Source organism: Microbaculum marinisediminis (assembly GCF_025397915.1).
GTDB classification, from domain to species: Bacteria; Pseudomonadota; Alphaproteobacteria; order Rhizobiales; family Tepidamorphaceae; genus Microbaculum; species Microbaculum marinisediminis.
On sequence record NZ_JALIDZ010000003.1, the window covers coordinates 531574 to 586418 of the forward strand.

General features: G+C 67.9%; 59 protein-coding genes and 1 riboswitch (1 of these 60 running past the window's edge). Of the genes, 31 read left to right on the forward strand and 28 right to left on the reverse strand.

Going from position 1 to position 54845, the window contains the following annotated elements; genetic code table 11:
- Positions 1-496: the 5' portion of an adenosylcobinamide-phosphate synthase CbiB gene (gene cbiB, locus MUB46_RS08590; protein WP_261615550.1), read on the reverse strand. 488 nt of this gene lie to the left of the window's left edge; only the first 496 of its 984 coding nucleotides appear in the window; the start codon lies at positions 494-496; its stop codon lies beyond the left edge, outside the window.
- Between cbiB and cobD the strand changes: the two genes are divergently transcribed.
- The 3 genes from cobD (at position 495) to MUB46_RS08605 (ending at position 2706) form a co-directional block, all read left to right on the forward strand.
- A complete protein-coding gene (gene cobD / locus MUB46_RS08595; RefSeq protein WP_261615469.1) occupies positions 495-1523 on the forward strand; it encodes a threonine-phosphate decarboxylase CobD in 1029 nt (342 codons plus the stop codon). The two genes, cbiB and cobD, sit on opposite strands and share 2 nt — an antisense overlap.
- Before the next feature lie 38 nt (positions 1524-1561).
- Positions 1562-1797, forward strand: a riboswitch (cobalamin riboswitch).
- A 38-nt stretch (positions 1798-1835) separates the two neighbouring features.
- Positions 1836-2012, forward strand: a complete 177-nt coding sequence (locus tag MUB46_RS08600; RefSeq protein ID WP_261615470.1) for a CbtB domain-containing protein — start codon at positions 1836-1838, stop codon at positions 2010-2012.
- Positions 2013-2025: 13 nt separating this feature from the next.
- Positions 2026-2706, forward strand: a complete 681-nt coding sequence (locus MUB46_RS08605; protein ID WP_261615551.1) for a CbtA family protein — start codon at positions 2026-2028, stop codon at positions 2704-2706.
- Between the two features lie 93 nt (positions 2707-2799).
- Here the strand turns inward: MUB46_RS08605 and MUB46_RS08610 are convergent, their stop codons facing one another.
- The gene (locus MUB46_RS08610) at positions 2800-3273 is read right to left on the reverse strand and encodes a YbaK/EbsC family protein (RefSeq protein ID WP_261615471.1); all 474 of its coding nucleotides are present in this window, start codon (positions 3271-3273) and stop codon (positions 2800-2802) included.
- A 156-nt stretch (positions 3274-3429) separates the two neighbouring features.
- On the opposite strand from MUB46_RS08610, the gene MUB46_RS08615 reads away from it, so the two are divergent.
- Together MUB46_RS08615 and MUB46_RS08620 are read left to right on the forward strand one after the other, a co-directional pair.
- Positions 3430-5721: a hybrid sensor histidine kinase/response regulator gene (locus MUB46_RS08615; protein ID WP_261615472.1), complete on the forward strand. Its 2292-nt coding sequence runs from the start codon at positions 3430-3432 to the stop codon at positions 5719-5721.
- A gap of 99 nt (positions 5722-5820) precedes the next feature.
- Positions 5821-6423: a hypothetical protein gene (locus MUB46_RS08620; RefSeq protein ID WP_261615473.1), complete on the forward strand. Its 603-nt coding sequence runs from the start codon at positions 5821-5823 to the stop codon at positions 6421-6423.
- Here the strand turns inward: MUB46_RS08620 and MUB46_RS08625 are convergent.
- A complete protein-coding gene (locus tag MUB46_RS08625) occupies positions 6420-7352 on the reverse strand; it encodes a metallophosphoesterase family protein (RefSeq protein ID WP_261615474.1) in 933 nt (310 codons plus the stop codon). The two genes, MUB46_RS08620 and MUB46_RS08625, sit on opposite strands and share 4 nt — an antisense overlap.
- A 349-nt stretch (positions 7353-7701) precedes the next feature.
- On the opposite strand from MUB46_RS08625, the gene MUB46_RS08630 reads away from it, so the two are divergent.
- Positions 7702-8154 carry an NUDIX domain-containing protein gene (locus MUB46_RS08630; protein ID WP_261615475.1) on the forward strand — a complete coding sequence of 151 codons (453 nt, stop codon included), beginning with the start codon at positions 7702-7704 and terminating at the stop codon, positions 8152-8154.
- A gap of 3 nt (positions 8155-8157) precedes the next feature.
- Here MUB46_RS08630 and MUB46_RS08635 read toward each other — a convergent pair whose 3' ends face one another.
- Entirely contained in the window at positions 8158-9138 is a 981-nt protein-coding gene (locus MUB46_RS08635) for a glutathione S-transferase family protein (RefSeq protein WP_261615476.1), read from the reverse strand.
- 154 nt (positions 9139-9292) lie between these two features.
- Here MUB46_RS08635 and MUB46_RS08640 point away from each other — a divergent pair, with 154 nt between their 5' ends.
- The 4 genes from MUB46_RS08640 (at position 9293) to MUB46_RS08655 (ending at position 12095) form a co-directional block, all read left to right on the forward strand.
- Positions 9293-10228: a LysR family transcriptional regulator gene (locus MUB46_RS08640; RefSeq protein ID WP_261615477.1), complete on the forward strand. Its 936-nt coding sequence runs from the start codon at positions 9293-9295 to the stop codon at positions 10226-10228.
- 114 nt (positions 10229-10342) lie between these two features.
- The gene (locus MUB46_RS08645; RefSeq protein WP_261615478.1) at positions 10343-10657 is read left to right on the forward strand and encodes a (2Fe-2S)-binding protein; all 315 of its coding nucleotides are present in this window, start codon (positions 10343-10345) and stop codon (positions 10655-10657) included.
- A 182-nt stretch (positions 10658-10839) separates the two neighbouring features.
- Complete coding sequence (gene bfr, locus MUB46_RS08650; RefSeq protein ID WP_261615479.1) at positions 10840-11319, forward strand: bacterioferritin; 480 nt, start codon at positions 10840-10842, stop codon at positions 11317-11319.
- A 260-nt stretch (positions 11320-11579) separates the two neighbouring features.
- Complete coding sequence (locus MUB46_RS08655) at positions 11580-12095, forward strand: GNAT family N-acetyltransferase (protein WP_261615480.1); 516 nt, start codon at positions 11580-11582, stop codon at positions 12093-12095.
- Positions 12096-12116: 21 nt separating this feature from the next.
- Here the strand turns inward: MUB46_RS08655 and MUB46_RS08660 are convergent, their stop codons facing one another.
- The 4 genes from MUB46_RS08660 to MUB46_RS08675 are packed head-to-tail and all read right to left on the reverse strand — an operon-like array spanning position 12117 to position 18985.
- Positions 12117-14192, reverse strand: coding sequence for a hypothetical protein (locus tag MUB46_RS08660; RefSeq protein ID WP_261615481.1), 2076 nt, complete (start codon positions 14190-14192; stop codon positions 12117-12119).
- 3 nt (positions 14193-14195) lie between these two features.
- Complete coding sequence (locus MUB46_RS08665; RefSeq protein WP_261615482.1) at positions 14196-17018, reverse strand: DUF4159 domain-containing protein; 2823 nt, start codon at positions 17016-17018, stop codon at positions 14196-14198.
- A complete protein-coding gene (locus MUB46_RS08670; RefSeq protein WP_261615483.1) occupies positions 17015-17962 on the reverse strand; it encodes a DUF58 domain-containing protein in 948 nt (315 codons plus the stop codon). The genes MUB46_RS08665 and MUB46_RS08670 overlap by 4 nt, the downstream gene beginning before the upstream one ends.
- Before the next feature lie 6 nt (positions 17963-17968).
- Positions 17969-18985: an AAA family ATPase gene (locus tag MUB46_RS08675; protein WP_261615484.1), complete on the reverse strand. Its 1017-nt coding sequence runs from the start codon at positions 18983-18985 to the stop codon at positions 17969-17971.
- A gap of 156 nt (positions 18986-19141) precedes the next feature.
- Here MUB46_RS08675 and MUB46_RS08680 point away from each other — a divergent pair, with 156 nt between their 5' ends.
- The 4 genes from MUB46_RS08680 to MUB46_RS08695 are packed head-to-tail and all read left to right on the forward strand — an operon-like array spanning position 19142 to position 21973.
- Positions 19142-19765: a DUF1285 domain-containing protein gene (locus tag MUB46_RS08680; protein ID WP_261615485.1), complete on the forward strand. Its 624-nt coding sequence runs from the start codon at positions 19142-19144 to the stop codon at positions 19763-19765.
- Positions 19762-20457: a CoA pyrophosphatase gene (locus MUB46_RS08685; protein WP_261615486.1), complete on the forward strand. Its 696-nt coding sequence runs from the start codon at positions 19762-19764 to the stop codon at positions 20455-20457. Before MUB46_RS08680 ends, MUB46_RS08685 begins: the two co-directional genes overlap by 4 nt.
- Positions 20457-20720, forward strand: coding sequence for a DUF6111 family protein (locus tag MUB46_RS08690; protein ID WP_261615487.1), 264 nt, complete (start codon positions 20457-20459; stop codon positions 20718-20720). The genes MUB46_RS08685 and MUB46_RS08690 overlap by 1 nt, the downstream gene beginning before the upstream one ends.
- Entirely contained in the window at positions 20717-21973 is a 1257-nt protein-coding gene (locus tag MUB46_RS08695; protein WP_261615488.1) for a CCA tRNA nucleotidyltransferase, read from the forward strand. Before MUB46_RS08690 ends, MUB46_RS08695 begins: the two co-directional genes overlap by 4 nt.
- Here MUB46_RS08695 and MUB46_RS08700 read toward each other — a convergent pair.
- Together MUB46_RS08700 and hemF are read right to left on the reverse strand one after the other, a co-directional pair.
- Positions 21970-23820, reverse strand: coding sequence for a putative bifunctional diguanylate cyclase/phosphodiesterase (locus tag MUB46_RS08700; RefSeq protein ID WP_261615489.1), 1851 nt, complete (start codon positions 23818-23820; stop codon positions 21970-21972). The genes MUB46_RS08695 and MUB46_RS08700 overlap by 4 nt on opposite strands.
- A 222-nt stretch (positions 23821-24042) precedes the next feature.
- Positions 24043-24963, reverse strand: a complete 921-nt coding sequence (gene hemF, locus MUB46_RS08705) for an oxygen-dependent coproporphyrinogen oxidase (protein ID WP_261615490.1) — start codon at positions 24961-24963, stop codon at positions 24043-24045.
- A 327-nt stretch (positions 24964-25290) separates the two neighbouring features.
- Between hemF and MUB46_RS08710 the strand changes: the two genes are divergently transcribed.
- Complete coding sequence (locus MUB46_RS08710; protein ID WP_261615491.1) at positions 25291-27147, forward strand: ABC transporter ATP-binding protein; 1857 nt, start codon at positions 25291-25293, stop codon at positions 27145-27147.
- Between the two features lies 1 nt (position 27148).
- On the opposite strand, the gene MUB46_RS08715 is transcribed toward MUB46_RS08710, so the two are convergent.
- Positions 27149-27637: a tRNA (cytidine(34)-2'-O)-methyltransferase gene (locus tag MUB46_RS08715; protein ID WP_261615492.1), complete on the reverse strand. Its 489-nt coding sequence runs from the start codon at positions 27635-27637 to the stop codon at positions 27149-27151.
- A gap of 198 nt (positions 27638-27835) precedes the next feature.
- Between MUB46_RS08715 and petA the strand changes: the two genes are divergently transcribed.
- From petA to MUB46_RS08740, 5 genes are all read left to right on the forward strand, one after another.
- Entirely contained in the window at positions 27836-28411 is a 576-nt protein-coding gene (gene petA, locus MUB46_RS08720; protein WP_261615493.1) for a ubiquinol-cytochrome c reductase iron-sulfur subunit, read from the forward strand.
- 27 nt (positions 28412-28438) lie between these two features.
- Positions 28439-29719 (forward strand): cytochrome b, encoded by a 1281-nt coding sequence (locus MUB46_RS08725; protein ID WP_261615494.1) that lies wholly within the window; start codon positions 28439-28441, stop codon positions 29717-29719.
- Between the two features lie 28 nt (positions 29720-29747).
- The gene (locus MUB46_RS08730; protein WP_261615495.1) at positions 29748-30551 is read left to right on the forward strand and encodes a cytochrome c1; all 804 of its coding nucleotides are present in this window, start codon (positions 29748-29750) and stop codon (positions 30549-30551) included.
- Between the two features lie 161 nt (positions 30552-30712).
- Positions 30713-32107, forward strand: coding sequence for a chromate efflux transporter (gene chrA, locus MUB46_RS08735; RefSeq protein WP_425256227.1), 1395 nt, complete (start codon positions 30713-30715; stop codon positions 32105-32107).
- A 76-nt stretch (positions 32108-32183) separates the two neighbouring features.
- Complete coding sequence (locus tag MUB46_RS08740; protein ID WP_261615496.1) at positions 32184-33059, forward strand: S-methyl-5'-thioadenosine phosphorylase; 876 nt, start codon at positions 32184-32186, stop codon at positions 33057-33059.
- An 18-nt stretch (positions 33060-33077) separates the two neighbouring features.
- On the opposite strand, the gene MUB46_RS08745 is transcribed toward MUB46_RS08740, so the two are convergent.
- Positions 33078-33275: a hypothetical protein gene (locus MUB46_RS08745; protein WP_261615497.1), complete on the reverse strand. Its 198-nt coding sequence runs from the start codon at positions 33273-33275 to the stop codon at positions 33078-33080.
- 87 nt (positions 33276-33362) lie between these two features.
- Between MUB46_RS08745 and MUB46_RS08750 the strand changes: the two genes are divergently transcribed.
- On the forward strand, positions 33363-33908 hold the full coding sequence (locus tag MUB46_RS08750; protein ID WP_425256235.1) for an adenine phosphoribosyltransferase: 546 nt from the start codon (positions 33363-33365) through the stop codon (positions 33906-33908).
- A gap of 73 nt (positions 33909-33981) precedes the next feature.
- Here the strand turns inward: MUB46_RS08750 and MUB46_RS08755 are convergent, their stop codons facing one another.
- From MUB46_RS08755 to MUB46_RS08775, 5 genes are read right to left on the reverse strand one after another with little or no spacing between them, the layout of a single operon-like run.
- A complete protein-coding gene (locus MUB46_RS08755; protein ID WP_261615553.1) occupies positions 33982-34458 on the reverse strand; it encodes a MaoC family dehydratase in 477 nt (158 codons plus the stop codon).
- Positions 34458-34931, reverse strand: a complete 474-nt coding sequence (locus MUB46_RS08760; protein WP_261615499.1) for a MaoC family dehydratase — start codon at positions 34929-34931, stop codon at positions 34458-34460. The genes MUB46_RS08755 and MUB46_RS08760 overlap by 1 nt, the downstream gene beginning before the upstream one ends.
- 14 nt (positions 34932-34945) lie before the next feature.
- The gene (gene ychF / locus MUB46_RS08765) at positions 34946-36043 is read right to left on the reverse strand and encodes a redox-regulated ATPase YchF (RefSeq protein WP_261615500.1); all 1098 of its coding nucleotides are present in this window, start codon (positions 36041-36043) and stop codon (positions 34946-34948) included.
- A 4-nt stretch (positions 36044-36047) separates the two neighbouring features.
- Positions 36048-36674: an aminoacyl-tRNA hydrolase gene (gene pth / locus MUB46_RS08770; RefSeq protein WP_425256228.1), complete on the reverse strand. Its 627-nt coding sequence runs from the start codon at positions 36672-36674 to the stop codon at positions 36048-36050.
- A gap of 26 nt (positions 36675-36700) precedes the next feature.
- Complete coding sequence (locus tag MUB46_RS08775; RefSeq protein WP_261615501.1) at positions 36701-37357, reverse strand: 50S ribosomal protein L25/general stress protein Ctc; 657 nt, start codon at positions 37355-37357, stop codon at positions 36701-36703.
- Between the two features lie 230 nt (positions 37358-37587).
- Between MUB46_RS08775 and MUB46_RS08780 the strand changes: the two genes are divergently transcribed.
- From MUB46_RS08780 to MUB46_RS08790, 3 genes are all read left to right on the forward strand, one after another.
- A complete protein-coding gene (locus MUB46_RS08780; protein ID WP_261615502.1) occupies positions 37588-38208 on the forward strand; it encodes a glutathione S-transferase family protein in 621 nt (206 codons plus the stop codon).
- A 50-nt stretch (positions 38209-38258) separates the two neighbouring features.
- The gene (locus MUB46_RS08785) at positions 38259-38954 is read left to right on the forward strand and encodes an SDR family oxidoreductase (protein ID WP_261615503.1); all 696 of its coding nucleotides are present in this window, start codon (positions 38259-38261) and stop codon (positions 38952-38954) included.
- Between the two features lie 72 nt (positions 38955-39026).
- Positions 39027-39419, forward strand: coding sequence for a VOC family protein (locus tag MUB46_RS08790; RefSeq protein WP_261615504.1), 393 nt, complete (start codon positions 39027-39029; stop codon positions 39417-39419).
- 40 nt (positions 39420-39459) lie between these two features.
- Here MUB46_RS08790 and MUB46_RS08795 read toward each other — a convergent pair whose 3' ends face one another.
- The 7 genes from MUB46_RS08795 to lgt all read right to left on the reverse strand — a co-directional run bounded on the left by MUB46_RS08795 (position 39460) and on the right by lgt (position 46023).
- Entirely contained in the window at positions 39460-40392 is a 933-nt protein-coding gene (locus MUB46_RS08795) for a ribose-phosphate pyrophosphokinase (RefSeq protein ID WP_261615505.1), read from the reverse strand.
- A 129-nt stretch (positions 40393-40521) separates the two neighbouring features.
- Positions 40522-40737: a GDCCVxC domain-containing (seleno)protein gene (locus MUB46_RS08800; RefSeq protein ID WP_261615555.1), complete on the reverse strand. Its 216-nt coding sequence runs from the start codon at positions 40735-40737 to the stop codon at positions 40522-40524.
- A 106-nt stretch (positions 40738-40843) separates the two neighbouring features.
- Positions 40844-41878: a hypothetical protein gene (locus MUB46_RS08805; protein WP_261615506.1), complete on the reverse strand. Its 1035-nt coding sequence runs from the start codon at positions 41876-41878 to the stop codon at positions 40844-40846.
- A 103-nt stretch (positions 41879-41981) separates the two neighbouring features.
- A complete protein-coding gene (locus MUB46_RS08810) occupies positions 41982-43133 on the reverse strand; it encodes a M24 family metallopeptidase (protein WP_261615507.1) in 1152 nt (383 codons plus the stop codon).
- A gap of 23 nt (positions 43134-43156) precedes the next feature.
- Complete coding sequence (pgeF, locus tag MUB46_RS08815; RefSeq protein ID WP_261615508.1) at positions 43157-43936, reverse strand: peptidoglycan editing factor PgeF; 780 nt, start codon at positions 43934-43936, stop codon at positions 43157-43159.
- A 186-nt stretch (positions 43937-44122) separates the two neighbouring features.
- Positions 44123-45202, reverse strand: a complete 1080-nt coding sequence (locus MUB46_RS08820) for a class I SAM-dependent methyltransferase (protein WP_261615509.1) — start codon at positions 45200-45202, stop codon at positions 44123-44125.
- On the reverse strand, positions 45199-46023 hold the full coding sequence (gene lgt / locus MUB46_RS08825; protein WP_261615510.1) for a prolipoprotein diacylglyceryl transferase: 825 nt from the start codon (positions 46021-46023) through the stop codon (positions 45199-45201). The genes MUB46_RS08820 and lgt overlap by 4 nt, the downstream gene beginning before the upstream one ends.
- A gap of 447 nt (positions 46024-46470) precedes the next feature.
- Between lgt and MUB46_RS08830 the strand changes: the two genes are divergently transcribed.
- The 6 genes from MUB46_RS08830 to MUB46_RS08855 all read left to right on the forward strand — a co-directional run bounded on the left by MUB46_RS08830 (position 46471) and on the right by MUB46_RS08855 (position 50017).
- Positions 46471-46683, forward strand: a complete 213-nt coding sequence (locus MUB46_RS08830; RefSeq protein ID WP_261615511.1) for a cold-shock protein — start codon at positions 46471-46473, stop codon at positions 46681-46683.
- Positions 46684-46871: 188 nt separating this feature from the next.
- A complete protein-coding gene (locus MUB46_RS08835; protein ID WP_261615556.1) occupies positions 46872-47222 on the forward strand; it encodes an accessory factor UbiK family protein in 351 nt (116 codons plus the stop codon).
- A 285-nt stretch (positions 47223-47507) separates the two neighbouring features.
- Positions 47508-48008: a type III secretion system chaperone family protein gene (locus MUB46_RS08840; protein ID WP_261615512.1), complete on the forward strand. Its 501-nt coding sequence runs from the start codon at positions 47508-47510 to the stop codon at positions 48006-48008.
- A complete protein-coding gene (gene proC / locus MUB46_RS08845) occupies positions 48005-48823 on the forward strand; it encodes a pyrroline-5-carboxylate reductase (RefSeq protein WP_261615513.1) in 819 nt (272 codons plus the stop codon). Before MUB46_RS08840 ends, proC begins: the two co-directional genes overlap by 4 nt.
- Before the next feature lie 70 nt (positions 48824-48893).
- Complete coding sequence (locus MUB46_RS08850) at positions 48894-49613, forward strand: TetR/AcrR family transcriptional regulator (protein WP_261615514.1); 720 nt, start codon at positions 48894-48896, stop codon at positions 49611-49613.
- Positions 49614-49666: 53 nt separating this feature from the next.
- Positions 49667-50017 carry a tRNA-binding protein gene (locus tag MUB46_RS08855; RefSeq protein WP_261615515.1) on the forward strand — a complete coding sequence of 117 codons (351 nt, stop codon included), beginning with the start codon at positions 49667-49669 and terminating at the stop codon, positions 50015-50017.
- 7 nt (positions 50018-50024) lie between these two features.
- Here the strand turns inward: MUB46_RS08855 and MUB46_RS08860 are convergent, their stop codons facing one another.
- A complete protein-coding gene (locus tag MUB46_RS08860) occupies positions 50025-51218 on the reverse strand; it encodes an MFS transporter (protein WP_261615516.1) in 1194 nt (397 codons plus the stop codon).
- A gap of 98 nt (positions 51219-51316) precedes the next feature.
- On the opposite strand from MUB46_RS08860, the gene MUB46_RS08865 reads away from it, so the two are divergent.
- Positions 51317-52054 (forward strand): AraC family transcriptional regulator, encoded by a 738-nt coding sequence (locus MUB46_RS08865; RefSeq protein WP_261615517.1) that lies wholly within the window; start codon positions 51317-51319, stop codon positions 52052-52054.
- Here MUB46_RS08865 and MUB46_RS08870 read toward each other — a convergent pair.
- Genes MUB46_RS08870 through MUB46_RS08880 form a run of 3 tightly spaced genes read right to left on the reverse strand, consistent with a single transcriptional unit; the run spans position 52051 to position 54788 of the window.
- Entirely contained in the window at positions 52051-53427 is a 1377-nt protein-coding gene (locus MUB46_RS08870; RefSeq protein WP_261615518.1) for an ATP-binding protein, read from the reverse strand. The two genes, MUB46_RS08865 and MUB46_RS08870, sit on opposite strands and share 4 nt — an antisense overlap.
- Positions 53428-53454: 27 nt before the next feature.
- Positions 53455-54192, reverse strand: a complete 738-nt coding sequence (locus MUB46_RS08875) for a response regulator (protein ID WP_261615519.1) — start codon at positions 54190-54192, stop codon at positions 53455-53457.
- Between the two features lie 50 nt (positions 54193-54242).
- Entirely contained in the window at positions 54243-54788 is a 546-nt protein-coding gene (locus MUB46_RS08880; RefSeq protein ID WP_261615520.1) for a MarR family winged helix-turn-helix transcriptional regulator, read from the reverse strand.
- Between the last annotated feature and the right edge of the window lie 57 nt (positions 54789-54845).

Sequence of the window (54845 nt, forward strand, 5' to 3'; positions counted from 1 at the left end):
CCACACCGTCGGAAAAGTTCTCGGCCAGGCTCTCGATCGCCGCGCGCGAGACGCCGGCCTCGTCGAGGCTGTCGGGATCGCGGCCGACGATCCGCGAGACGGCCGCCCGGCCGCCGGCGAGGCCTGCGCGGTCCAGCCCCGTAGCGACGGCGGCCACATGCCAGTAGAGGCTTCTCTGGGCGATCAGGGTCGAGGCCGCCGCCGCGACCAGCAGGGCCGCCAGGAGATCCGGCAGGATGTCGAAGAGCGCGATCTGGACGATCAGCGTCGGGACGATCGCGACGGCGAGTATAAGGGCGAGGGCGAGCGCTCCGTTGGCGCGGCGCCTTGCCTCGGACAGGTCATCCGTGTTGAGGCTTCGGTCGAGCCGGTCTATCAGCGCGCCGATCCACATCACCGGATGGCGGATTGCCGCGTAGAGCGGCGCGGGATAGCCGAAGGCAGCCTCCGCGAGGAGGGCGAGAAACAGCACCAAGAGGTTCGACGCGATATCCATGATCGGCAAGACGGCTAGCACGTTCGCGCACGTCCCGGCAGGGGGGGAGATTGCTCATGGCGGGCGCCTGGCCGAGGCGCGGCGGCTTTTCCCCGGCGCGGCCGAGCCGATCATCGACCTGTCGACCGGTATCAATCCGCGGCCCTATCCGGTTCCCGATGTCCCGGCGGAGGTCTGGGCGCGATTGCCGGAACCGTCGGATGCGGCGGCCCTGGAGGCCGTGGCCGCGGCCACCTATGGCGGCGATCCGACGCGGGTGGTCGCCGCGCCGGGCACGCAGGTGCTGATTTCGCTGCTGCCGCGCATCGTCCCGCTGACGTCCGTCGCCGTCGTCGGGCCGACCTATGCCGAGCATGCCGCCGCCTGGGCGCAATCGGGCGCGGCGGTCACGGAGGTCGGCTCCCACGAGGCGGCAGCCGGACATGACGGCATCGTCCTGTGCAATCCCAACAATCCCGACGGACGACGGACGGATCCGGACACTCTGGCGGCGCTGGCCTCGGGTCTCGCCGCCCGCGGGGGCCTGCTCGTCGTCGACGAGGCCTTCGCCGACCTGGAGGACGGGCCGCTGAGCCTGATCCCCGACCTCCCCGGCGCGGGCGTGGTGGTGCTGCGCTCCTTCGGCAAGACCTACGGGCTCGCCGGCCTGCGGCTCGGCTTCGCGGTGGCCGGGCCGGAGCTGGCGGCGAAGATCCGCGCCGCGCTGGGGCCGTGGGCGGTGTCGGGGCCGGCGATCGGAATCGGGCGCCGGGCCCTGGCCGATACCGGCTGGCTGGCCGCGACGCGGGCCCGGCTGGACGGGGACCGGCAACGCCTGGACGGTCTTCTCACACGTGCGGGGCTCGCCGTCGTCGGCGGGACGCGCCTTTACCGGCTCGCGGAAAGCGCGCAGGCACCGGCGGTTTTCGACCGGCTCGGCCAGGCGGGGATCTTCGTGCGTCGTTTCGCTTATCGCCCGGACTGGCTGCGGTTCGGGATGCCCGGCGACGAGGCCGCGTGGGCGCGGCTGGCGGCGGCGCTGGGATGAAACGCGGCAACGCCCTCGACGGACGCAATCCGGTTCGATAGTGTCCGACTCGGATCGGTCCCGGACAGGCTGGCCTGAAAAGGCTCAGCCCGACGGGCGCAAAAGGGAACGCGGTGCCGGCCTGTCTCGACAGGACTTACCGAAAGCCGCGGCTGTCCCCGCAACTGTGGGCGCCAAGCCGTTCCTCCGTCATCCCACTGGCGTGACGCCGGGAAGGGGGAGGAAGGGCGCTAAAGGCGCGAGCCAGGAGACCTGCCGGTCCGTGGGACAACTCTAGACGCCGCCGGTGGAGCGGCAACGCGGGTACATACGATGACTAATCAGACGACGACGATTTCCCAATCTCTCGCCTCGACCCGTATCGGTGTCGCGGCCTTGGTGTTCCTGATGGGAGCCGTGCTGGTCTTCGGGGCCGGTTTCGCGCATCCGCAGGCCCTGCATGACGCCGCGCACGACGCGCGTCACGCGATGTCTTTCCCCTGCCACTGATCGCGTCATGCTGATGCGCATATTGGCCGGCGGCCTCATCGGAGGCATCGCCGGAGGTATCGTCGTGGGTGCGATCGAATCCGTCACGACGACACCGCTCATCCTGCACGCCGAGCAGTTCGAGACGACCGACGTGGCAAGCGCCGCGCAGATCCTGCTCGCCCACGTCCACAGCGGCGAGGTGGCAGCGGAAGGCGGCGACGCGATGCGGACGATCCTGACCTATACGGCGAGCGTGATCGTCGCGGTCGGCTTCGCCTGGATGCTGCTGGCGGCAATGTTCGTCAAGGGCGCCGAGATCACCGCGCGCAGCGTCATTCCCTGGGCGGTCGCCGGCTTCGTCGCGACCGGGCTCGCGCCGGCCTTCGGGCTCGCGCCCGAACTGCCGGGCGCCTACGCGGCCGAACTGGAACTGAGGCAGATCTGGTGGGTCGGCACGGCGGTGGCCACCGCGCTGGGCCTGGCGGCGATCTTCTTCGGCCGGCATGTCGTCTGGTCGATCGTCGGCGTCGGCCTGATCGTGCTGCCGCACATGATCGGCGCGCCGCACCCCGACGACATGGGCAGCCCCGTGCCGGCGGAGCTTGCCGCCCAGTTCGTGTCGGCCTCGCTGGTGGTTCAGGCGCTGATGTGGGTCGTTCCCGCCGTCATCGCAGGCTTCGCCATCGAGAGGATGCGTCCGGCGGCGGCCTGATCGCCGAATTCACGCAGACAATCGAGCCCGCGGGGACCTCCTCGCGGGCTTTTTCGTGCGTTAAGAGGCAGTTCAGGCGTCAGAGCTGGGGCGTCAGAACCGATGCCGCCGCGCCTTGGTCGCGCCGGCGAGGGCGTTCGGGTCCACCGAGAAGACGCAGCGCGGCGTGCCGGCCGCCGCCCATACGGTGTCGAAGGCGAGCAGCGTCTCGTCGATGACGGTGGGCATCGCATCCGGATGGCCGAGCGGCGGAATGCCGCCGATCGCGTAGCCGGTGATCTCGCGCACGGCCCGTCCGTTCGGGCGTTTCAGGGGCTCGCCCAGCACTGCGGCCATCCCGGCCTCGTCGACGCGGTTGGTCCCGGAGACGAGCAGCAGATAGGGCGTTTCCGTCTCCGCACCCTGAAACACCAGCGATTTGACGATCTGCGCGACTTCACACCCGCACGCGGCGGCAGCGTCCTCGGCCGTGCGCGTCGACTCGGGCATCTCGACTACGGTGATTTCGAGGCCCGCCGCCCGCGCGGCGTCGGCGACCCGTCTGGCACTCTCTGGAAGCTCGCTCATGGCGGCGTACCATGGTCGAGCGGCGATCCGCCGTCCACCCGAATTTCGTGGCCGATTGGAATTCGGCAGCGATCGCCCCATTATCGCGTTGAGCTTGCCCGTTTGACGGTATGGTATTTTGTTTGTCGGGTATCCTTTTGAAGGAAAGGCTCAGTTTTGGCGCTGGATGAGGACGACAAGACTGCCACAGGCGCGCCGGACAGGATCGAGGACGCATTTCAGCTGATCCTCGAAAACTGTCCGGTCCCGGTCGTGGCCGCGCGCATATCGGACGGCGCGGTGCTGTACCAGACGCCGGCCATGGCGGCGATGCTGCGGCTGGCGCCGGGCGACCCGCCGCTCAAGGTCGAGGACTTCGCCATCGACCGCGACGAACGGGCGGAATGCCTGCGGCTGATCCGGGAGCACGGCAGCGTCGACGATTTCAGGATGCACTTCAGGCGCAGCGACGGGAGCCGGTTCGTCGGGTCGATGTCGGCGCGCTTCGTCGAGATCGGCGGCGAAACGGTCATCGTCTCCAACCTGATCGACCTGACCACGGCGTTCGAGCGCGAAGCCGAGTTCAGGCGGGTCAACGAGACCCTCGAGGATGCGATCGAGGCGCTCGACGACGGCTTCGTGCTCTACGATGCCAACGATCGGCTGGTGACGTGCAATTCCCGCTACAGGGAATTCCACAGCGATTCAGCCGATCTCCTGGTGCCCGGCGCGCATTGGCCCGAGGTGACGCGGATCCGGGCCGAACGGGGGTTCTTCGTGGATGCCATCGGCCGCGTCGACGAGTGGATGGCCGAGCAGATGGGGCAGCGCGGTATCGCCTTGCGCGAGGAGTTCCCGTCGAAGGAAGGGCGCTGGTTCGAATACTCGCACCGCCCGACCCGGCAGGGCGGCTTCGTCTCGGTGTGGAACGAGATCACCGAGCGCAAGCAGATGGAGCTCGCGCTACGGCAGCGCGAAGAGCATTTCCGCAGCATCGTCGAGGGCCATCCCCTCCCGGTCTGGATGGTCGATCTGGCGACGTCGGAGATCCTCTACGAAAGTCCGTCCGCGGCCGAACTGTTCGGCCGGGCCTGGCCGTCCGACCAGCGCGCCTACACCGTCGACCATTTCGTCGATCCCGCCGATCGCGACCGCTTGATCGCCGAACTGCGCAAGAGCGGCGAACTGTACGATGTGGAATTGCGGGTACGGAAGGTCGATGGAACGGTGTTCTGGGCCTCGCTCAACGACCGGATCATCGAGTACGAGGGGCGTGAAGTCTCCATTCTGAGCTTCATTGATCTCACGGCGCGCCGCGAGACCGCCGCCGAAGCCGCTCGACAGCGCGAGATCCTGCATCAGAGCGAAAAGCTGAGCGCTCTGGGAGAGCTGCTGTCGAGCGTCGCCCACGAGCTCAACAATCCGCTGTCGGTCCTTATCGGGCAGGCCGTGATGCTGCAGGAGCATGCCTCCGATCCCGACACGGCTGTCCGGGCGGAGAAGATCGGCACGGCCGCCGACCGCTGCGCGCGGATCGTCAAGACCTTCCTGGCGATGGCCCGGCAAACCTCCGAGGAGACGGCGCCGGTCGACGTCAATGTGCTGATCGAGCAGGCGCTTGAATTCGCCGCCTATTCTCTGCGCACCACCGGCGTCGACATCACCCTGCGCCTGGCCGACGATCTGCCCGTGGTCTACGCCAACGAAGACCAGCTGGTGCAGACCTTCACCAATCTGATCGTCAATGCCGAGCAGGCGCTGAGGGGAACCGAGGGGCCACGCACGCTGGAGATCACCACGGCGGCCGTCGACGATGGCGAAGGCGTATCGATCACCTTCGCCGACAACGGTCCGGGAATTCCCGAGGAGGCGCGATCCCGGATCTTCGAGCCGCTTTTCACCACCAAGCAGGCCGGCGTCGGAACCGGGCTGGGGCTTGCGCTGTGCCATCGCATCATCGAGGGGCATGGGGGATCGATCGAGCTGGAGCGTACCGATCGGCCGGGCGCGACCTTCACGATCCGGCTGTCGCGCGACGGCGCGCGGAGCAGGACGGCGGAAGACGAGGCGCCCCACCCCGAGCAGTCGGGCGCCGGGCTGCGGATCCTGGTCATCGACGACGAGGCGGATGTCGGCTCGCTCATCGCCGACTGCCTGGAAATGGACGGACATACGGTGGATGTCGAGCAATCGGCCCGCGGCGCCCTCGAAAGGCTGAAGCATCGCCATTACGACGTGGTGCTGAGCGACATGCGGATGCCGGAACTCGACGGCGTCTCGTTCTACGACATACTGAAGGACACCAATCCCGCGCAGGCCCGCAGCCTGGCGTTCATCACCGGCGATACGTTGAGCCGCCGCGTCAGCGAATTTCTGGCGACCACGGATAGTCCCTATATCGAAAAGCCGTTCATGCCCGACGACGTGCGCGAACTCGTTAATCGCGTGATGAGCCGAAAAAACGTCTGAACCGGCAGCCAATGCCGGAAAAGAAGCCTCTTTTCCGTGGCGGATCGTGGTAAACTGTTCGTTAACAAGCCAGTATCCCGACCGGAATCGGACACACGAATGTCGGAAAAAATGATCATCGAAGAGGTGCCGGAACCGCACAAGCGCGAGAGCCGGCTGCGAGAAGCACTCAGCCGTGCGCGCCAGCAGGAGGCCGAGCGGTCCGACGTCATCGTCGACTTGCGCGAGGCCGAGCTCGCCCGGCTGGAACTACTGCAGGACGCGCTGAGCGAGGTGTTCGACGAGATCCCCGAGGATACCGACTTGCTCGAATGCTCCCTCGTTCCCTCGACGCCGCCCAGACTGTGGGTCGACGTGCTCGGCCACGTGATGATGGGCCGCGACAAGCGCACCTACCGGTTCCTGAAGGATACCCGTCACGGTCGCCAGGTGATCCTGGAGACGACCAAACTCGACGAGATGGCCGGGCGCGTGACCGACTACGTGGCGCATCGGCTGCTCGAGCGCGAGCGGGCGCTGGAAAGCGATGCCGACGGCAAGACCGTCGTGCGGCTGGGCGAGACGGAGACGCCCGCCGGGCCGGACGAGCCGTCGCGTCGCTCAGGTGCGGTCTGGGGAACCGTGATCTTCACGTTTCTCGTCGGCGCGTTCGCCGGTGCGGCCGGTCTGTTCCTGGCCGGATTGCTGCTCACCGCGCCTTAGATCGCGCGAAAATCGCCGCCCGGCGCGGTGGATTGGCCGTTTTCGAACAGGGTCGTTTCCTGCAATTCCTGCAGTTCGCCGCCAATAAAGCCGCGCGTGCGCAAGCGGCAGGTCCAGGCGCCGGCGTTCCCCGAGACCTCGTAGAGATTGTACTGCGCGCCCGGCTTGCTGCCGTGCTCGAGCGCCGAGGCGGAGGGCACGCCGACGACCGGCACCGGCTGGCGCGGTCCGGCGATCCAGTGCAGGCTCGCGCGGTGTTCGTGGCCGTGCAGCACCAGCTCGGCGCCGCAGTCGCCCAGCAGCGCGCGGAAGGCGCGGGCGTCGGTCATCCGCCGGTAGCGGTCGCCATGGGTGCGGATCGGGGTGTGGTGAACCAGCACGACGCGGAACAGGCCTTCGTGGGCGAGGTCCCGCAACAAGGGCTTCAGGCGCGCGATCTGGTCGCGGCCGATGCGGCCGGTCGCCATGAAGGGGGCCGAGACCACGGCCGACGAACAGCCGATGATGGCCAGGGGGCCGCGCCGGCGCAGATAGGGGAAGCCGGAATGCGCGGCGGTATCGGGATCGCCCGCCATGTATTCGCGCCAGGCCAGCGCCGTGCCGGGAATGGCGCGGCGGGTGTAGGCGTCGTGATTGCCGGGAACCAGCGAGACGTGGTCGGGCGGGCCGAGGCTTTGCAGCCAGAGCCGGCAACTCTGCCACTCCGACGCGGTCGAGACGATCGCCAGATCGCCCGTCACCGCGATGTGGTCGGGCGACTGGTGCTCGAGATCGCCGGTCAGCGCGTCGAGAACGTCGCGGCGGTGGATCCGGTGACGGCTCCGCCGCCAGTTGATCCAGCCGAGCGCGCGCTTCGACACCAGCTCGCGGCGGAGCGGTGCGGTCTCGGGCGGTACGTGCGGGTCGGAAAGATGGGCCAGCCTGAACATCGCCCGCGGTTCTACCGTTCGCGGGCGATATTGGCCAGACGGGTCGTCAGTTGGACGAGAACGTCATCAGCGTCGCGGCGATGCGCCCGTCGCGCATGTCGACCGCAGGATGCCAATGATAAGCCCGGCGGCTGAAGAGGCGCCAAAACATGATCTGCTCCATTTGGTAAAGTGAAGGCGCCGAACAGGGTGCCTTGCTTGCGGTGGAGATAGATGTTGCACTGCAATATTCCAAGGGCCACAAGAGCAGGTCTGCTTTGCGTGGCGCGCATGTCCGCTTAACAGGGTATCCAGTCAACGGACTATCCGGGGGGCGGACGGCGCGGACGCCCGGAAACGTGTCGGGACGATGCGACGACTGCTGAAACTACTCCTGCGGCCCTGGTGGCTGTTGAATCGCGGCATGACGCTCGGCGTCAGGGCCGTCGTCGCGCGCGACGGCAAGGTGTTCCTTGTGCGCCATTCCTACCTGCCGGGCTGGTATCTGCCGGGTGGCGGCGTCGAGCGCGGCGAAACGGTGCTCGACACCTTGACCCATGAGTTGCGCGACGAGGGCAATATCGTCCTTGAGGAACAGCCGCGGCTGTTCGGCGTCTATTCCAACGAGGCCGACCATCGCGGCGATCACGTGGTCCTGTTCGTCGCCGGGGCCTGGCGGCAGGACGGCGCGTTCCGTCCCACCATGGAAATCGTCGAAGCCGGCTTCTTCGCCCTGGACGATCTGCCGGAGGGCACCACGCCGGCGACGCGGCGCAGGCTCGCCGAGGTGTTCGACGGCGCCCTGCCGGACACGCGCTGGTAGGGTTCAGGCCGCCTTCAGCCGTGCCCGGTCGTGCGGTGCGGTCATGTCGATCAGCGGGCCGGCGGGAATGATGCCTGTCGGGTTAATCGAGCGATGGCTGGTGTAGTAGTGGCGCTTGATGTGATCGACGTCGACCGTCTCGGCGATCCCGTGCACCTGATAGAGGTCGCGCAGATAGCCGAACAGGTTGGGATAGTCGACGATGCGGCGGATGTTGCACTTGAAATGGCCGAAATAGGCCGGATCGAACCGTACCAATGTCGTGAACAGCCGCCAATCGGCCTCGGTGAGGCTGTCTCCGGTCAGGTAGCGCCAGCTGGACAGGCACTTTTCCAGCGCGTCGAGGCTGGTGAACAGCCTCGTCACGGCCTCGTCGTAGGCCGCCTGGGTGGTGGCGAAGCCGGCCCGGTAGACGCCGTTGTTCACGGTCTCGTAGACGGTCGCGTTGATCCGGTCGATTTCGGCGCGAAGCGGCGCGGGGTAGAGGTCGACGTGCGGGTTGCCGCCGACTGCGTCGAAGGCCGAATTGAGCATCCGGATGATGTCGGCGGATTCGTTCGAGACGATGGTCTCGCGCTGCTTGTCCCACAGCACCGGGACCGTGACGCGGCCGGTGTAGCGCGCGTCGGCCTGCAGGTAGATCGCGGAAAGGCGCCGCTGGCCGTAGAGCGGATCGGGAAAGGCGTCGCTGAATTCCCAGCCTTCGTCGGCCATCGTCGGCGCGACGCCGGATACGCCGATGTGGGCCTCCAGCCCCTTCAGCACGCGGACCACGAGCGTTCTGTGCGCCCACGGACAGGCCATCGAGACATAGAGGTGGTAGCGGCCGGGTTCCGCGGGAAAGCCGCCATCTCCCGTCGGACCGGGCGCGCCGTCCGGCGTGATCCAGTTGCGGAATTGCGTTTCGGGGCGGCGGAACTGGCCGTCCGAAGACCCCGGCCTCGGCTCGTCGCTGCGCCATATTCCCTCGACCAGTCGTCCCAAAGTCTCGTCTCCTTGCTCGTGTGGGGCCGCGATCGGCCCATCGTGCGGCCCATCGGTTGGCCCGTCCTTCTGGGACTTACGTAGCGGTTGATAGCGAGTCGAAAAGGCCGTAGTGATCGATGATATTGTTGCCGAAGGCTGAACAATGGACCGGATGGCGGAGATCGAAACCTTCGTCCAGGTTGCCGAATCCGGGGGGATCGGAGCGGCGGCCGAGCGACTGGGGGTTGCCAAATCGGCGGTGAGCCGCCGCCTGAAGGAGCTCGAGGAGCGCCTCGGCGTGCGGCTCGTCAACCGCACGACACGGCAGCTGAGCCTTACCGATACCGGCAAGACCTATTACGAGCGGGCGGTCCAGATCCTCGCCGATCTCGAGGATGCCGACCAGAACGCCGCCGCGCTGCACGGGGCGCTGTCGGGCCGGCTCAAGATCGCCGCGCCGCAGTCCTTCGGCGTGATGCACCTGACGCCGGCGGTGACCGGTTTCCTGAACAATCATCCGGAACTGTGGATCGACCTCGACCTGAACGACCGGCGCGTCGACCTCGTCAACGAGGGGTTCGACCTGGCGGTCCGTATCGGCCGGCTCGAGGATTCGAGCCTGATCGCGCGGCGCCTGGCGCCGGTGCGCAACGTCGTCTGCGCAAGCCCCGACTACCTCGCCCGGCACGGCATGCCCGAACGCCCGGAAGACCTGATGGCGCACACCTATCTGCGCTATTCGAACGTGCCGGAACGGCGGGTGTTCAGCTGGATCGACGAACACGGCCGCGAGCGCGTCGTCAATCCGAAGGCGCGGCTCGTCTCCAACAACGGCAACATGCTGCAGGCCGCGGCGGAGGCGGGGCTCGGCATCATCTCGCAGCCGACATTCCTGGTCTATCAGTCGATCCGCGAGGGGCGCCTGGTGCCGATCCTGACCGACATCGAATGGTGGCAGCTCGGCGCCTACGCGCTCTATCCGCCCGGCCGGCATCTGTCGGCGAAGGTGCGCGCCTTCGTCGACCATCTGGCCACCTGCTTCGGCGACCCGCCCTACTGGGACGATCTCGGCGCCGCCGGCCCGGTCGTGCGGGCAATGGCGGGCTAGATCCGGCCCGGCCTCCTGTCACAGGTTTATAACTTGACTTTCAAAGTCGATAATCTTATCGAGGGTTGGTTGCGCCTGTAACTAATCTGGAACGATTCAAAACTGAGGCCAGCGGTGATCGTCTGTTCCTGCAATGCCCTGTCGGATCGCGAGATACGCGCGTGCCTGTCGCCGGGGCCGGACTGTCCCTTTACGCCGGCCCAGGTGTACCGGTGCCTGGGGTGCAGCCCGCAATGCGGGCGCTGTGCGCGCACGATCCGCGAGATCATGGACGCGGCCCTGCCGGCTGTGCACAGCGGCTGCGTGACGCAATGCAACGCCGTGTGCCCGCTGCGGGCCGAGGAGGCGGGCGATGGCGCGGCGGGCGGCCGGCTCGACGCGTTCGAGTTGGCCGAGGAGGCATATACCGACGGTCCCGTTCGCGTCTGAGCCTCGTTTCGGCGCCGATTGCCGCACCGTCTCCCTGTTCCTATCCAAAATCGCGAAAAATGCGCTAGCTTGACGGCATCGCTGATGTCCGATCGCGATCAGGCCGGAAGGCGGTTCTTCCGGCGATGGTCGAAATTTTCCCCAAGTCACCGGTACGCTGCGGCAGAAGGAGGAGTTTTGTCATGAAAGGCGACGCGAAAGTCATCGAATACCTCAACAAGGGCCTGCGGTCCGAGCTGACGGCGGTCAGCCAGTACTGGCTGCACTACCGGCTGCTGGAGGACTGGGGCTTTCTCGACCTCGCCAAGAAATGGCGCGAGGAATCGATCGAGGAGATGGGCCATGCCGACAAGTTCATCGCGCGGATCATCTTTCTCGAGGGCTTTCCGAACTTGCAGGAGCTGAACCCGCTGCGCATCGGCGAAAACGTCCAGGAAATCCTCGAGGTCGACCTGGCCGGGGAATACGAGGCGCGCACGCTCTATCTGGAAGCGGCCAAGTACTGCGACTCCGTCAATGACCGGGTGTCGAAGAACCTGTTCGAGGAGCTGGCCACCGACGAGGAGGGGCATATCGACTTCCTCGAAACCCAGCTCGACCTGATCGAGAAGGTGGGCGTGCAGCTGTATTCCCAGAGACACATGGGCGGCCTCGGGGACTGAGGCCCGAAACGACCGCAAGGCCGCGCTGGACCGGCGCGGCCTTGCGTGATATCAGGGCCGACCTTCGACGGGAGAGACACCGCCCCATGTTGCGGATCGTAGAGCGACGACGAGTTGGAACGCGCGAAAGCGCGTGCACCGCCGTTGCGCCCCGTCGCCCGCGCCGCCGCCTGTAAGAGCGTCGGCCAATCCCGACAGACCCACTGGAACCGGCTCGCGGTCCCCGGGGCGCCCGACAAGACGCTCTCGGGACCCCTGACATGACCGCCCTGACCAAACCGATCGCCGAAATCCAGTACGAAGACCTTTCCCACCTCGAAATCGTCGAGGGCCTGCTCGACGAGGCGTTCGGGCCCGGCCGTTTCGCCAAGACCGCCTATCGGTTGCGCGAGGGAACGGTGCCGATACCCGAGCTGAGCTTCGTCGCGACGCTGAAGGGGCGGCCGATCGGCGCGGTCCGGCTGTCGCCGATCACCATCGGCGGCGCCGAGGCGCTGTTCCTCGGACCGCTGGTGGTCCATCCCGACCACAAGAACCAGGGCTACGGGCTGACGCTGATGAACCGTGCGCTACATGCCGCCAGGCAGCTCGGCCATCGGCTGGTCGTGCTGGTCGGCGATGCGCCCTACTACGCGCGGGCGGGCTTCAAGCCGATCCCGCCCGGCCGGGTGAGGCTGCCGGGGCCGGTGGACCCGAACAGGCTGTTGGCGTGCGAACTCGTCGAGGGATCGCTCGACGCGGTCAGCGGTATGGCGCGGCCGGCGCCTCGTCGCTGAAGCCGCGCGTTCCCGGACCCGTCACCGGCCCTCGCGGTACCAGGCGGCGGTGAGGGTGGCCAGCAGTAGGACGAGGCCGAGCAGCCCGGCAAGTAGCGGCAGCGCCCGGACGCCGCGCAGGATGGAGGCGTCGGTGGTCTTGAGACCTAGCCAGTCGCTGCCGTGCATGCGCGTGGCCGTGCGCATGGGCAGCACGCGCGGCACGGACAGCCGGTCCGCATCGGCGACGCGGAACATGCCGCCGCCGGTTGCCTCGGCGATCGGGGCAAGGGCCCGTTCGGTCGAGAGGACGTCGGTGAACTCGCGCGGATTGTCGGGCCCGACATTGGCGAGCGTACGCAGGTCGCCCTGGCTGACGCGGTAGATGCCGAGGTCGGCGACCGGCGTCTTGCCGCGCCACAGGCCCGGCTCGATCTCCTCGAGCGTGAGTTCGACGACGTCGCCGGCCGGGGTCTCGACGCGGGCGGGCTCGGCGGTGTCGGCCATGGTGCGGCGCTCGATGACCAGTTCGTCGCCGCGGCCCTGGGCGATCAGCGCCTCTTCCTCGAGATCGTTTTCCTTCATCAGCCAGTGGGCGAGGCGGCGCAGCAGCGGAACATAGGGACCGCCGCCCTCGAAGCCGCGCGCCCACAGCCAGGCGTGGTCGGACAGCATCAGCGCGACGCGGCCCTCGCCCTCGCGCTCGACGACGAGCAGCGGCTTGTCGTCGGGGCCGGTCATCAGCGTGGCGCCGCGCGAGACGTCGGAATCGATCAGCCGGAACCAGCGGCTCCAGTCCGGCGCCTCGGCGCCCTCCAGGAGATCGCGGGTGATCGGATGGCGGCGGCCGGCGTCCGACAGGTCGGCGCGATAGGGCGTCTCGGTGACGGTCCCCGTCGGCGCGGCCGGCAGGACGGGCGCGAGCGGGGTGCGGTAGATGCTGCCGTTGTCGGCGTATTCCGGGCCGGCGGCGACCAGGACGGCGCCGCCGTCTTCGACGTAGCGCGCGATGTTGTCGTAGTAGAGCACCGGCAGCACGCCGCGGCTCTGGTAGCGGTCGAAGATGATGAGGTCGAACTCGTCGATCTTGACCGAGAACAGTTCGCGCGTCGGGAAGGCGATCAGCGACAGTTGCGAGATCGGCGTGCCGTCCTGCTTCTCCGGCGGCCGCAGGATGGTGAAGTGGACGAGGTCGACCGCGGCGTCCGACTTCAGGATGTTGCGCCAGGTGCGCTCGCCCGCATGCGGCTCGCCGGAGACCAGCAGCACCCTGAGATTGTCGCGGATGCCCTCGACGGTGATCACCGCCCGGTTGTTGAGCGTGGTGAGCTCGCCGGGGGCTTCCTCGGCCTCGATCTCGATGATGTTGCGGCCGCCATGGGCGATCTCGACGGGTACGGTGACGTTGTCGCCAAGCGTCACGTTCATGCCGGTGATTGGCTCGCCGTCGCGGGAGATGGTGACGCGGGCGCGCGGCGCGACCGGCCCGGTGTCTTCGCGCGGGCCGAGATCCTCCACGCGGAAGGTAATCTGCTGCTCCTGGCCGACGATGCCGAACCGCGGCGAGGAATGCACGACGAGGCGGCGGTCGCGCTCGCGGTCGTTGCCGGACAGCAGGACGTGCAGCGGCGCGTTGAAGCCGAGCTGCTCGGCGCGCTCTGGCACGTCGTGGACCTGACCGTCGGTGACCAGCACGGCGCCGGCGATGCGGTCGGAGGGCACGTCGGCGAGGCCGCGTTCGAGCGCGGTGAACAGCTCGGTGCCGTCGGCGCCGGTCGAGGTGACGTCGATCCAGCGTGCCTCCAGTCCGCGCAGCCGGCCGATCCGCGCCTCCAGCTCGGCGCGCGCCGCGTCGGTCTCGGCCGTGCGCTCGGCGAGCGTCTGGCTGGCGCTGCGGTCGACGACGACCGCGACGACGCCGGGCAGGACCTCGCGGTCCTCTTCCTTCAGCGAGGGATCCAGCAGCGCCAGGATGAACAGGGTCGCGGCGAGCGCGCGCAGCCAGGCGCCGGGCACGCGCTGGACCAGGCCGAGCAACGAGACGGCCGCGACGCCGACGGCCAGCACCGCGATCAGCCGCCAGTCGACGAGGGGGGCGAAGTCGACGCTCCAGGTCATCGCCTACTGCCCCAGCCGTTCGAGAAGCGCCGGCACGTGCACCTGGTCGGCCTTGTAGTTGCCGGTCAGGGTGTACATGACGATGTTGACGCCGGAGCGATAGGCCATCTCGCGCTGCAGGTCGCCGCCGGGCGCGACGGGATAGAGCGGACGGTTGTCGTCGCCGACCGCCCACGCCCCGGCCAGATCGTTGGAGGTGATGATGATCGCCGAGACGCCGTCGGCGTTGCGGGCGGGCCGCGCGGCCTCGTTCGGGTCGCGCAGGGCCGCCTCCACCCACAGCGGGCCGCCGTCCCAGCGGCCGGGGAAATCCTGCAGCAGATAGAACGCCTTGGTCAGCACGTGATCGCCGGGAACCGGCTCCAGTTCGGGGATGTCGAGCCCGCGCAGCAGGGTGCGCAGCCGCAGCATGCCGGGGCCGGCGACGGCGCCGTCGAGGCCGGGCCGGGCCTCGAGCTGGTCGCGGGTGTCGAACAGGATGGTGCCGCCCTGCTTCATGTAGGCGTCGATCTTGGCGAGCACGTTGGGTGCGGGCGGCTCGGCCTGCGGATCGATCGGCCAGTAGAGCAGCGGGAAGAAGGCGAGTTCGTCGCCGGCGATGTCGACGCCGATCGGCGGGGCGGGTTCCAGCGCGGTGCGGTCGGCGAGGACACGGGACAGCCCCTCGAGGCCGGCGCGGCTGGTCTCGTCGATCTCGCGATTGCCGGTCCGCACATAGGCGAGATGCGTTCTCAGCGTCGCCTCGAGGGCGAGCCTGTCGGCGTCGTTCAGTCCGTCTCCGGACGATTGCGCGGCGGCCGGATCGGCGTGCGGCGCCATGATGGCGAAGGCCAGCATCGCGCCCGTGGCCGCGCCGCGCATGGATCCGACCCGCAGCCGGCGTCCGCTCAGCAGCAGGACGGCGATGCCGTCGGCGATCAGCAGGATGACGGCGGCGACCAGAAGCCAGGGACCGATCGAGCGCGGCTCCGAGGCCGGGTAGGTCTCGACGGTCAGGCCGCCGGCATCGAGCGCGGCGAAGGTGGTGGCTGCATCGATCACATTGAGGGCGCGGAACGCGTCGGGCTCGCCGTAGAGGCCGGGCGGGTGTATCGCGCTCGGCCTCGTCGTGGCGAAATCGGCGGTGGCGACGGGCTCGGCGCGCGGCGGCGGGCTGCCGAGGACGCCGGTGGCGTCGAGCGAACGCAGCGGCCGCAGGATGCCGCCGGGGACGCCGCGGGCCGCGGCCGAGGCGTCCTCGGGCGCGCCTGACAGATCGACGATCCGGCGCAGCATCTCCACGAAGACGCCCGAAAGCGGCAGGTTTGACCAGGCCGCGTCGGCGGTGACGTGGAACAACACGATCCAGCCGTCGCCGCGCCGGGCGGCGGTCACCAGCGGGGTGCCGTCGGCGAGGCTGGCCCATGTCTTCTCGACGAGGTCGATCGACGGCTCGGCAAGCACCTGGCGGGTGACGCGGACGTCGGGCGGTACCTCGAGGCCGGCGAAGGGGGTGTCTTCGGAAAATTCGGCGAGCGGCTGCGGCTCGCTCCAGGACAGGGTCCCGCCGAGCGAGCGGTCGCCGCTGCGCAATTCCACCGGCACGAAGGTGTCGTCCTCGGCGCCGGCAAGGCGCGGGCCGGCGAAGCGCACCAGCACGCCGCCATTGTCGACCCACTGGCTCAGCTCGTCCTGGGTGTCGCCGACCAGCGTGCCGATATCGGCAAGCACCAGCGCGGACACGCGCTGGTCGAGAAGCTGCTCGATGGCGACGGCGAGGTTCGGGTCGGGACTTTCGCGCAGGTCGGCGAAGGGGGTGAGCGCCCGCGTGATGTAGTAGAGAGGCGACAGGAGCGGCTGCGCCCGCTCCCGCGTCTCGCCGGAGACCAGCCCGATCACGCGGCGGCGCCAGCGGTCGTCGAGGAGCTGGACGCCGCCGGCGGTCTCCTCCTCGCCGATCTCGAGCCGGGCGATGTCGTTGCGAAGCTCGACGGGCAGGTCGACGATCGCCTCGGCGCGCGCCGCGTCGCCCTCGAAGGCGTAGGGGGTCTCGGCGATCACGCGCCCCTTGAGGTCGCGGGCGCGGATGGTGCCGGCCGATCCGCTTTGCGTCGCGGCGCGCAGGATGCCGACATGCAGGCCACCGGTCTCGTTGAGGGCGGGGGACAGCGCCAGCGGCAGGTCGCCGGCGGCGGGCGTCGCCACCTCGACCGTTTCGGCGCCCGCGCTTTCCAGGGCCGCGGCGAAATCGGCGCCGTCGGCATAGGCGATGCCGTCGGACAGCCAGACGATCTCGCCGATGCCGTAGCGGGTGACGGCATCGGCGACCAGGGGGGCGAGCGCGGCGCGGTCGGGTTCGTGCGGGGCGACGGAGAGGCCCGCGAGCTTCTCGCGCGCGGCGGCGGCGTCGCCCGGTTCGCCGAGAACGGTGTCCGTCGCCGTGGCGGCGAGCATGGCCGGGCGCCCGGCGCGTCCGGCCTCGGCGAGGATCTCGTCGGCGGTCGCGGATACGCGTTGCCAGTTCGGCGCCGCGCCCCAGCCGTTGTCGACGACGACCAGGATCGTGCCGTCGCCGCCGGCCGTCACCGCCTGCGGATTGAGGATGGGCCGGGCCATGGCGATGATCACCAGCGCGGCGAGCAGCATCCTGAGCAGAACCAGCCACCACGGGCTCTTCGACCGCGTCTCTTCGCGCTGGTCGATCTCTAGCAGGATGCGCGTCGGCGGGAAGGCGACGCGGAGCGGGCGCGGCGGCGTGAACCGCAACAGCCACCAGATCGCCGGCAGCAGCACCAGCGCGGCCAGAAGCCACGGCTGCGCGAAGGCGATGGGCAGGCCGGCGATCATGCGCCCGTTCCCGTGGCGACGCCGCGGGCGAAGGTGCGCGGATCGTTGCCGCCGGACAGGCGGGCGTGCAGGGCCAGCACAGGCTCCTGCGCCGGACGGTCGGTGTGGTGCACGAGCTGGCTCCAGCCGATGCGCCCGGCGACGGCCTTCAGCCGGTCCCGACGCTGGGCCATGCGGGCGCGATAGGCCTCACGCACCGTCTCCGCGCGCCCGGCGACGTAGCGCAAGCCCAGCGTGGGATCGTGGAACTCGGTGCGGCCGGTGAACGGGAAGGCCTCCTCGACCGGATCGAGGATCTGCGCCAGATGGCCGTGCACCTTGCGCCCGGCGATGGCGGCCAGCGCCGACTCGATGTCGCCGAGCGGCTCGAGGAAGTCGCCGATGGCGATCAGCTCGGAGAAGGGGCCGTAGGGCGCGTCCGTTGGCATGGCGTCGTCGGTCAGCGGCTCGCGCGCGATGGCGACGGCGGCGCGCTCGACGGCATGGCGCTGCGCCGTCGGGCGCAGCAGGCCGACGAGACCGACGCGCTCGCCGCCGCGGATCAGCAGATCGATCAGCGCCAGCGCCATCACCACCGCGCGGTCGATCTTGCGGCACTGGCCCAGCGACGAGCCGAAATACATGGACGGTGAGCGGTCGAGCCAGATCCACACCGTGTGCGCGGCTTCCCACTCCTTCTCGCGGACATAGAGATGGTCGTCGCGGGCCGAGCGGCGCCAGTCGACGCGCTTGGCCGGCTCACCGGACTGGAAATGCCGGAACTGCCAGAACGTCTCGCCTGGCCCGGCGCGACGGCGGCCGTGGATGCCGTGGGCGACCGTGTTGGAGACGAAGCGGGCCTGCAGCAGCAGTTCGGGCATGCGCGCGGACAGCGCCGCGGCCTCCCGGCCGAGATCGGTCGGGGCGGGGGGCGTCAGGTCCAGTTCGGGCCGGGCGACGGCCAAGGCGGATTACCCGAGTTGCTCGATGAAACGGTCAATGACGGAGCCGACGTCGACCCCGTCCGCGCGGGCGGCGAAGGTGATCGCCATGCGGTGCTGCAGCACCGGTCTGGCCAGCGCCACCACATCGTCGATCGACGGCGCCAGGCGGCCCTGCACCAGGGCGCGGGCGCGCACCGTCAGCATGAGGGCCTGACTGGCGCGCGGGCCGGGGCCCCAGGCGATGCGGGCGTCGACCTCGGCATCGCCTTCGCCGGGGCGGGCGGCGCGGACGAGGGAGAGGATCGCCTCGACGACCGACTCGCCGACCGGCATGCGGCGGACGAGCCGCTGGGCGGCCATCAGTTCGTCGGCATCCATGACGCGCTGGACGGCGGCGTCCGAGTCGCCGGTCGTCTCGAACAGCATGCGCCGTTCCGACTCGATGTCCGGATAGCCGACGTCGACCTGCATCAGGAAGCGGTCGAGCTGGGCTTCCGGCAACGGATAGGTGCCTTCCTGCTCGAGCGGGTTCTGGGTGGCGAGCACGTGGAAGGGGCGCGGCATGTCGTGGCGCACGCCGGCGACGGTGACGTGGTGTTCCTGCATCGCCTGCAGCAGGGCGGACTGCGTGCGCGGGCTGGCGCGGTTGATCTCGTCGGCCATCAGGAGCTGCGAGAAGATCGGGCCGCGGATGAAGCGGAAGGACCTGCCGCCGCCCGGCGCTTCCTCGAGCACTTCGGCGCCGAGAATGTCGGAGGGCATCAGGTCCGGCGTGAACTGGATGCGGCGGGCGTCGAGGCCCAGGACGACGCCCATCGTATCGACGAGCTTCGTCTTGGCGAGACCCGGGACCCCGACCAGAAGGGCGTGGCCTCCGGCCAGAACCGTGACAAGGGACTTTTCGACCACGTCTTCCTGTCCGAAGATTACCGTGCCGATGGCGTCGCGCACCGCTTTCAGGCGGGCGGCGGTCGCATCGGCCGAGGCGACGATGTCGTCCGTGGTCCGGGTGTCGGTCTGGGAGGTCTGATTGATCGCGCTCATAGCTTTGACTATATGATCCAACGGAGGCGTGCGGGAAGTGGAGCTTGCTCACAGCAGCGTGAATTGCCGAGACAGGGCGGTCGCCTTCGGCCGCTACCCTATCAGATGTTCGGGCCGCCTTCCGGTTCGATCAGGCCCGGCGAGATGGGCGGAACTATGACCTCCCCGAAACGATCTGCCGAGTTTACGGACCCATCCGCCGGCGGCGGCCTCGCCGGTCTGGAACGGATCGCGCGCGAGGCCGGGGGCAAGGGGATCCCGCCTGTCGAGAGATGGGAGCCGGATTTCTGCGGTGATCTCGACATCCGCATCGCGGCGGACGGCACCTGGTACTACCTGGGCTCGCCGATCGGGCGTAAGCCCCTGGTCCGTCTGTTTTCTTCGGTCCTGCGCAAGGACGCGGACGGGCGCACCTACCTTGTTACCCCGGTGGAAAAGATCGGCATCAGCGTCGATGATGCACCCTTCCTGGCCGTCGAGATGGCGGTGGAGGGCGCGGGGCGGGATCAACGCATCGGGTTTCGCACCAATGTCGACGATTTCGTCGGGGTCGACGGCGACCACCCGTTGCGGTTCGAGACCGAGGCGGGGTCCGGCGGCCTCAAGCCCTATGTGCTGGTACGCGGCCGGCTGGAGGCTTTGGTGGTACGCTCGGTCTTCTACGACCTGGTTGCCCTGGGCGAGGAGCAGACTGTGGATGGAACTGTCATGTTCGGCGTCTGGAGCCAGGGAACCTTCTTTCCCATGGCGCCCGCCGATTCGTTAGTCGGTTTGAAATGAGCGACGTCGACGACGATATCGCCGAGGCGCATGTCCATTCGGCGCCGGCGCTGTTCGCCCCCGACGCGTTCAGGGGGCTTGCGCGGCACAGGCTGCTGAAAGCGCCGCCGGCGGGCGACCTGAATGCGGACCTGCCCCCGGATGTCGGCGATCACGATCTCAATGCCGGGCAACCGATGACGTCGTTCCACGACGGTCCGCCCCGGCGCGCGGCCGTTCTGGTGCCCGTCATCGGGCACGAATCCGGTGCGACCGTGCTCCTGACCCGGCGCACCGAGCATCTGGCCGCGCATGCCGGGCAGGTGGCCTTTCCCGGCGGCAAGATCGAGGGCACCGACGCGACGCCGCTGGCGGCGGCGCTACGCGAAACCGAGGAGGAAATCGGGATTCCCGCCGAGAAGATCGATCCGCTCGGCTATCTCGATCTGTACCAGACCGGAACCGGCTTTCGCATCGTTCCCGTCGTCGCCACGGTCGCGCCGGGATACCGGCTCAGGATCGACGAGAACGAGGTGGCGGACGTGTTCGAGGTGCCGCTCGCCTTCCTGATGACGCCCGACAACCACAAACGCGACAGCCGGGTCTTCAAGGGGCTGGAGCGGCATTTCTACGCCATGCCCTATCGCGACAATTACATCTGGGGCGCGACGGCGGGCATTATTCGCAACCTTTACAATCGGATCTATCGCTGATGTTCCGCGTCATTGCCCTCGAACTGCTCCTGCTGCTGCTGCCGTTCATCGGCTACGCGTTCTATCTGTATTTCTCGCGGATCGATCCGACCAAGCGCGAATCCTGGATCAACAGTCCGATGTACTGGCTGACGATCGGCGGGCTGTTGCTGATGATTGCGGGATTCATCCTGACGGCGACGTTCTCCGGTGCGCCGACCGACGCCACCTACACGCCGGCGCAGATGCGCGACGGAAAGATCGAGCCGGGACACCTGGATTGACCGCCGCGCCGGAATTCCTGCCCGACGGGGCGTGGGTCGAGGCGCCGCCGCTGTCGACGGTGCTGGCGGCGCTGAACCGGGGCGATGTCGAAACACGGATCGTCGGCGGCGCCGTGCGCGACGCGCTGCTGGGCCGGCCGCACGGCGATGTCGACTGCGCCACGACGGCGTCGACGGACGAGATCACGGCGATGGCCGAGGCCGGCGGCCTCAAGGCGGTGCCCACGGGCGTGGCGCACGGGACGGTCACGGTGATCGCCGACGGGCGCCCGTTCGAGGTGACGACGCTGCGCCACGACGTCGAGACGCATGGCCGCCACGCCACGGTCGCTTTCGGGGCGGACTGGGACGAGGACGCGCACCGGCGCGATTTCACCATCAACGCGCTCTATGTCGGCCGCGACGGCCGGCTTTATGACCCGGTCGGCGGCTACGCCGACATCATGGCGCGCCGGGTGCGCTTCATCGGGGGGGCGACCGCGCGCATCCGCGAGGATTTCCTGCGTATCCTGCGGTTCTTTCGGTTCCACGCCCAGTTCGCCGACGGCCCGCCCGATCCGGACGGGCTGACGGCGGCCATCCGCGAGCGGCGCGGCCTGCTCGGCCTGTCGGGCGAACGGCTGCGCCAGGAACTGTTCCGGCTGCTGATCGCCCCCGGGGCGCCGGCGACGGCCGCGATCATGGCCGAGTGCGGAATCCTCGGCATCGTCACCGGCACGGTTTCCCATGTCCCCGCGTTCGTTCGCGCGGTGGCCAACGAGGCCGCGGCAGGTGAGATCCCGGCAGGCGAACACCCAGATTCGGTCCGCAGGCTCGCCGCACTCGCGGTGGCCGTTCCCGAGGATGCCGAGCGTTTGGCCGACCGGTTGCGCCTGTCGAACGCCGAACGGCGCCGGCTCGGCCAGGCGGCGGATGGATGGTGGCATGTTTCGCCCGCTCTGCCGGAGCCGGCGCGCCGGGCGCTGCTCTACCGGCTCGGCGTCGAGGCCTATCGCGACCGCGTCGCGCTGGCGTTCGCGCGCTCCGGAGCGGCGGTGGACGATGCCGGTTGGCGAAGCCTGATGGCGCTGCCGGAGCGGTGGACAGTCCCGCAGTTCCCGATCAAGGGCGCCGACCTGATGCGCCTGGGCCTGCCGAGCGGGCCGGCGATCGGACGGCTCCTGTCCCGGCTCGAGGCCGACTGGATCGCCGACGATTTCGCGCTCGACCGCGATGCGTTGCTGGCGCGGGCGGCGAAGGGGCGGGAAGACTAGGCGGACGCCCGGTCCAGGTCCTGCAGCCGGCGGACGACCTCGGGGATCGGGAAGCCGACGGTTTCCCGGGGGCGGCCGAACAGATAGCCCTGAACCCGGTGACAGCCGATGGCGCGCAATTGCGCGACCTGATCGTGCGTTTCGACCCCCTCGGCGATGATCTCCAGATCGAGCGCCTTGCCGAGGCCGACGATCGCCTGGACGATCGCCGACGTGTTCCGGTCCGCGGTCAATCGCTGGACGAAGGAGCGATCGATCTTGATCTTGTCGATCGGGAAGCGCGACAGGTAGCTCAGGCTCGAGTAGCCGGTGCCGAAATCGTCGAGCGCGATCGAGACGCCGATGCCGCGCAGCCGGTTCAGCGCGGACCGGGCGGTCTCGGTGTTCCTGAGCAGGGCGGTTTCCGTGATCTCGATCTCCAGCCGGTCCGGCGGCAGCGTCGTCCAGCGCAGGACCCGTTCGATCATGTCGGCGACATCGCCGGTGCGGAACTGGGCGGCCGACAGGTTGACCGCCAGCTTCACGGGCTCCGGCCATTCCGTCGCCGCCCGGCAGGCTTTCGTCAAAATCCATTCCGACAGGGGGGCGATCAGGCCGCACGCTTCGGCGGCGGGAATAAACACCTCCGGCGAGACGGGGCCCAGCGCCGGACTGGTCCAGCGGGCAAGGGCTTCGTAACCGGTCAGCGAGCCGGTCCTCAGGTCGAACTGCGGTTGGTAGTAGACCTTGAACCGGTCGGTTCCCAGGTCGCGCCGCAATTCGTCCTCCGTCTGCCGACGGCGGCGGAACTCCCGGTCCATGTCGGCGGTGAAGAAGCGGATCGTGTTGCGTCCCTCCGACTTGGCCCGGTACAGGGCGACGTCGGCGTTCTTGATGAGCGTATCCACGTCGTTGCCATCGGCGGGGGCGATGGAGATGCCGAGACTGATCGAGCACACGAGCTCCTGGCCGTCGATCTCGTTGACGATCGACGTGTTGCGCAGCATGCGCTGCGCGGTGCCGCGCAGGGCCGCGGTGTCGCTGATCCCTTCGATCAGCACGGCGAACTCGTCTCCCGACAGTCGTGCGACGGTGGAGGAGGGGCCGGACATGGCGAGGATGCGCTCGGCCGTCGTCTTGAGGATCCGATCGCCGATCGGATGGCCGAGCGTGTCGTTGATATCCTTGAAGTTGTCGACGTCGATACAGATCACCGCGACGCTGGTGCCGTCGCGCCTGGCGGTTTCGAGCGCCCGGTTCAGGCGTTGCTTGAACTGGGCCCGGTTCGGAAGACCGGTCAGGACATCGTGCATCGCCAGGAACCGGGCCTCGTCCTCGGCGAACCGACGCTCCCTGATGAAGCGCCAGAACACGAAACTCATGATCGAGAGGCCGAGTACGCCCAGGATCACGTAAACGATCCGGCGCGACCACACCGTGCTCTGCAGCAACCGTGCGTCGCGCGTCTGGTCGATATCCATGCGGATCACCCCGGCCAGCTGTCCCACCGACATCACCGGGACGTAGAACACGGTCCGGAACGCTTTGGACCGGTCCGGGTCGACGCGCAGATACTGCAGCGTCCCGGATCGGACGGCCCGTTCGAAGGCTCCGTGGTCGGACGCCGACAGGAAGTCGAAGGCTTTTCTTTGCGGCGGCGACGGAACGGCTATGTCGCCGTCCGGGGCGAGAACCAGCACCGATCGCAGGTCGGCATGCAGGGTATTGGCGCCGGGAATCGCGATCGTGCGCGGGTTTGAAGGGTGATGATCGGCATACTTGAACGTGAGGTCCGGGCCGAGGTGGTTCTCGATGTAATTCTGGATCGCTTCAACAACAGTATCCGCTTCCAGCCGTAATGTTCTCAAGTCTATAAATTTGCCGACTATATATCCAGTGACATAGAGAACGATCACCAGTCCGCATAAGGCGGGAAGTACCATCAGGTCTCCCCGTTTGTCTCGGATCAGCATCATTCCCCCAACTAAAAGGCGAGCGTTGCGGGAATAAATCGTAGTGTTGAAGGCTTAATATTCGCGGAAAGTTTTTGATTGACGTTGCGTTAAATTCGCGGCCGGGCGTCTCCTGCCTCAGGGCCATTTTACCACGGGGGGCATCGACGACAGGATCGAAGCGACATTCCCGCCCGTTTTCAGGCCGAAGATCGTGCCCCGGTCGTAGAGCAGGTTGAATTCGACGTAGCGGCCGCGGCGAACGAGTTGTTCCTCGCGGTCGGCCTCGGTCCAGGGCTCGGCGAAATTGCGGTGCACGAGGTCCGGGTAGACGCCCAGAAACGCCTCGCCGACGGTGCGCGTGAAGGCGAAATCCGCGTCCCAGTCACCGGTATCGACATAGTCATAGAAGATGCCGCCAATCCCGCGCGGTTCCTTGCGATGGGCGAGCCAGAAGTAGCGGTCGCACCAGTCCTTGTATTCCTGCCAGTCGCGGCCGGACGACTCGCACGCCTGACGCATGGCGGCGTGGAAGTCCCGGGAATCGGGATCGTCCTGGGTGCGGCGCCGGTCGAGTACCGGGGTCAGGTCGGCGCCGCCGCCGAACCACGCCCTGGTCGTGACCACGAAGCGGGTGTTCATGTGCACGGCGGGCACGTTGGGATTGTGCAGGTGGGCGATGAGCGAGATCCCGCTCGCCCAGAAACGCGGGTCCTCGGCCGCCCCGGGGATCTGGTCGCGGAATTCCGGGCTGAACTCGCCGTGCACGGTCGAGCAATGGACGCCGACCTTCTCGAAAACCCGGCCGGACATCATCGACATGACGCCGCCGCCGCCGTCGGCGCCGGTGTGGTCGGACCGGTTCCACGGTGTGCGGACGAAGCGGCCGGGCGGCCGGTCGGCGTAGGGCATGCCCGAAGGCAGCGCGTCCTCCAGCGTCTCGAAGGCGGAACAGATGCGGTCGCGCAAGGTCTCGAACCAGGCGCGTGCGGTGTCCTTGCGGTTCGCGAGCGTCGAATCGTCGGTCGGCATGTCGGTCGTCTCGGTCATGGTCGCCATCTGTCGGTCGCCCTACGCCATCCGTGTCCGTTCGGCAACAGGTGTACACGCGATGCGTTCATCGGCATTTGGCGGGGTGCAATCCGTTTTCCGCAGGGGTATTAGGACGGCTCGCCCGTTCGCCGACGTGTGTACCAGCATGCGTCGGGACGCACGAGCCGGGCGGCAAACAGAGCGTTCACAACAGCAATCGGATCCGACAATGCGAATCCTCCTCACACCATCGCATTGACGCACCCTTGCCGAGTTCCCGGGTCATATCCGTGACCCGCCGGCTCCGCATCCGGTGCGTCCCTTCCCAACGCCGCCGAATGTCCGGAGCCAATCATGTTTGCCCGTTTCGAATCCATTATCGATCCTCTTGCCGTCGGCCGTGACAACCGTCCGCCCGACCAGCTTGCCGCGTTCATCTGGTTCTACACCCGTCAGGCGTGGAAAACGCTGGCGGTCCTGATCGTCGTGGCCGGTGCCGTGGCGCTGGTCGAGGTCAGCCTGTTCGCCTTCGTCGGGCACATCATCGACCTGCTGAAAACCGTGGCGCCGGGAGACCTGTTCGCCGAATACGGCCCGACGCTTTTGTGGATGGCGGCGGTCGTGGTGCTGGTGCGCCCGCTGGTGTTCGGACTGCACCTGCTGCTCGTGCATCAGGCCGTCGAGCCGCCGCTGATGAATCTCGTGCGCTGGCAGACGCATCGCTACGTGCTGCGCCAGAGCCTGGGGTTCTTCCAGAACGACTTCGCCGGGCGGCTCGCCAACAAGATCATCCAGACCGGTCCGGCCCTGCGCCAGGCCGTCGTCAGCCTGATCGACGCGATCTGGTACGTCGTCGTCTACACCGGCAGCGCGCTGGTCCTGTTCGCCGATGCCGACGTTCGGCTGACGATCCCGCTGGTACTGTGGATCGTTGCCTATGTGCTGGTGCTCGGGACTTTCGTGCCGCGGGTCAAGGACAACGCCACGATCATGTCGGAGGCGCGGTCGACGCTGACCGGGCGCATCGTCGACAGCTACACCAACGTGATGACGGTGAAGCTGTTCGCCCACGCCGAGCGGGAGGACGACTATGCCCGCGAGGCAATCGTCGACCACACCGCCAAGCACTTCGTGATGATGCGGCAGATCACCGCCATGAACTTCTCGCTGGTGGCGATCAACGGCCTGCTGATCGCCGGCACGCTGGGAATGGCGCTTTGGCTGTGGCAGGCGAGCGCGATCACCATCGGCGCCGTCGCGCTGGCGGCAGGCCTCGTCATGCGCATCAACGCCATGTCCGGCTGGATCATGTGGGTGATGACGGAGATCTTCGAGAACCTCGGGACCGTTGCCGAGGGGATGGAGGCGATCTCCCGGCCCTACACGGTCGTCGACGGGCCGCAGGCCGACCGCCTGCGTGTCGATCGGGGCGCCATCCGCTTCGAGCAGGTGGCATTCCACTACGGCCGCGACAAGGGCGTCATCGACCGGCTGTCGCTGGATATCAAGCCGGGAGAACGGGTCGGACTGGTGGGACGGTCGGGCGCCGGCAAGTCCACGCTCGTCAATCTGCTACTGCGGTTCCACGACGTGGAAGCCGGCCGCATCCTGATCGACGGGCAGGACATCGCCGGCGTTACCCAGGAAAGCCTGCGGGAGGCGATCGGCATGGTGACGCAGGACACGTCGCTGCTGCACCGCTCGGTGCGCGACAATGTGTGCTACGGGCGGCCGGACGCGGACGACGCCGCGATCTGGTCGGCGCTCCGGCGCGCGCATGCCGATGCGTTCGTTCCGGACCTGGTCGACCTGAGCGGCCGGCGCGGGCTCGATGCCCATGTCGGCGAACGCGGCGTGAAGCTCTCCGGCGGTCAGCGCCAGCGGATCGCGATCGCCCGCGTGCTCCTGAAGGACGCGCCGATCCTGATCCTCGACGAGGCGACCTCCGCCCTCGATTCGGAAATCGAGGCGGCGATCCAGGAGGATCTGGAAGCCCTGATGGCCGGCAAGACGGTGATCGCCATCGCCCATCGACTGTCGACGATCGCGCGGATGGACCGGCTGGTGGTGATGGAGGCGGGACGGATCGCCGAAGTCGGCAGCCACGACGAGCTGGTCGCTCGCGACGGGATCTACGCCCGCCTGTGGCGGCGTCAGTCCGGCGGGTTCCTCGGCGAGATCGAGCCGGAGACGCTAGCGTCGATTTCCTGATCTATGTCGGGCTGATCTGTGCGGGACCGGCGGCCGGGAGGCCGCCGGTCTGGCGCAGCGCCTCGCTCAGGAGAATCGCTCCGGCGACGGCGACGTTCAGGGACCGCAGGCCGGGGCGCATGGGAATGAACACGCGCGCGTCCGCCGCGGCGTGAACGTCGTCCGGGACGCCTTGCGATTCCCGCCCGAGCAACACCGTGTCGGCTCTCTGGAAGGCGTAATCGGTATAGGGAACGGCGCCCCTGGTGGTCGCCAGCACCAGACGGCGGCCGTCGCCGCGGAGCGTTTCCAGGAATGTGTCGAACGAAACGTGCCGGGTGAGGGCGACATGGTCGAGATAATCCATGCCGGCACGGCGAAATGCCCGGTCCGACACGGGAAATCCGGCCGGCTCGATGATATCAACCGGCGCGCCGAGGCACGCCCCGAGCCGCAGAACGGTCCCGGTGTTCTGGGGGATGTCGGGCTGATAGAGGGCCAATCGGATCACCGGCACGCCTCGCTGCTTAGAAATATTCGCGACAATTGGCCACGAACCCCTTTGGTGTGCTGGACAACGCGGATCAAGAGTGCAAAAAGGATGCCCGCCTGCCAGGTCGGCGGGCGCGTCCTCCTATGCTGTTTCGGCAGGCTATGCTGTTATGGCAGGATGGACGTTCGTCTGTAAAACGACATCGGGGAATTGGACGTGGCCCACGCCCATACGGACACGCAAGAGCCCACGCGCAGGGATTTCCTTTACATCGCCACAGGAGCCGTCACCGCAGTCGGTGTCGGTGCCGCCGTTTGGCCGTTCATCGATCAGATGAATCCGGATGCAAGCGTCCAGGCACTGGCGTCGATCGAGGTCGACATCAGCTCGGTGGAAGTGGGGCAGAGCCTCACGGTGATGTGGCGTGGCAAGCCGGTTTTCATCCGGCATCGCACGGACACGGAGATCGAGGAGGCCGACGCCGTCGCGTTGGACGAGTTGCCCGATCCCCTGGCTCGCAACGCCAACCTGCCGGCCGACGATCCGGCGAGCGACGCCAACCGGGCGCACGGCCAGGGCGATTCCCGCCCCGAGTGGCTGCTGATGGTCGGCATCTGCACCCATCTGGGCTGTGTCCCGCTGGGCGAGCAGGGCGACTACGACGGGTGGTTCTGCCCGTGCCACGGCTCGCACTACGATACGGCCGGGCGCATCCGCAAAGGGCCGGCACCGCGAAACCTCGACATTCCGGTGTATGAATTCGTGTCCGACACGCGGATCCGCGTCGGCTAAGCAAACCGGGGGCTGAAGCAGAATCTCATGAGCGGGCACTCGACTGTTCACTACAAGAACCCTGTGGTGCGTTGGATCGACACGCGGTTGCCGATCATCAGCACCATGCAAGTCAACGCGATGGATTTTCCCACGCCGAAGAACCTGAATTACTTCTGGACCTTCGGTGGGATCCTGACGCTGTTCCTCGCCATCCAGATCGTCACCGGCATCGTGCTGGCGATGCACTACACGGCGAACGTGGGCCTGGCCTTCAACAGCGTCGAGCACATCATGCGCGACGTGAACTACGGCTGGCTGATCCGCTACATGCATGCCAACGGCGCGTCGTTCTTCTTCATCGCCGTCTACATCCACATCTTCCGCGGACTCTACTACGGCTCCTACAAGGCGCCGCGCGAGCTCCTGTGGATGATCGGCGTGGTGATCCTGCTGATCATGATGGCCACAGCCTTCATGGGCTACGTGCTGCCGTGGGGCCAGATGAGCTTCTGGGGCGCGACCGTCATCACCAACCTGTTCAGCGCCATCCCGCTGGTCGGCCCGACGATCGTCGAGTGGCTGTGGGGCGGCTTCGCGGTCGGCAACCCGACCCTGAACCGGTTCTTCAGCCTGCATTACCTGCTGCCGTTCGTGCTGGCCGCCGTCGTGTTCCTGCACATCTGGGCGCTGCACGTGCCGGGCAACAACAACCCGACGGGCGTCGAGGTGAAGTCGCCGAAGGACACGGTGCCGTTCCATCCCTACTACACGGTGAAGGACGGCTTCGCGATCGCGGTGTTCCTGATCTTCTTCGCGGCCTTCGTGTTCTACATGCCGAACTATCTCGGCCACACCGACAACTACATCCCGGCGGATCCGCTGGTGACGCCTCCGCACATCGTGCCTGAATGGTACTTCCTGCCGTTCTACGCGATCCTGCGGGCCATCCCCGACAAGCTCGGCGGCGTCATCGCCATGTTCGCCTCGATCGGCGTGCTGTTCATCCTGCCGTGGCTCGACACCTCGCGGGTCAAGTCGGCGAGCTTCCGGCCGCTGTACCGGCAGTTCTTCTGGATCCTCGTCCTGGTGTGCATCGGTCTGGGCTATCTCGGCGCCAAGCCGCCGGAGGGCGTGTACGTGATCGCGTCGCGCATCCTGACGGCCTACTACTTCCTGCACTTCCTGGTCATCCTGCCGCTGCTCGGCATCTTCGAGCGGACGAAGCCGCTGCCCGCATCGATCTCGGAATCGGTCCTGGCCAAGTCCGGAGGCGGCGGCGCGACCGCGGCGGCCGGCGCGGCCTCGGCACCGGAAAGCAGAGGCTGAGGTCGGGGGAATGACGATGACGCCTTTCATGAACAAAGCCATGACCCTTACCCGTATCGCACCGATCGCGCTCGCCGCGGCCATCTCGACGGGGCTCTCCGCCCCGGCCGGGGCGGCGGAAACCGGCGGGCCGGCGCTGAAGAATGTCGAGTTCTCGTTCGAAGGGCCGTTCGGCACGTTCGACCGGGGCCAGCTCCAGCGCGGCTACAAGGTCTATGTCGAGGTCTGCGCGAGCTGTCACTCGATGAACCTTCTGTCCTTCCGCAACCTCGCCGAGGACGGCGGGCCGGGCTTCACCCGGGAACAGGTCGCCGTGCTCGCCGCGGAGTTCCCGCGCGAGGTCGTCGACGGACCGGACGAGGTGGGCGACATGTTCGAGCGGCCGGGCAAGCCGTCGGACCGCTTCCCGCCGCCGTTCCCGAACGATGCGGCCGCGCGGGCCTCGAACAACGGCGCCATGCCGCCGGATTTCTCGGTGCTGGCCAAGGCGCGCGCAGGCGGGCCGGACTTCATCTATTCGCTGCTGACCGGCTACGAGGATCCGCCCGCGCAGATGGAGCTGCGCGCCGGGTCCTACTACAACCCGTATTTCCCGGGTGGGCAGCTCTCGATGGCGCCGCCGCTGATGGATGAACTGGTCGAGTACACCGACGGTTCGCCGATGACGACCGAGCAGTACGCCAAGGACATTTCCGCCTTCCTGATGTGGACGGCCGAGCCCAAGATGGAGGAGCGCAAGCGCCTGGGCTTCCAGGTCATGGTGTTCCTGATCGTGCTGTCGGGGCTGCTGTACTTCTCCAAGAAGAAACTGTGGCGGGACGTCGAACACTGAGTTCGAACCGTCATAGTCCAGATCTAGAAGGGGCCGTTCGCGGCCCCTTTTTCGTTTCTCGGTAGCCGTCGACGTGTCGCTCTTCCCCGCGCACTCCCGCCAGGGCGGGAAAAGGCGGAGAATGGGGGATACACCCGGATGACGGAGCCCGAATCTGCCAGATGCCGATGATGTCCCCCGAGCCCAGCCGTCCCGGCGATATCGTCCCGCTGCGTGAAGCCGTGCGGGTGTGGGCGCGTATCGCGGCGATGAGCTTCGGCGGGCCGGCCGGCCAGATCGCCCTGATGCACCGGGTGCTGGTCGAGGAGAAGCGCTGGATCGGCGACACGCGGTTCCTGCACGCGCTGAACTTCTGCATGCTGCTGCCCGGCCCCGAAGCGCAGCAGCTGGCCGTCTATGTCGGCTGGCTGTTGAACCGAACGCTGGGCGGCATCATCGCCGGCGTCCTGTTCGTCCTGCCCGGCGCGGTGTCGATCCTGGCGCTGAGCATGATCTATGCGGTCTACGGACAGCTCGCGCCCGTCGAATCGCTGTTCTTCGGCCTGAAGGCCGCTGTCCTTGCGATCGTGTTACAGGCGGTCGTGCGGATCGGCGGGCGGGCGCTCAGGAACCGGGTGATGATCGCGGTCGCCGCCGCGTCGCTGGTGGCGATCTACGTCTTCGACGTGCCGTTTCCGCTGATCGTCGCGGCGGCCGGTCTGATCGGCTTCGTCGGCGGCCGCATGGCGCTTCCCGCCTTCCGGACGGAGGGCGGCCCGGGACGGATCGGCAACGAAGTCGCCGACGCCGATACCGTCCTCGGTCTCGATATCCCCGCCCACGCCCGACCGGACCGCGCGTGGAGCGTCCGTATCGCCGTAATCTTCCTCCTGCTGTGGCTCTCGCCGACGGCGGTGCTCCTGGCGGTGGCGGGGCCCGGAAACGTCTTCGCCGACATCGCGACGTTCTTCTCGATGCTGGCGGTGGTGACCTTCGGCGGCGCCTACGCGGTGCTGGCCTGGGTGGCGCAGGCCGCGGTAGACACCTATGGCTGGCTGGCGCCGGGCGAGATGCTGGACGGGCTGGGACTGGCGGAAACGACGCCGGGCCCGCTGATCATGGTCGTGCAGTTCGTCGGGTTCCTGGCGGCGTTCCGCGAGGCGACCGGGCTGCCGCCGCTCGTTGCCGGCACGCTCGGCGCCCTCCTGACCACCTGGGTCACGTTCGCGCCCTGCTTCCTGTGGATCTTCCTGGGCGCGCCCTACGTCGAACGGCTGCGCGGCAACCGGGCACTGTCGGCGGCGTTGGCCACCATCACGGCGGCCGTCGTCGGCGTCATCCTCAACCTGTCGATCTGGTTTTCCCTGCACGTCCTGTTCGCCGAGGTCGCGACCGTGCGGGGACCCGGCATCGCCGTCGACGTGCCCATTCTGTCGACGCTCGATCCCGCCGCCGCGGCCTTGACCGCCGCCGCGGTGGTCGCGGTTTTCGGCCTGCGGCTGGCGATGGGCTGGGTCCTCGTCGCGGCCGCGTTCGCCGGACTTCTCCTTTGGGCAAGCGGCCTGACCGGCGCGTAACGCCGCCGGGCTTTGCGCGGACCGCGCGGACCGCTAAAACCCCTCGACCACACACGAGAAGCGGGCAGGGGACAGAATGACCAAGGCCAAACTGGGCATCATCGGCGGCTCCGGGGTTTACGAGCTTCCGGGCCTGAAGAATCCGCGCTGGGAGCATGTGCCGACGCCCTGGGGCGAGCCATCGGACCAGCTGCATTTCGGCGAGATCGGCGACCTCGAGCTGGTGTTTCTGCCACGTCACGGGCGCGGCCACCGCATTCCCCCCTCCGACATCAACTACCGGGCCAATATCGACGCGCTGAAGCGGGTCGGCGTCACCGACGTCATCTCGATCTCGGCGGTCGGATCGTTCCGGGAGGACCTGTCACCGGGCACCTTCGTGCTGGTCGACCAGTTCTTCGACCGCACGTTCGCCCGCAAGAAGAGCTTCTTCGGGGTCGGCTGCGTCGCCCACGTGGCCTTCTCCCATCCGGTGAGCCCGGGTTTCGCCGACCATGTCGAGGCAGCGGCGCGGGCGGAAAACATTCGGGTCCACCGTGGCGGCACCTACCTGGCCATGGAAGGCCCGCAGTTCTCGACGCTGGCTGAATCGCTGCTCTACAAGTCGTGGGGCTGCGACGTCATCGGCATGACTAACATGCCGGAAGCCAAGCTCGCGCGCGAGGCCGAGCTCTGCTACTGCACGGTCGCCATGGTCACCGACTACGACTGCTGGCATCCCGACCACGGCGACGTCGACGTACCCTCGATTCTGAAGATCGTCGCCGAGAACGCCGACAACGCGCGCCGTCTGGTGCTGAGGCTGGCGACAGACTTCCCGCGCGAGCACCAGCCCTGTCCCATCGGCTCGGACCGCGCGCTCGACACCGCGATCATCACGCCGCCCGAGGCCCGCGACCCGGACCTTGTCGCCAAGCTCGATGCGGTGGCGGGACGGGTGCTGAAGGGCTGATGCCCGCGCGCTGCGGGTTCAGTAGCGGCCGAATTCGCCGAACATCATGCCGACGCCGCCGAACAGGCCCGCGAACACGAACATCAAGAGCGAGATGACGAGCGAAATGATGATCGCCGCCGGGATTGCGGCGAGGCCCCATTTGATGAAGATGACGACGAGCCGGCCGAACGGGATATCGATGTCCGTCAGCGTCACGCGGGAATTCGTTTCCATTTCTGATCTCCTGAATCGCCCGAGAGCAACGCCGAGGGTTGGCGTGTTCGGCGCGTCAAGGCAAGGGGAAGTACGATGACACGGCAGATCAACACGCGGGCGGGCCTCGATCTGAAGGCGCTGATCCGGACGATTCCCGACTACCCGAAGCCCGGGGTGCTGTTTCGCGACGTCACCACGCTGCTGGCCAATCCGGCGGGACTGCGGGCCTCGATCGACGAGCTGATCTGGCCGTTCCTCGGCGCACCGCTCGACCATGTCGCCGGCATCGAGGCGCGCGGCTTCATCCTTGGTGGCGCGGTGGCGCACGAACTCGGCCGCGGCTTCGTGCCGATCCGCAAGAAGGGCAAGCTGCCCTACGCGACGATCGGGCAGGACTACGAGCTGGAATATGGTGTCGATACGGTCGAGATCCACGCCGACGCGATCGGCCCGGGCGACAAGGTGCTGCTGGTCGACGACCTGGTGGCGACCGGCGGCACGGCGGATGCGGCGATCGACCTGATCCGCAAGTCCGGCGGCGAGGTGGTCGCGGCCTGCTTCGTGATCGACCTGCCGGATCTGGGGGGCGCCGAGCGGCTGCGCCGCAAGGGCGTCACCGTCCATACGCTGCTGGCGTTCGAAGGCGAATAGGGGCCGAGGGCGAATAGGCGAGGGCGAATAGGGGCGCCCGACGACGCCCCCTAGGGCGCTCCGGAAGGCCGCGTCAGGCGATGGGGCGGCGGCCCATGAAGAAGCGGCCGTGGAAGCTGAGGACGCGGTCGTCGTTCTGGTTATGGCCTTCGGCCAGATAGGTGACGATCCCCCATTCCGGGCGCGAGGCGGATTCGCGCCTGTCCACGATCTCCCAGGAATAGGTGATGGTGTCGCCGACATAGACGGGACGCGGCCACTTCAGGTCGAAGATGCCGGGGGAGGGGCCGAACTTCGGCGTCGGCCCACCCGCCGCAGCGGCGTCCTTGGTGCGCTGATTCAGGTCGTCGACATTGAGCCGCATCCATGTGCAGGCGGTGTGCCAGCCGCTCGCGCACAGGCCGCCGAACAGGCTCTCGCGCGCGGCATCGGCGTCGATGTGGAAGGGCTGCGGGTCCCAGCGGCTGGCAAACGCGATGATTTCGTCGGCGGTGAAGGTGTGGCTGCCGATGTCCGCCTTGAAGCCGATCTGGGCGTCCTCGAAGTAGATCACGATGCCGCCTCCGCGTGCTGGCGCCGGCCGAACATGATCGGGTTCTCGACCACCATGATCGTCTCGTCGTTCTGGTTGGTCATCTCGAAGCGGAAACGGACGATGCCGATTCCGGGCCGGCTGTTCGATACGCGCGCATCCAGCACGGTGTAGCGGATGCTCAGGTCGTCGCCGGGGCGCAACGGCCTGAGCCAGCGCACGTCGTCGACGCCGGGCGAGCCGGCGGACGTCGAGTCGATCAGGAACCCGTCGCACATGCCGCGCATCAGCAGGCAGATCATGTGCCAGCCCGAGCCCGTGAGCCCGCCGAGGATGCTCGCCTTGCCGGCCTCCTCGTCGAGGTGCATCGGCTGCGGGTCCCAATCGGCGGCGAAATCGACGATGTCCTCCTTCGACACCCGGGTACGGTGGAACACGACGCTGTCGCCGGGCGTGAAGTCCTCGAATGCTTTTCGTGTGCTACCGATCATTCCGATTGCCCCCGTCAGGCCGCGAAGCGGAAATGGAACACGTCGCCATCCTGGACGACGTACTCCTTGCCCTCCAGCCGCATCTTGCCAGCCTCTTTCGCGCCCGTCTCGCCGTTGCAGCGGATAAAGTCGTCGAAGGAGATGGTCTCGGCGCGGATGAAGCCCTTTTCGAAATCGGTGTGGATCTCGCCGGCGGCCTGCGGCGCGCGGGCGCCGCGATGCACGGTCCAGGCGCGCGCCTCCTTCGGGCCGATGGTGAAGAAGGTGACGAGGTGCAGGAGGTCGTAGCCGGCGCGGATCAGCCGGTTGAGGCCCGGTTCCTCCAGCGAGAGGGTTTCCAGGAACTCGGCCCGCTCGTCGGCGGGCAGCAGCGCGATCTCGGCCTCGATCTTGGCGGAGATGACGACGCAGGCCGCGTCTTCGGCGGCGGCGCGCTCCTCGACCTTGCGGGAATGGGCGTTGCCGGTTGCCGCCGACGCCTCGTCGACGTTGCAGACATAGAGCACGGGCTTGGAGGTCAGTAGGTTCAGCGCCTCGAAGGCCTTGCGTTCCTCGTCCGCGATCTCGACCAGGCGGGCGGGCTTGCCGTCGCGCAGCTTCTCCAGCGCGCGGTTGACGAGCTCCTGAGAGAGCTTGGCTTCCTTGTCGCCGCCGCGGATCCGCTTCTCCAGCGTCGGCAGCCGCTTCTCTAGGCTCTCGAGATCGGCGAGCATCAGCTCGGTCTCGATGGTCTCGGCGTCGGCGAGGGGATCGATGCGGCCCTCGACGTGGGTGACGTCGTCGTCCTCGAAACAGCGCACCACGAAGGCGATCGCGTCGACTTCGCGGACATGGCCGAGGAACTGGTTGCCGAGCCCTTCACCCTTGGAGGCGCCGCGCACGAGGCCGGCGATATCGACGAAGGTCAGCCGTGTCGGGATGATCTCGGCGGACTTGGCGATGCGGGCAAGCTCGCTCAGGCGCGGATCGGGAACCGCGACCTCGCCGACATTCGGCTCGATGGTGCAGAAGGGATAGTTCTCCGCCTGCGCCGCCGCGGTCTGGGTCAGCGCATTGAAGAGCGTCGACTTGCCGACGTTGGGAAGTCCGACGATACCGCACTTGAAGCCCATGCGATCAGCTCTCCGCTTTACCCGCCGTGCGCCCGTTGTCGGCCTTGTCCTGACTGCCGAGCGCGATGGCGACCCTGTTCATGAATGTGGAATCGTCGCCGACGGCCAGACGAGGCGCGTTGTCGGCGACGGCAACGAGGAGGGGGCCAAGCCAGTCCCTGTCCGCCTTGGAGAAATCGGACAGGACGTGACGCTGGACCTGCTCCTTGCGGCCGGGGTGGCCGATACCCAGGCGCACCCGTTTGAAGTCCGGTCCGATATGCGAAATGATCGAGCGGATGCCGTTGTGACCGGCAGCGCCGCCGCCGGTCTTCACGCGGACCTTGCCGGGCGCGAGATCGAGCTCGTCGTAGAACACGATCACCTCGCCCGGCGTCTTCTTCAGCCAGCGCATCGCCTCGCCGACGGAGCGTCCGGACTCGTTCATCCACGTCATCGGCTTCAGCAGCATGGCGCGGACATCACCGAGCGATCCCTCGCCGACCTGACCCTGGAACCGGCTGCGCCAGCCGGAAAAACGATGCAGGTCGGCGATGGCGTCGATGGCCATGAAGCCGATATTGTGGCGATTGCCTTCGTATTTCGGCCCGGGATTTCCGAGGCCGACCATCAGCACCATGAGCCCGATCACCTGTCCGGCGGGCCGGCAGGCGATCCTTACTCGGACTCGCCTTCCGGAGCCTTGGCTTCCGCAGCCGCACCTTCCTCGGCGCCTTCCTCGGCCGCCGCTTCCTCTTCGCTCTTCAGAGCGGCCGGGGCGGCAACGGTGGCGACGGTGAAGTCACGGTCGGTAATGGTCGGCGTCACGCCTTCCGGCAGGGCAATCGCCGAGATGTGCAGCGAGTCGCCGATGTCGAGGCCGGTCAGATCCGCGACGATTTCGTCGGGAATGGCGTCGGCCGGCGCGTTCACCTCGATCTCGTGGCGAACCACGTTGAGGACGCCGCCGCGCTTGATGCCGGGGCTCTCTTCCTCGTTGACGAAGTTCACCGGGATCTCGACGGCGATCGTGGCGCCCTTGGTCAGGCGCAGGAAATCGACGTGGACCGGGAAATCCTTGACGGGATCGAGCTGGAAGTCGCGCGGCAGGGCACGAACCTTCTTGCCGTCGACGTCGATCTCGAACACGGTCGTCAGGAAGTGCCCGCCCTTGATCTTCAGGGCGATTTCCTTGTGGTCGAGCGTGATGGGGGTGGCAGATTCCTTGCCGCCGTAGATAACGGCGGGAATGCGTCCAGCGCGACGTTCGGCACGGGCGGCCCCCTTGCCGACCCGTTCGCGCGCCGCCGCCTTGAGCGAAACGGTCGCTGACATGTCGTAGTCTCCTCGAAATGAAAGGGCCGACCAATCGGGCCGGCTCCGGTTGCCCGTCTCCTCCAGGGGTGCGGACGGGCACGCGAGAGGGCTTATAAGGCAGGCGGGGCCTGGAGGCAAGAAGCCGCGACGGCGGTCCGTGACCCGGCGGTCTTGACCCTGCGTTACGTGACAAACGCCGCATCACGGCGCATGGTCGCGGGCAGACGGGTGCCGGAACGGAGATGGCGATGCTGGAAATATGGGGCCGGACCAATTCTATCAATGTCCAGAAGGTGATGTGGACGGTGGGTGAGATCGGTCTCGCGCATGTGCGCCACGATGCCGGGGGCGCCTACGGCGTGGTCGATACCGAGGACTATGCCGCGCTCAATCCGAACCGGCTGGTGCCGACAATCCGCGACGGCGACGTGGTGCTGTGGGAGTCGCACGTGATCGTCCGGTACCTCGCGGCGAAATACGATGACGGCGGGCTTTGGCCGACCGATCCGGCGGTTCGCGCCAATGCCGACCGCTGGATGGACTGGACGGCGAGCACGCTGAACGCACCGATGCGCACGGTGTTCTGGGGGCTGATCAGGACGCCGGTCGAGCAGCGCGACGATGCGGCGATCAAGGCCGGCGTCATCGCGCTTGGCCGGGCGTTCATCCTGCTCGACGCCGCGCTGGAAGGCCGCGACCATGTGGCGGGCGAACGGCTGACGATGGGCGACATCCCGGTGGGATGTGCGACCTATCGGTATTTCGGGCTCGACATCAAACGTCCCGATCTGCCGAACGTCGAGACGTGGTACGCGGGCCTCGCCGAAAGGCCGGCCTTCCGGGAACACGTGATGCTGCCGCTGACGTAACGCAGGCGCGCGCCGCCGGATTCAAAGGGACAACATACGAGAGGAGTACGATGTCGGATACGCAGCACACGAAGACCTTCCTGATCACCGGTGCCTCGTCCGGCATCGGCGCGGCCACGGCCCGCGCTGCCGTCGCGGCCGGCTATCGGGTTGCGCTGGCGGCGCGCTCCACCGACAGGCTTGCCGCGCTGGCCGAGGAACTCGGCGGACCGGACAGGGCGATTGCGGTTGCCTGCTACGTCGCCGACCACACCGCCCAGCAGGCGATGGTCGCGGCGACGCTTGCGGCGTTCGGCCGGATCGATGTGGTTCTCGCCAATGCTGGCATCGGCTCGACGGCGGCGGGCATCGAGACCGGCGACCCGGACAACTGGCGGGAGATGATCCTCACCAATTTCTACGGGCTGGCGCTGACGGCCAAGGTGTGCCTGCCCGAAATCCGCAAACGCCGGGGCCACATCCTGCTGCTGGGTTCGCGCGCCGGACGCCGCACGATCAAGGGGTCGATCTACGGCGCGACCAAATGGGCGGTGACCGGGCTTGGATACAACCTGATCGACGAACTCGAGGGCACCGGGGTGCGCTGCACGCTGATCGAGCCGGGGATGGTCGATACGCCGTTCTTCGAGACCCCCAAACCCGATGCGCTCAAGGCCGAGGACGTGGCGAACGCGATCCTCTACGCGGTGTCGCAGCCCGCTCACGTGGACGTGTCGGAAATCCTGGTGAAGCCGACGTCTCACTGAACGCTCCTGACGGCGCCTTGTCAGGAGACCTGTCGTAACAACGACGGGGAACACCTTCACTTGGAGACATGCATGTCCGTCCTGAGCCACATCACCCTGGGGACCAACGACAGCGAACGCGCCGGCCGCTTCTACGATGCGGTTCTGGGCGTTCTCGGCTTCGATCGCCTGGCCAAGCCGGCCGGCGCGCCGCCCGCCTACGAAAGGGACGGCCGGATGCCGACCATCTACATCTACACGCCGGAAGACGGACGCCCGGCGACGTGGGGAAACGGGACGCATGTGGCGTTCGTCGCCGAGACCCGCGCGCAGGTGCACCGCTTTCACGAGCTCGCGTTGCAGCATGGCGGAATGGACGAAGGACAGCCGGGGCCGCGCCCGCACTACGGCGACACCTACTATGCCGCCTATGTGCGCGACCCGGACGGCAACAAGCTGCAAGCGGTGTGCTACACGACCGGCTAGCCGGTCGCGGTCATCCGCTGGCGGCCGGCGGCGAACGGGGTCAGTCGAACAGGCTCGACACAGACTCTTCGCTGGCGGTCCGGCCGATCGCCTCGCCGATCAGCGGCGCGATCGACAGGACGCGGATGTTGTGGGCGACACGGACGGCTTCCGTCGCCTGGATCGAATCGGTAATCACCAGTTCGGCCAGTCGCGAGGCGGTGATGCGGGCCACCGCGCCGCCGGACAGGACGCCATGGGTGATGTAGGCGTGAACGCCCGTCGCTCCCTTGGCGAGCAGCGCGTCGGCGGCGTTGCACAGGGTGCCACCGGAATCGACGATGTCGTCGACCAGCATGCACGTCATGCCCTCGACATTGCCGATGATGTTCATGACCTCGGATTCGCCGGGACGCTCGCGGCGCTTGTCGACGATGGCGAGCGGGGCGTCGATGCGCTTGGCCAGTCCGCGCGCGCGCACCACGCCGCCGACATCGGGGGAGACGACCATCAGTTTGGAAAGGTCGAAGCGCTCCTTGATGTCGCGCACCATGACCGGCGAGGCGTAGAGATTGTCGGTCGGGATATCGAAGAAACCCTGGATCTGGCCGGCATGCAGATCCATGGTCAGCACGCGGTCGGCGCCGGCGCGGGTGATCAGGTTGGCGACCAGTTTCGCCGAGATCGGCGTGCGGGCGGCCGGTTTGCGGTCCTGGCGGGCATAGCCGAAATAGGGGATCACCGCGGTGATGCGCTTGGCCGAGGCGCGGCGCAGCGCATCCGTGATGATCAGCAGTTCCATCAGGTTGTCGTTGGCCGGGAACGACGTCGACTGGATGACGAAGACATCCTCGCCACGGACGTTCTCCTGGATCTCCACGAACACTTCCATGTCGGCGAAGCGCCGCACCTGGCATCGGGTGAGAGGCGAATTCAGATAGGCGGCAATCGCCTCGGCGAGGGCCCGGTTCGAGTTGCCTGCGACGAGTTTCATATTTTTTCCCAAGCCCATGGCCGCTGAAAGAAATGCGGGGTCGGCGGGACGACCGCGCGGCGCGGGCTAAATAGCAAGGCCTAGGACAAGGTGCAAACGGGAATCGGGGCCGATGTCGTCGCGGGCCGGTCAGCAGCACCGCGGTGCCGTAGCGTCATCCGTCTGTATGGGGGGACAGGGCACGTCGCCATAGGAGCAGAACACGCAGCAATCGCCGGGCCTGGGCCGCAGCAGGGCGTGACAGCCAGTGCATTCGTAGAAATACACGCAGGCGTTGTCCGGCATCTCCTCGGACTGCCGGTGCCCGCATTTCGGGCATGTGAGGGTCGAGGTGCGATTCACCATCCCGGGCATTTTCATCTTCGCCTCAGGCACACCGCCGTCCGAGCGAAATCGCTCGCGGGCGCGGCTGTGAAAGCCCAAGTCTAAGGCCGTAGTCTGAGGTTCTAGTCTACTGGCCCTGCGGGATCAGCGCCAGCACGCCCGGGGCAGCGGACGCCGCCGCGGTGTCGGCGGAGGTTCCCCAGGTGGCATCAAGCGCGCCCTGCGTGAACTTGCCGATCTGGCGGACGCTGCCCAGGGCCTTGCCGCCGCGCTCGGCGACGGACCAGATGATCGCGACGATCTGGCTGCCGCGCACCGGCGGAGCGACGGTGGCTTCGCCGCCGATCACGTAGTCGGCGTCCCGCTTGCTGGCGACGCGGGCGCCGCCGGCGGCTTCGAGTTGGCCTGACAGGGCGTAGGTCAGTGCCTTGGCGCCGTCGCCGGTCGCGCCGGCCACGCCCGACAGAAAGTAGGTGAAGCGCGGCGGCTCGGGCACGGCGGCGGAGTCCACCATGGCGGTGGCCGCCGGATGGAGCGTGGCGGCGTCGGGAATGCGTCCGCCGCGTCCCGTCGCCATCGCCTGGGTCTTGGTCAGGCCGGCGCGGGTTCCCGCGGTCGGGGCTTCGGCGTAGGAGGAGCCGGCGCCGGGCGGCGACGGGTCGCTGGCTAGGGCCGTGGTGGGCGTGCCGCTATCGAGCCAGCTGCGCAATTCCTCGACCGTCTGGCGGGCCATTTTCTTCAGCGTCTCGTCCGGAATGGCCGACCAGGGATCGGGCAGGGCGGCGGGAACGGATTCGGTTCCCGCGATCCGGTGCACGCGGGTGCCCTCGGCGTTGAAGATGTCCCAGACGTAGCTGACGTCGGTCGTTCCGCCCCGGGCCACGGCATTGAAATAGCCCTTGATGCGGAACGTCACGTCGGGTTTGTCGCGGCCGATGATCGGCAGGTTGCTGGCGGCGGCGCCGGCGCCGAGTTCGGTTGCCAGCACCGTGGCGCGCTCCTCGGGAATGCCGACGACCGGCTCGAAGGCCAGTGCCGTCTTCGTGGCGGCCGGGGCCTGGCCGGCCGGCGGCGTCGCCTCCGCAGTCGGCGGTGTTCCGGTCGCCGGGCCGTTCGTCTGGCAGCCGCCGAGCAGGCCCGCGACGATCGCGAGGCTCAGCAATGCCGTCCGGCGAAATCCGGTTATTGATGCTACGGAAACCATCTTCCTGACCGTCGACGCCTTGTCCGCGTATTACGGCCCCCGCCGCCTGCGGTTCGTATCGCTATTTGACGATGAGGTCCAGCGAGGCCTTGGACAACGGTTCGCCGCCCGATTCCGTCACCAGCGAGGTGCGGCCGAGGCACATGGCGATCCCGGTGTCGGAATCCATGATGATCATGTGCGCGAACATCACCATACCCTGTTCCAGAACCCAGGGGTTGCCGGCGTAGAACATCGGCCAGTCCATCCAGGACGGGGTGAATTTGGCGCCAAGCGAGTAGCCGCAGGCGGCCAGGCGATGCTGTTCGAGCCCGTGGGCGTCCATGACGCGGGCGTGGGCGTCGAAGACCTCGCCGGCGGTGCGGCCCGGGGCGATGGTTGCCTCGACCTCGCGCAATGCGTCCAGCGCGGCGGCGTGAAGCGCGACGTGCCGATCGCTCGCTGCGCCGATGCACACGGTGCGCATCAGGGCCGCGTGATAGTGGCGGTAGACGCCGGCCCATTCCAGCGTGATCTGGTCCTGCCGGTCGAGCGTGCGCCGGCCCGCCTTGTAGCGGCAGAGCAGAGCGTCGGCGCCGGAGCCGATGATGAACTCGTTGGCCGGATAGTCGCCGCCGCCGGCGAAGACCGCACCCTGCATGGCGGCCAGCACCGCGCCTTCGTCTGCGCCGGGCGCGATTTCGGTGAGGGCTGCGTCATAGGCGGCATCGCCCAGTTCCGCCGCCTTGCGCACGTAGGCGATCTCTGCGGGTGACTTCACCGCGCGCAGGCGGGTGACGAGCCGGGAGGCGTCCTCGAGCGTGCAGACGCCGTCCAGGGCAGCGTCGACGGCACGGCCGTTGGCGGCGACGAGGCCGTGGCTCTCATACTCGACGCCGAGCCGCTTGCCCCGGGCGCCGAGCGCGGCGAGCATGTCCTTGAGCTGCCCGGCGGGCGTCGCGCCGTCGGCGTCGGTCCAGATGCGGATGTCGGCGATGTTCGAGGTGTGCTGCGCCTGGCGCAGGTCGGCCGAGCGGGTCAAAAGCGCCGTCGTGCCGTCCGTGTCGACGTAAAGGCACTGGAAGAAGCAGAAGCCGAACGTGTCGTAGCCGGTCAGCCAGTACATCGATTCCTGGGAGAACATCAGCAGGCCGTCGAGGCCGGCCGCCTCCAGCGCCGCATCGAGCCGCCGGCGGCGTGTCGCAAATTCCGCTTCGTCGAAATGCAGGGCCATCGCCGCTCACTCCTCCAGCGCTCTCACTCCTCCAGCGCGATCGCGGCGATCAAACGCCCGTAGTCGGGCTCGCGGCGATGCGTGGTGCGGCGGAAGGAAAAGAACGTGTCCTCTTCGGCGTAGGTGCAGCGGCGCAGATCGACCACGGTGCCGACATCGGCGTGCCCCAGCCGGTCGGCGGCATAGGCCGGCAGGTCGAAATGCGGTTTACCCGCGTTGCCCCCGGCAGTCTCCGGTTCGGCGAAGTAGCGCGCGTTGGCGGGATCGGCGGCGAGGAAATTGTCGCGGAAGTCGTGGCCGACCTCGTAGTTGGCCTGCGAGATCGTGGGTCCGATCACGGCGACGATGCGCTCGCGCCGGGCGCCGAGCCGCTCCATCGCCGCAACGGTCGATTCGAGCACCCCGGCGAGCGCGCCGCGCCAGCCGGCATGGGCGCCGCCGACGACCTTCGCGATAGGATCGGCGAACAGGACCGGCGTGCAGTCGGCCGTCGAGATGCCGAGCGCCAGCCTCGGCACCGCCGTGACGACGGCGTCGGCTTCGGGGCGGTCGTCTTCGGCCCAGGGCCTGTCGACGACCAGCGCGACGTCGGAATGATACTGCCAGGGCGTCACCAGTCGGTCGCGGGAGACCCCCATCGCATCGGCGACGCGGCCCCGGTTCTCGTGAACGCGGGCGGGATCGTCCTTCGAGCCAAGGCCGATATTGAGGCTTCCGTAGACGCCTTCCGAGACGCCGCCGTGGCGGGTGAAGAAGCCGTGGCGGATGCCCGGCAGGGCGAGGGCGCCAGCTTCAATCTTCATGGGCGTCAATCTTCATGGGGGCGATCTTCAGGGGCGTCGATCTTCAGGGGCCGCGATGTTGCTGTCGAATGCGGCGCGGTCATGGCGTTCCGGTACGGCAGGGACGGTGGCGCGAAGCCGGGGGCGTGTCAAACGCCCGGCACGTCCTGACGTGTTTCCTGTCATTTTTCCTGCGGGGGGAGCGGATCACCGATCCTCGTATGGTGGCGGCGGCGCCATTCCCGGCGAGGCGAGGGCCAGCACCTTGAACAGGGTGCCCATGGCGCCGGCGCCGGTGAGGCGCTCGAGCGCGAGCGTGAGGTCTTGGGCCGCGGCGCCCGACGCGCGCAGCCGCTCGGCGCGCAGGCCGATGCCGAGCGCGGACAGGAACGAGCCCTGGGTGATCGGCCCGAAGGCGGCCGCACCCGTCGCCGTCGCGGCTTTTGCGAGCGCGGCGAAGTCGACATGGGCGGTCAGGTCGGCCTCGCCGGGGGCGTCCAGCGGGTCGGCGAACGTCTTGCCGCGCAGGGCCTGCAGGCTGTCGCCGTGGGCGGGCTCGCGATAGCCGTAGTCGACGATCAGGGCGAGGCCGGGATCGGTCGCGAGCCGTGCGCCGATCCTGCCGGCGATGTCGCTGGCGGCGGGGCAGTCCTCCAGGACCGTTCCCTCGGCGGCGTCGCGCAGGCCGTCAGGAATGTCTTCGGCGGGAACGGCGGGACCGTCGACGAAGGCGAGCTTGTCGCCGGGGCCGATGGCGACCATCACGTCGCGCCATTCGCCGCCGCGCATGACGCGCTGACGGATCGGCAGGGCGTCGAAGAACTCGTTGGCGACCAGCAGCATCGGTCCGGCAGGCACCGTGTCGATCGAATCGTGCCAGGTGGCGGAGACCCCGGCTTCGTTCAGGCGATACGCCTGGGCGGCGCGCAGGCGCGGGCTGGTCTCGACCAGATGGATGTCGACGGCCTCGATTAACGCGGGCAGCACCTTGAAGGTGCGCAGCATGTCGAGCATCAGCGTCGCCCGGCCCGGTCCCAGCTCTACCAGCCGGACGGGGGCGGGCGAACCCATCGCCTGCCAGCCGTGGGCAAGCACCGCGCCGACGATCTCGCCGAACATCTGGCTCACCTCGGGGGCGGTGGTGAAGTCGCCGGCGGCGCCGATCGCCGGCTTCGCCATGTAGTAGCCGTGTTCGGGATGGCCGAGGCAGAGCGCCATGTAGCGCTCCAGCGGCAGCGGGCCGGCTTTCGCGATCTCCGCGCGGATGAGCGCCTCGAGCGCGTTCATGCCGTGCGCTTGGGCCGCATCAGGGCGAAGGCGATGATGGCGAGGCCGATCAGCACCATCGGCAGGGACAGGAGCATGCCCATCGTGAGCCCGCCCCACAGGAAGCCGATATGGGCGTCGGGCATGCGGAACTGCTCGCCGATGATGCGGGCGATGCCGTAGCCGGCCAGGAAGGTGCCGGTCGTCAGCCACGGGCGGTTCAGGCTCTCGAAGCGATGGGTCAGAATCCGGAGCACCAGGAACAGGATCAGCCCTTCCATCAGCGCCTGGTAGAGCTGGCTGGGGTGGCGCGGCTCGGGGCCGGCGAGCGGGAATACCATCGCCCAGGGCACGTCGGCCGGCCGGCCCCAGAGCTCGCCGTTGATGAAATTGGCGATGCGGCCGAGCATCAGGCCGATGGGCGTCGCCGCCGCCGAGATGTCGGCCATCGCCGAGACTGGGCGGCCGCGCCACCACGCGAAGACCAGCACCGCGAGCACGACGCCGAGAAAGCCGCCGTGGAACGACATGCCGCCGGCCCATACCTGCAGGATCTCGGCAGGATGGGCGATGAAATAGGCCGGGTTGTAGAACAGCACGTAGCCGAGGCGGCCGCCGAGGACGACGCCGAGGGTGATCCACAGGATGAGGTCGTCGACGTCGCGCTTCTCCAGTGGCGAGGTGCCGCCCCAAAGACGCGCGTTGGAGACCAGGCGGAGCATGTACCACCAGGCAAACAGGATGCCGGCAACATAGGAGAGCGCGTACCAGCGGATGGCGAAGGGACCGAGCTCGATGGCAATGGGATCGATCGCCGGAAAGGGCAGGACGAATAAGGACATCTGGGCCTCCGGCGGCTTGTTGCGCCGGGCTTCGGGCCCGGCCGAGCGCGATCAAACGGGTGCCTGAGCTTTAGGGGCGCGCGCACGGCGAGGCAAGGGCATGGGCGGGAGATCCACGGCACCCTGCGGGAAAGCGATCGGGCAAACAGCGCCTGTCGGCCGGAGCGGTGCATGCGTTTCCCGTTTGCCTCTGCGTAAAAAATCCGCAGCCAACGAAAGAAGTTCGTAACTTTCGTTTTGGGACATGCCTTGCGGATGCCGCATTGCGCTGCCATACGACATACGCCGGTACGGCCCGCGGTGGGGCGTACCCTCAGGATTTCGGTCAGGACTGTCCTCCTAGGGGGGTGAATGGTTACCTATCCCGAATGTCTGAGATTGTCGGGCCGGACGTCGCGGCCCGGGTCTTTGGTTTGAATTCGACGGAATTCGGGACAGGAGTTTCCCATGCGCCAAAATGGCACCGTGAAGTTCTTCAATCATTCGCGCGGCTTCGGGTTCATCACGCCGGACGAGGGCGGCAAGGACGTCTTCGTGCACATCACTGCACTCGAGCGTTCCGGTCTGCCGGCCCTCGACGAAGGCACCAAGGTGAGCTTCGAAATCGAGGAAGATCGGCGCGGTCGTGGGCCCCAGGCCGTCGGCATCGAGCTGGCCTAATCGCTTCCAGCGATCAAAGAAATACCGCAGCGCCGCCGGAGTAATCCGGCGGCGTTCGCGTTGATGGGCGCAACTCAAGACGTATTAGCCGGGCTTCGGCCGTCGTCTTGAACTCCGGCATCGGTGTGCCCATTGTCTGTAGAGCGAATCGACAACAGGGAGTCGGGCGCATGGCGCTCGAAACCAGCATGGTGCAGTCCAGCAATCGCATCCTCGACGAGTTCGCGCGTTTCATGACCGACGCGGCGGGCGTCGCCAAGGGCGTTCGCTCGGAAGTGGAGACCGTCGTGCGCACCCAGGCCGAGAAGGTGCTGCGGGACCTCGACGTGGTCCAGCGCGAGGAGTTCGAAGCCGTCAAGGCGATGGCAACCAAGGCGCGCGAGGAAAACGAGGCGCTGAAGAGCCGTATCGCCGCGCTGGAGAGTGCGGCCGGCATCGAGACACCGGCGGCGGCGCCGAAGAAGGCCGCCCCCCGGAAGACGACGGCGCGCAAACCGGCATCAACAAGAAAATCGCCCGCAGCGAAAACCAAGGAGTGAGGCGGGTTGGCACAATTCGCGACGGGTCTATGGCGCCATCGTTAACAGAGCGTTAACGGAAAACATCCATAACAAGTAGCCGACCCTGTTCTGGCCACGATATATTGGCCCTATGCCGCGATTCGCCTCTGTGCCGCGACGATACGCCCGACGGGAAGTGGCCCCGGAACAAGCCTCTTTGCCCGATCACCAGGCCGGCCTTTGCCGGCCCGTTTTTGTTTCTCCCGGACCGATGGCAGCCGGTCCGGTTGCTCCGCCCACGCCCAACGACCGAGAGGACAGGCCATGACACTCGTCGTCGATTACGGCACCGAACGCCTGATCAACCCCGTCGATACGATAGAGCAGATCGCGGCGCTCAACGACTGGTCCTTCGACCGGTCGGGCGATCACGAGATTACCATTTCGGTCACCGGCAACTGGACCGACTATCACATCTCCTTCACCTGGATGGACGATCTGGAGGCGCTGCATCTTGCCTGCGCCTTCGATCTGAAGGTTCCCGACGCGCGCCGGCGCGAGGTGATGGACCTGATGGCGCGCATCAACGAGCAGCTCTGGATCGGACATTTCGACCTGTGGGCGCAGGAAGGCGTGGTGATTTTCCGCCACGCGCTGCCGCTGGTGGGAACCGAGACGAGCCCGCGCCAGTGCGAGGCGCTGCTGGATGCCGCGGTCGACACCTGCGAGCGCTACTTCCAGGCCTATCAGTTCGTCGTCTGGGCCGGCAAAACCGCCAATGAGGCGATCGAATCCGCCCTGTTCGAGATCGCGGGGCACGCGTGAGCCTCGAAACGTTCGGCCCCGTCCTGCTCGTCGGGGCCGGGAAGATGGGCGGGGCGATGCTGGAAGGCTGGCTCGAGCGCGGCCTGCCGCCGGCCAATCTGACGGTGCTCGATCCCGTTCCCTCCGCCGAGCTGTCGGCGCTTGCCGCGGGCAAGGGGTTTCATCTCAATCCGGTCAGTTCGACCACGCCGCCGCAGATCGCGGTGATCGCGGTGAAGCCGCAGGTGATGGACGACGTGCTCGCCGGCGTCGCGGCGCGCATCCCCGGGGCTTGTGCCGTGGTGTCGGTGGCCGCCGGCAAGACCATCGCCAATCTCGCCCGGCATTTCCCGTCCGGCCAGCCGATCATCCGCACGATCCCGAACACGCCGGCCGCGATCGGACGCGGCATCACCGTGTGCGTGGCCAATGGCGATGTCGACGCCGGACAGCGCGCGGCGGCAACGTCGCTGCTGGAGGCTTGCGGCGAAGTCGCCTGGATCGATGACGAGGCGTTGATGGACGCAGTGACGGCGGTATCGGGCTCCGGACCCGCCTACGTGTTCCTGCTCGCCGAATGCCTGGCCGAGGCCGGCGTGAAGGCGGGGCTGTCGGCCGACCTCGCCATGCAACTTGCCCGCGTCACCGTGTCCGGGGCCGGCGAGCTGCTGCACCGCTCCGATCTCGATCCCGCGACGCTTCGCAAGAACGTCACCTCGCCGGGCGGCACCACGGAAGCCGCGTTGCGGGTCCTGATGGGCGAGGCGGGGCTGGGAGAGCTGATGAGCGACGCGGTTGCCGCCGCCACGAAGCGCGGCAAGGAACTGGCGGGTTAAAGCCGGTCGCGGCGCATCGCCGCCTTGCGTGTCCGCGCGCATAGCCTATCTTTCCGTGCCGGAGGTGCCGATGGCCCGGAAGACCACGAAAGCGAAACCCCAGCCGGCGAAAACCCAGACGGCGAAGACGCCGGACGACATCGTCGACGCGGCGCTCGGGCTTGCCGCCGAGCAGCCCTGGGACGAGGTTCGGCTCACCGATATCGCCGCGCGGGCGGGCGTGTCGCTGTCGGCGCTTCGTGCCGCCTTCGACGGCAAGATCGCCATCCTCGCCGCCTTCATCCGGCGCATCGACCAGGCGGTGCTCGACGCGCTCGATCCCGAGCTCTCCGACGAGCCGGCCCGCGAGCGGCTGTTCGACGTGCTGATGACGCGCTTCGATGCGCTGATGCCCTACAAGGAGGCGGTGCGGTCGATCGCCGGCAGCTTCGAGCGGCGGCCCGGCGACCTGATCGCCATGAACCCCATCGCGGTGCGGTCGATGGTGTGGATGCTCGAGGCCGCGGGCATCGACACGAGCGGGCGGCTCGGCATGGTCGGCGCGCAGGGGCTCGCCGTCGCCTTCGGGCGGACCTTGCGGGTCTGGCTGAAGGACGACGACCCGGGCATGGCGCGCACCATGGTCGAGCTCGACCGCAGGCTGACGGAGGGCGGGCGCTGGATGCGCCGGCTCGAGGGGCTGGCGAGCTTCGCCGACGCCATCGACCGGGTGCGCCGCGGCCGTCGCCGTCGGCGGCGCCGCTACGACGCGGATCCGGAGCCGGGCGAGGAATACGGCGGCGGCATCTGACCTTGCCGCTGCGGCACGGACCGTGCTAGGCGCCTCGCCTGGAGGTGACGACCATGACCGATGCCGCAGACTTCATCGCATTCGACGACTTTCTCAAGGTCGACATCCGTGTCGGCACCGTCGTGCAGGCCGAGCCGTTTCCCGAAGCGCGCAAGCCGGCGATCAAGCTGTGGATCGACTTCGGGCCGGAGATCGGCACCAAGAAGACCTCGGCGCAGATCACCAGGCACTACACGCCCGAGAGCATTCTCGGCGAGCAGGTGGCCGCCGTCGTCAACTTCCCGCCGCGCCAGATCGGCAAGTTCATGTCGGAGGTGCTCACCCTCGGCTTTCCCGACGAGGACGGCGAGGTGGTGCTGATCCGGCCCGGGCGTCTGGTGCCCAACGGCGGCCGGCTGTACTGACCCGGCCTCACTCCCCGGCCGGTTGCGGCGCGGCGCGCGGCGCGCGCATGCCGCCGGGCAGCAGCAGCGCCATCGCGAAGACCACGGCCATCGCGCCGCCCAGCAGCATCAGCAGGGCCGTCGACGAGCCGGTGCGCTCGTGCAGCACCGCGATCATCGGCACGATGCCGGAGCTGACGCCGAGCGTCAGCAGGAACTGGATCGAGTAGACCCGCGAGCGCCAGGCCGGCGCCACGTAGTGGCCGATCAGCCAGGCGCCGACCGGGATCTCGCCGAAGACCGCCAGCATCAGCGGCACCGAAACCAGAACGGCGAGAGCGCCGTCGACCTGCGCCAGAACGAAGAACAGGACGGCCTGCAGCCCGGTCAGCGAAAACATGATCGGCTTGGCGCCGATCCGGTCGAGCAGGCGGCCGACCGGAAGCTGCGTGAAGGCGGCGAGCGCGAAGACCAGCGAGGCATAGGCGCCGATCGCCGCGACGCCGGACGCGCCATCGAGCCCGCCGGACAGGCGTTCCTCGAAGATCTTCGGCAGGGCGACGGTGACGCCGTTGAAGGCGATGCCGCCGAACAGGCTGGCGACGAACACGACGGCCAGCACGCGGAGCCGGTCGCCATTTGTCGCCTCGACCGATTTCGGGCCCCCGGCGCCATCGGCGTCCAGCACGACCGCCGGCAGCCACGCGAACGCGATCCCGAGCGTGACCGTCAGCGCGCCCGGCACGATGAACGCCGCGCGCCAGCCGAGATAGCCCGCCAGCAGGCCGGTGGCGCCGGCGGCCGCGGCGACGCCGAGATTGCCGTAGACGCCGTTGACGCCTAGGGCGCGGCCGGTCCGGGCGGCGAGCCGCACGATCATCGCCGTGCCGACGGGATGATAGATCGAGGCGAAGGCGCCGATGCCCGTCAGGCCGAGCGCCAGCGTTATCGGCCCCGCCGCCAGGCCGGTGGCGATCGAGGAAAGGCCGAGGCCGAGGAAGAAGGCGGCCATGAGCGGCTTGTCGCCGTAACGGTCGCCGAGCCAGCCGGCCAGCGGGGTGCACAGCGCGAAGGCGATGAACCCCGGGGTGCCGAGCGCCAGCGCCTCGCCATAGCTCATGTCCCAGGTGGGATGGATCGCCAGCACCGCCGTCGGGAAGATCAGCAGGAAGTAGTGATCCAGAAAGTGGGCGATGTTGACGAAGCGCAGGGTCCGGTTCATCTGGGCCGCTCGGCGAAACAGGCGAATTTGGCTCAGCCTAGCACCGGGCCGTGTTGCCCGCTTGCGCAATCCGGTCCGGTAGTGTCGAATTCGTGCCAATGTCGGACCTGCCGGACATCAAGACCTGGGCCAACGACTATCCGCGCGGCCACGTCATCGCGCTGCACGCCCACGCCTTCTGCCAGCTCGTGTTCGCCAAGCGCGGGGCGATGCGGGTCAAGGCGCGCGGCGGGACCTGGGTGGTGCCGCCGGGACGCGCGCTGTGGATGCCGGCGCGCGAGCCGCACGAGGTCTTCTGCCGGACCGAGGTGGCGATGCGGACGGTCTATATTTCCGACAGCGTGCGCCTGCCGTTCGTCGCCAGCTTCGCGGTGCTGGGCGTCAGCGCGCTGATGCGCGAGCTGATCGTGCGGCTTGTCGAGGGGCCGGTGGCCGACGGCACCCGGCCGCACCTGCTGGCGCTGCTGATCGCGGACCTCAAGACCGGCCCGGTGATGCCGCTCAACCTGCCGGAACCGGCCGACGAGCGGCTCGCCCGCGTGGCGGGGCTGCTGATGGAGGACCCCGCCGATAGGCGCGGCCTCGACGACTGGGCGGCGGCGGCCGGCATGGCGCGGCGCAGCTTCGCCCGGCGTTTTGCGGCGGATACTGGCTTGAGCTTCGGAGCGTGGCGGCGACGGCTGCGGCTGCTGGGCGGCATCGAGCGGCTGGCCGCCGGCGAGCCGGTGACGGCCGTCGCGCTCGAGGCGGGATACGACAGCACCAGCGCCTTCATCCACGCCTTCCGGCGCGAGTTCGGCGTGACGCCCGGACGGTATTTCGGCGCGGGTCCCTAGACCGGCAGCCGCACGGTCGCGCGCAGGCCGCCCAGCGGGCTGTCGGACAGGGTGATGTCGCCGCCGTGGCTGCGCACCGCGTCGCGGGCGATCGCCAGGCCCAGGCCGGTGCCGCCGCTTTCCTGGTTGCGCGAGTCGTCGAGCCGGTAGAACGGCTTGAACACTGCCTCGCGCAGCTCCGCGGGAACGCCGGGTCCGTTGTCCTCGATGATCACGGTCAGCCACATGTCGCCGCGCACGCCGGAAATCCTGACCTCGTCGCCGTAGCGGCAGGCGTTGTCGACGAGATTGGCGAGGCCGCGCTTCATGGTCTGCGGCTTCGCCGTCACCGTCGGCTCGCCGGAATAGCTGACCGTGGCCTTGTGGCCGGACCGCTCGGCGTCCGACTTCAGCGTCTCGAGCAGGGCGGGCACGTCGACGGGTTCCGATTGTTCGCCGGAATCGCCGCGGGCGAATGCCATGTATTCCTCGAGCATGTGCTGCATCTCGTCGACATCGGCCGTCATCATCTCGATCTCGGGCGAGTCGCCGAGCAGGGCGAGCTCCAGCTTGAAGCGGGTCAGGATCGTCCGCAGGTCGTGACTGACGCCGGCCAGCATCGTTGTGCGCTGTTCGATCTGGCGCTCGATGCGCCGTTTCATCTCGAGGAAGGCGAGGGCGGCCTGGCGGACCTCACGGGCGCCGCGCGGACGGAAATCCTCGACGTCGCGGCCCTTGCCGAAGGTCTCGGCGGCCTCGGCAAGCCGCAGGATCGGCCGGATCTGGTTGCGCAGGAAGGCCACCGCGACGGCAAGCAGCACGAGCGAGGCGCCGACCATCCAGACGATGAAGATATGCGAGTTCGAGGCGTAGGCCTGGCTGCGCCGGGCGAACACGCGCAGCACCGCATCGTCCAGCTTGATGCGGATCTCGACGAGATTGGACTTGCCGACGGTGTCGATCCAGAAGGGCCGGCCGATCTGACGGGTGATCTCCTCGCTCAGCGTCCGGTCGAGCAGAGAGAAGAACGGCTTGGGGCCGGCCGGGGGAAGCGGGTCGGGCGGCAGGAACGAGATCGACAGGCCGAAGTCGTCGGCGGCGAGGCGCACCAGTGTCTGGTTGTCGGCGTCCCGCGGGAAATTCTCGTAGACGGTGATGATCGCCTTGATCTCCTGCGTCACCGCCTCGGACAGGCGCGCGGTGACCTGTTGCCAGTGTCGCTCCATGAATACGAAGGCGACGACGGCCTGCAGGATGACGATCGGCAGGATGATGATCAGCAGCGACCGGGCGAACAGGCCCTTCGGCATCAGGCTGGCCACGCCACGCCAGAACCAGCGCCAGATGTTGCGGCCGGCGCGGGCAGGACGGGTGATGTCGGCGATCGATGCCATTACGGCTCCGGGGACGCTCTGTCGCGATCAGTCGATCTGCAGCCGGTAGCCGATGCCGCGGACGGTCTGCAGGTGTATCGGGTTGCCGGGATCGGTCTCGATCTTGCGGCGCAGGCGATTGATCTGGACGTCGACGGCGCGCTCGCTGCCATTGGCGCTGGCGGCCAGGTCGATCCGCGACACCGTCTCGCCCGGCTGCGTGGCGAAGATGCGCAGGAGATCGCGCTCGCGTTCGGTCAGCCGGACGATCTCGTCGCCGCATTTCAGTTCGCCGCGGCCGAGATGGAAGGAGAACGGGCCGAAGCACACCGTCTCCTCGACCGGCTGGCCGCGCGACTGGCGGCGCAGGATCGAGGCGATACGCAACAACAGTTCGCGCGGCTCGAAAGGTTTGGCCAGGTAGTCGTCCGCGCCGGCTTCCAGGCCCTGGATGCGATGCTCGAGCTCGGACCGGGCCGTCAGCATCAGTATCGGCACATCGGAGGAGGTCCGCAGGTCTGCGGCGAAATCGATGCCGGATTCGCCGGGCATCATCAGGTCGAGCACGATCAGATCGAAGGTGAGACCGTTGAGCCGCCGCCGTGCCTCCGCGGCCGTGTCGGCGGTCGTGACCCGGTAGCCGTTCTCCACCAGGTAGCGCGACAGCAGCGTACGGATGCGGCGGTCGTCGTCGACCACCAGCAGGTGCGGCGCGGTGTCTTCCGGCACCGTCGCGCGGCCCTTGGCGGCGGTTGCGCGGTCACTCGTCGTGTCGCCAGCTATCATGTCAGCGGACCTCCGGTCGCCCCCGCGTTCCGGTTGGCGGATGCGTTGGTTCAGTCATTCTGCCGCGAGCCCTGGTTGCCCTTCAACAAGGCTGCGACCTTGTCGCGCTCGCGCGGATTGACCATGGCCATCAGGAATCGCCGTGTCGCATCGGCGTCGGCCTCGCTCGTCGCCGCGATCGCGGTGGCGAATCGCGCGAACTGGGGCGAGGCGAGCCGCAGCGCCAGCGCGCGGCCGCGGTCGGTCGGGAACAGCAGACGCTGGCGGCGGTCGGAGGGGCCTTCCTGCTGGTACACGAATCCCTCGTCGACAAGCTGCTTCAATACCCGCCCGAGACTCTGCTTGGTGATCTTGAGGATATCCAGGAGTTCGGCGACGCTCAGGCCCGGGTTGCGGTTGACGAAATGCAGCACCCGGTGATGGGCGCGGCCGAAGTCGTACTCGTTGAGGATCGCGTCCGGGTCGCTGATGAAATCGCGATAGGCGAAGAACAGCAGTTCGACCAGGTCGAACAGACTGGTGTCGGGCGTCTCCGCCCCGCTTTCCGCCTGCCGGTCCTTTTCCGCCGCGAGGCGACTGAAATTTACGTCAGCCATATTGACATATTTTTTTTCGATTGTTACGGATAAGCCACCGTACGCGAAATAATCGAT

Excerpts from the sequence above, each read along its gene's own strand:
- cobD (WP_261615469.1), top strand. The coding sequence starts at position 495 with ATGATCGGCAAGACGGCTAGCACGTTCGCGCACGTCCCGGCAGGGGGG.
- MUB46_RS08600 (WP_261615470.1), top strand. The coding sequence starts at position 1,836 with ATGACTAATCAGACGACGACGATTTCCCAATCTCTCGCCTCGACCCGT.
- MUB46_RS08605 (WP_261615551.1), top strand. The coding sequence starts at position 2,026 with ATGCGCATATTGGCCGGCGGCCTCATCGGAGGCATCGCCGGAGGTATC.
- MUB46_RS08610 (WP_261615471.1), bottom strand. The coding sequence starts at position 3,273 with ATGAGCGAGCTTCCAGAGAGTGCCAGACGGGTCGCCGACGCCGCGCGG.
- MUB46_RS08620 (WP_261615473.1), top strand. The coding sequence starts at position 5,821 with ATGTCGGAAAAAATGATCATCGAAGAGGTGCCGGAACCGCACAAGCGC.
- MUB46_RS08625 (WP_261615474.1), bottom strand. The coding sequence starts at position 7,352 with ATGTTCAGGCTGGCCCATCTTTCCGACCCGCACGTACCGCCCGAGACC.
- MUB46_RS08630 (WP_261615475.1), top strand. The coding sequence starts at position 7,702 with ATGCGACGACTGCTGAAACTACTCCTGCGGCCCTGGTGGCTGTTGAAT.
- MUB46_RS08640 (WP_261615477.1), top strand. The coding sequence starts at position 9,293 with ATGGCGGAGATCGAAACCTTCGTCCAGGTTGCCGAATCCGGGGGGATC.
- bfr (WP_261615479.1), top strand. The coding sequence starts at position 10,840 with ATGAAAGGCGACGCGAAAGTCATCGAATACCTCAACAAGGGCCTGCGG.
- MUB46_RS08655 (WP_261615480.1), top strand. The coding sequence starts at position 11,580 with ATGACCGCCCTGACCAAACCGATCGCCGAAATCCAGTACGAAGACCTT.
- MUB46_RS08660 (WP_261615481.1), bottom strand. The coding sequence starts at position 14,192 with ATGACCTGGAGCGTCGACTTCGCCCCCCTCGTCGACTGGCGGCTGATC.
- MUB46_RS08665 (WP_261615482.1), bottom strand. The coding sequence starts at position 17,018 with ATGATCGCCGGCCTGCCCATCGCCTTCGCGCAGCCGTGGCTTCTGGCC.
- MUB46_RS08675 (WP_261615484.1), bottom strand. The coding sequence starts at position 18,985 with ATGAGCGCGATCAATCAGACCTCCCAGACCGACACCCGGACCACGGAC.
- MUB46_RS08680 (WP_261615485.1), top strand. The coding sequence starts at position 19,142 with ATGACCTCCCCGAAACGATCTGCCGAGTTTACGGACCCATCCGCCGGC.
- MUB46_RS08685 (WP_261615486.1), top strand. The coding sequence starts at position 19,762 with ATGAGCGACGTCGACGACGATATCGCCGAGGCGCATGTCCATTCGGCG.
- MUB46_RS08690 (WP_261615487.1), top strand. The coding sequence starts at position 20,457 with ATGTTCCGCGTCATTGCCCTCGAACTGCTCCTGCTGCTGCTGCCGTTC.
- hemF (WP_261615490.1), bottom strand. The coding sequence starts at position 24,963 with ATGGCGACCATGACCGAGACGACCGACATGCCGACCGACGATTCGACG.
- MUB46_RS08710 (WP_261615491.1), top strand. The coding sequence starts at position 25,291 with ATGTTTGCCCGTTTCGAATCCATTATCGATCCTCTTGCCGTCGGCCGT.
- MUB46_RS08725 (WP_261615494.1), top strand. The coding sequence starts at position 28,439 with ATGAGCGGGCACTCGACTGTTCACTACAAGAACCCTGTGGTGCGTTGG.
- MUB46_RS08730 (WP_261615495.1), top strand. The coding sequence starts at position 29,748 with ATGAACAAAGCCATGACCCTTACCCGTATCGCACCGATCGCGCTCGCC.
- chrA (WP_425256227.1), top strand. The coding sequence starts at position 30,713 with ATGCCGATGATGTCCCCCGAGCCCAGCCGTCCCGGCGATATCGTCCCG.
- MUB46_RS08740 (WP_261615496.1), top strand. The coding sequence starts at position 32,184 with ATGACCAAGGCCAAACTGGGCATCATCGGCGGCTCCGGGGTTTACGAG.
- MUB46_RS08745 (WP_261615497.1), bottom strand. The coding sequence starts at position 33,275 with ATGGAAACGAATTCCCGCGTGACGCTGACGGACATCGATATCCCGTTC.
- MUB46_RS08760 (WP_261615499.1), bottom strand. The coding sequence starts at position 34,931 with ATGATCGGTAGCACACGAAAAGCATTCGAGGACTTCACGCCCGGCGAC.
- ychF (WP_261615500.1), bottom strand. The coding sequence starts at position 36,043 with ATGGGCTTCAAGTGCGGTATCGTCGGACTTCCCAACGTCGGCAAGTCG.
- MUB46_RS08775 (WP_261615501.1), bottom strand. The coding sequence starts at position 37,357 with ATGTCAGCGACCGTTTCGCTCAAGGCGGCGGCGCGCGAACGGGTCGGC.
- MUB46_RS08780 (WP_261615502.1), top strand. The coding sequence starts at position 37,588 with ATGCTGGAAATATGGGGCCGGACCAATTCTATCAATGTCCAGAAGGTG.
- MUB46_RS08785 (WP_261615503.1), top strand. The coding sequence starts at position 38,259 with ATGTCGGATACGCAGCACACGAAGACCTTCCTGATCACCGGTGCCTCG.
- MUB46_RS08790 (WP_261615504.1), top strand. The coding sequence starts at position 39,027 with ATGTCCGTCCTGAGCCACATCACCCTGGGGACCAACGACAGCGAACGC.
- MUB46_RS08795 (WP_261615505.1), bottom strand. The coding sequence starts at position 40,392 with ATGAAACTCGTCGCAGGCAACTCGAACCGGGCCCTCGCCGAGGCGATT.
- MUB46_RS08800 (WP_261615555.1), bottom strand. The coding sequence starts at position 40,737 with ATGGTGAATCGCACCTCGACCCTCACATGCCCGAAATGCGGGCACCGG.
- MUB46_RS08810 (WP_261615507.1), bottom strand. The coding sequence starts at position 43,133 with ATGGCCCTGCATTTCGACGAAGCGGAATTTGCGACACGCCGCCGGCGG.
- pgeF (WP_261615508.1), bottom strand. The coding sequence starts at position 43,936 with ATGAAGATTGAAGCTGGCGCCCTCGCCCTGCCGGGCATCCGCCACGGC.
- MUB46_RS08820 (WP_261615509.1), bottom strand. The coding sequence starts at position 45,202 with ATGAACGCGCTCGAGGCGCTCATCCGCGCGGAGATCGCGAAAGCCGGC.
- lgt (WP_261615510.1), bottom strand. The coding sequence starts at position 46,023 with ATGTCCTTATTCGTCCTGCCCTTTCCGGCGATCGATCCCATTGCCATC.
- MUB46_RS08830 (WP_261615511.1), top strand. The coding sequence starts at position 46,471 with ATGCGCCAAAATGGCACCGTGAAGTTCTTCAATCATTCGCGCGGCTTC.
- MUB46_RS08835 (WP_261615556.1), top strand. The coding sequence starts at position 46,872 with ATGGTGCAGTCCAGCAATCGCATCCTCGACGAGTTCGCGCGTTTCATG.
- MUB46_RS08840 (WP_261615512.1), top strand. The coding sequence starts at position 47,508 with ATGACACTCGTCGTCGATTACGGCACCGAACGCCTGATCAACCCCGTC.
- MUB46_RS08850 (WP_261615514.1), top strand. The coding sequence starts at position 48,894 with ATGGCCCGGAAGACCACGAAAGCGAAACCCCAGCCGGCGAAAACCCAG.
- MUB46_RS08855 (WP_261615515.1), top strand. The coding sequence starts at position 49,667 with ATGACCGATGCCGCAGACTTCATCGCATTCGACGACTTTCTCAAGGTC.
- MUB46_RS08860 (WP_261615516.1), bottom strand. The coding sequence starts at position 51,218 with ATGAACCGGACCCTGCGCTTCGTCAACATCGCCCACTTTCTGGATCAC.
- MUB46_RS08865 (WP_261615517.1), top strand. The coding sequence starts at position 51,317 with ATGTCGGACCTGCCGGACATCAAGACCTGGGCCAACGACTATCCGCGC.
- MUB46_RS08870 (WP_261615518.1), bottom strand. The coding sequence starts at position 53,427 with ATGGCATCGATCGCCGACATCACCCGTCCTGCCCGCGCCGGCCGCAAC.
- MUB46_RS08875 (WP_261615519.1), bottom strand. The coding sequence starts at position 54,192 with ATGATAGCTGGCGACACGACGAGTGACCGCGCAACCGCCGCCAAGGGC.
- MUB46_RS08880 (WP_261615520.1), bottom strand. The coding sequence starts at position 54,788 with ATGGCTGACGTAAATTTCAGTCGCCTCGCGGCGGAAAAGGACCGGCAG.